Genomic DNA, 57,671 nt, shown 5'->3' with positions numbered 1-57,671 from the left:
TCTATCAGCAATTAACTGACGTTTAACCGTATCTTGTAAAATGGAGCGGATAGTCTCCACTGTCATATCAATATCATCTATATGGTTTTTACTTTCAAGTTTCCAATACTGTGTCGTATTCGAGCCATTAGAGGTAAACGTCATATAATGGCCAGCACGCACTTCGTGTATATCCTTGAAAATTGCATGACCTGGGGTACGTGTTGGTCCAAGACAAAATATCTCAGAAAGTCCTTCTTTATCTACTTCTGCATCTACAAGTGGGTGCGAAAGTAAAACTTTTAACTCTGAACCAAAGAGAATTGCACTCCCTCTTTGAGCGAAAAATAAAGGCTTCACACCTAGATGATCACGACCAAGCATTAATTTCCCAAATCTTTCATCCCAAATACCAAAAGCAAAAATCCCATTTAAGTGTTGAACACAATCTTCTTGCCATTCTAAATAGGCATGTAGTAATACCTCTGTATCAGACTTTGTCTGAAATTCATGACCTTTCTCCTCAAGTTCTTCACGTAATTCTTGATAGTTATAAATTTCTCCATTGAACGTAAGACCAATCGTATCATTTCCATCTTTATACAGCATAGGTTGAAGGCCACCTTCAGGATCAATGACGATGAGACGTCGATGACCTAATGCCGCTCGTTTTGAAAACCAATGCCCCTCTGCGTCAGGTCCTCGGTGAATGATAGCATCTGTCATTTTTTTTAACGTTTCTTGTTCATTAGTCAAGTCTTTAGTCCAGTCTATCCACCCTGCAATTCCACACATAGTGTCTACCTTCTCTCAAATAGTATAGAAACCGACCAGAATCAAATACCAGTCGGTTTTCCGTAAAAAAATCCGACTAAAAGCATCTTTTAGTCATGTTTATATAATAAAATGAATTGAGTAAAAAATCAAATTATTCAACCGATGAGGAGATCGCCATTTCCTTTCACTTGAATTCTCATCGTCCAATTAATAACTTATGATTTCATACTCTCATTTCTATTCTTAAGATGTAAAATCGTATTCTATTATGGTTATATACTAGATATAGGAATGATGTGTGTTATTCTATAAGAAGCAACTAGAGGACTTTCTATTAGGCGTTAATAAATGACAAATAGACTGATAGAGAATGTAATGAAAGAAAACTTCGCTAAATATTTCAAGGATAGGGTGTAGACGATGATAAAATTAGAAAAAGAAAATAAAAAAATGAAAATCATTCAATCTGCCACAATACTGTTCTCTACGCGTGGTGTCCGTAACACAACGGTTGATGAAATTGCAAAGAAAGCTAAAGTTGGTAAAGGAACTATTTATTATTACTATACAGATAAAACTCAAATATTATGTGACTGCTATATGCGTCATATTCAGCTTAAACGCTCACAGTTATTTAATTTATATAAAGAGGAAAAAGATGTTTTACTTCGAATACAAAAAATCCTTCATTATATCAGCCTAGAATATCATCAAGACCCATTTGTTTCTACACTCTTTCAAGAATATAAAGAGTACCATTCACCTGAAATTATAGCTTGTTTTAAAAAATCTGAAGAAGAAGCAATTAAAATGATAAGTAATTTGCTTGAAAAAGGTTATCAGCAAGGGACTTTTCATAAGGTACCATTACCGCTAACAGCTTTTATGTTAGTGCGAATGATTTTTAACTATGAACAGGATTATATGAAAGATGATAAAAGTGATAAAGAATTTCTGCAGTTGCTAAACCATATGCTTCTTAAAAACTAGTTTTAACCACATACAAAAAAATAATTGTGGTACAAATATATGAAAAAGAAAACCGCCTAAAAGGGTGGTCTTTTTTTGGCTTTAAATCACTTACTTCTTAATTTCTAATTTAAGAGCAAAAGCAAAATTAGAAATTGCTCTGAACTTCCAACGATGATAAATACGTTCAGCCATTCCAATTTCGCTATAGACCATATAATCACATACAGATTCTCCTTCTAAATAACGCTTATTAATAATCTCCCTCTGCATCTTACCAGTACAGCCATGACCTAATCGACTTAAAAACTGATCAATACGGAATGACATTAACTCCAGCCACTCTTCATGCCCGCTTTATTGCAAATTTGCAATTGCTACATCCTCCAAAGGCTTTCCAACAGCATGTATAGGGCCACGTTCTCTCCTTTCATAAGGAGGAGTGACTTTCATTACCTTACGAATCATTCCTAACTGTTTATATAAGAACACCCTCTAACTCCCCTTGCGTTGCTAATCTATCGGTTTTTGGTAAGAAAGATAATCGTTTAATCATGTAAAACCACTGCTTTTTATTTTAAAATCACTTTTGTCTTAACGCTTCGCGTCTACGTTCATAATAAGGACTATGCATCCCCATTCCCCCAACTTCACGAGTACTTAATTTCTCTTTTTGTTTTTTCTTCTTTTTTTTCTTGGATTACTTTTTTACTCACGTAACTGATCTCTTAGTACCTTCATTTTCTCATCTCTCTTTTCATAATAAAAAGAACACCTATTCCTAAAACAGCTTTCATTGCTACTTTAATGAATTGATGTCCTCTAGTTTTCTAGTCGGACTATATAATATTTAATACCCCTTTAAAATCCCTCTTCTAAAAGTTATTAATTTCTTTTGATTAACTATATAACTCATGCATGACAACTATGATTCTCTTTTATCAACATAATATTCAGTTTTATCTATTGTTTGATTTAGCTAATTCTCATTTTAGCTATTTTAATTTTTTTTTTTAAAATTCCCCATTTGATAATTTCAAACTACAAGCGTATGAATATTATTAGTATTTTTAAACAAAATAAAAATTACACAACACATTTTCATTATTTTAAAATTTATCTACATCATGTAACTTCTCAAAAAATCCTCCCGTAAATCTATGTTTTCCACCCCGGCTTAATATTTTTTCTAGACCATCCATATCCTCCGAAGGAAATACAGGAATAGGCACGGTATTTATATTCTCCATGTACTCAGGTAATAACGATCTTAACGCGATATCCATTCTTATTTCGCCCGCACGCATTAAAGTATTAATCTCACTATCATGAAAGCTGTCTAAATCAGTGCGAAGACCAGCTAACAGACTTTCAACATCCTTAGAACGATTTGGTAATTTATAATCAGGTAAAGAAGTTTTATCATTATAAAAAGGATTATTATTTTTTTCGAATAAAGATTGAATAGGTTTACTAAGAATAAGTTGCAATCCTGGGTATATTTGGGGATCTAAGGTTTTTAATAGTCTTCTCCTTAAAACTACAATTTGACTATTAGATGTATCTAAAATCCGTTTCGTTAATTCAAAATGTGAAGGTACTTCATCTTCTTTCCAAAATTTTTCAGATGCAGAAGCGTCTAAAACAAGATAATTTTCATCAATACTTGCGTCTGGATTGGGAATAAATTTCATAGGCTCTTTTCTATGTTTTGTATTTGAAGGAGAACTACTGTTTTTGTTCTCACCATCTGATATTAATATCGGCTCAGTCCCGATATTATCAAATACCCCTCCATCAGAAAACCAAAGTGTGTCAAATTTCAACAAAGGATTCCCCTGCATCCTATTTTCTGGATCACTAAAATTTCTTCCCTCTAATGATAGTGATATAGGTGCAAATAAAACTGGAAAAGCAGCTGAGGTCGCAACAGCATAAGAAACTGTAATATCATCAAAATCATTTGATTTTCCAATAAGTGTTCCATATATTTCTTGATTGGAAAAATAAAACATCCTCATCGTATCTAAACAAGTTGTATTACAGTACCATTTTATAGGGGAATTTTCTAATTCCTTCATTCTTACCCCTTCACATAAATATTTATCTAACATTGTCGGAAAGGCTTTGCTGCATTTTTCACGAATAGACTTGAAAGACAATGCTTGTTTTGTAAACGAATTTGTGAGTAACTTTGTACGAAGGTCTATTTGTCCTAATTTTACCAATGGATTCACTACGCGTTCTTCAAAATCATTTACATTACGGAATGATCCACCTTTATGCAATGCAAGCATAATAGCGGCGGCAGTAATGCTGCCACCTGAAACAGAACTAATGCTATTTACACAATGATCTAGCTTGCATTCAACTAAACGTTTATATCCCCCTAATGCATAAAAAGTCGCTCTAAACCCACCTCCAGAAAACGCTAATTTCAACTCCTTCTTCATCTATGATTCCTCCTTAACTCTTCCACCCATAAAGTTCGAGTAAAGTTATGCAAAACGTTTAAATATAAAATACTTATTAGTAATAAAGTAATTCATGGAATGTATCACTTACATGTGATACATTCCATTCAACAAATTGGAAATTAGTTTTGTTTTTTTCTGATATTTAAATCTCTATCTGTACTCTTTCCCATGATACTTAATAAATCCTACAGGGCGATGAGTAAAGTGTATTACCGCATACCCTGGATTACCTTCGCTTGGAGTCGCAGTAGTTTTATCTAAATACTCACCTTGTAATTCAATTTCTTCTCCCTCTTCTAAATCTGGGATACGATTTGGTATTCCTAAATTATCCCCATAACGAATTGCACAAAAGACTATCGTATCGATGGTTAATGATTCTGGTAACCCATGAGCATCAATAAGTTCTACTTGATCAACTATAATATGTTGATGAGTACCCCCTTGAGGGTTTGTATCATCTTCTTCCACTTGTTTTATAATTCCTTTAACATGAACAATCGGACCGTGATGTGATAATGGATGACGATGATGCTCCATAGGATGGTCAGCTAAAGTGTGACCATAATGAGGATGTCTTTTTAAATTTTCAATCATAATTCTACCTCCAAATTTTATTATAGATACTGCCCTTTCTTGAACAATTTTTTGTATGTTATATCAAGATTATTCATTTTTTATTTATATTAGTATAAATAGAAATTCAAAGAATACCTTTTAAAATAACGTTTTTATTCAATTTTATAGAATAGTGAAACAACTATTGCCATAAATATTACAGTTAATTAAGTATGTAATAATTATCTTGTGACATTTTCTAAAGGGCACTTATACCAGGTGCTCTCTTTCTCTTGTTATGAAATAAAGACTTCACATACATTAAAAATGTACATACAATAATCATGATTATCTCATTATTAATTATGAAGTATCATCTTCGATAAACTCCTTACTCATAGAGCTCCTTCCTCCCATCGACTGCACTCTCTCAAAATGGGGCTCTTTCCTCCGTATCTTCTAGGAACAAGCAGGTAACTTAATTATTTGCACTTTTATCTTAAAATCTCTTGTTCATACTATTTAGAGAAGACATCTCATACCATTGAGATCAAACTCCAGCACATGTTAATTGGACAGCCATCCCCATACAAGGAACGTTTTTTTATCTTCCCTCTCTCTTTTTGTATTCAAATAACAATTATATATTTATATATTTTTATACATTGATATTAAAAAATTATTCGTTTAGGGACTACTTTAAAATCTTAAGTTGATGGGCATGTGGCGGACCCCTACTAATATTCTTGCTTTTAAATTATTTTCAGTATATTATATTCATATGGTAATATAGAAATTAGGTTATACAGAAAGGGATCAAATCTATTAGTAAGATTTAAATCCTTTTCAAAGATAAAAAGATTTTATCAAAACGTAATATAACTTATGCTTGTCTTTTTAAAATGTATCTAGTATAAACACATTTTTTATCAATACAATTGTGTTTTCAATATAAATGGAAACTTTTAAATAGAAGTTTATTTACTTTCAATGATAGGAGTTAGCCATTCTAAAACATAGAGAAATAAGGCACCATACATAGTATCTGACAAACTTGAGAGGTTTTGTATGTAGTTTGCTCATCACAGATAAAAACAAAAGAGCCTTACCTATCTAGGCAAGACTCTACTAGTTTAATTATATAATATTTACATAACAACTAAGAAACTAAAAACATATAACACCAAGTAGCAGAAACCTAATATTCCTCCTACAGCTAATACCTGTTTAGCCCAAATTTTAATTTTCAGATTACTGTAAATTACTTGTACTCTTTCCATATTTCCTCCTATTAGGGAAAACCCTTAAAGACTCACACCTCGCTATGATACCATTAAAGAATGACTAATAGAGCCTAATTTTTGTCTAAACGTATAAATATGCAATATTGCATAAAAAAATGTATTGTTATAAATGTAAGCGCTTACTATAATAGAGTTATAAAGATTCACACATCTTAATACGAAAACAGAGGAGAGAATACTATGGAAATCGCAATGGCAGTATTAAAATTTATAGGTGGAGCAATCCCATTAATTCAAGAACTTCTAAAAGCATTTATGTAATTTAATTATTTGCAATTCTTTATAAATATTATCATACAAATGATCTGTATATCAAAAATGAATTGATTTGCAGATCATTTGCATGAGTAAGGTCCCTATAACATGATTGAGGGACTTTTTTAATTTTTTAAATACTTAAGGTTACGTCACATCAAAATCAAGTTAGCAAAACAAAATGAAAAATACGCCACCCATTCCTATGATTCTCCAAAAAGAATAGCGTATTTTTCATTTTGGAGCATTATAAAACTTTAACTTGATAGTGATTGAGTAACAGTTGTGATTTAGACATAAGATAAGATTATATAAAGATTATCCACCGATATGTGGAGGATGAAGAATACACTTGCTATATTGAAACGATTGAATTAAAGAACTTGATATTAGTATGGTTAACAGAATGTGAAAATTACTTAAAAAATCGTGATCTTAGCTAAACAAGACCAAGCCCCCCTCCTCTCCAGGTCGGTCTTGTTTACGCTCACATACAAATTATTATTTGTATTGTTTCATAGGTTCCCTTTTAAATTATATACGTCTACTTTACCATCGATAACCACTGACTAATGTCTCCTATTCAATCGTACAGATTACCTATGCCATATTCTAAATGACCCCTCTTTGCTAAAATGATAAAAATAAATAGAGATACTTGTCCCTCTCTCAATAAATACTTTTATTTTAAAATTTTAAATCAGCCCTTTTAATATTAAACCCAAAACCGACATAGTGATTGCGCTAATAATAATTCGTAGAATCCAAGTTGTATTCATGCTAATCTTTTCTAATTGCTTATTAATTGTAGCGATGTCTTTCTCATTAATTGTTGTGCGAGTTTCTAAATTACGAATATCTCGCATAATTTCTTTTTGTTCTGCTTTTAAACTGTCAATTTTTCCATAAACATCTTCCAATACGTTCACATCCTTTTATAATCATAATAAAGCAATCTTTACATGATATGAGACAACCTTATTCATGGTGAATTCATTGCAGGAAATTCCATACAAAATCCGTATTTTGTTAATAATAAAATACAAAGGAATTCATTTATTTTCCCCTTTGAATAACTTTTTTACAAAGAAAAAAGACCTTGTAAATTACAACGCCTTTTTTCTTATATATAAATTTCAAACTTTCATTTTAGTATTAGTTAAATCCCTCCACCAGGCTCTGTATTATTAGCTGGTGCTCCTGTATTTCCATGTGCGTAACTCGGAGACCATGTATCTCCCTTATTGTAAAAAGGCGCCCCTCCTGTATGTCCATGTGCATAACTCGGAGACCAGCCCTCTCCATGAGTATAAGTTGGTGCTCCCCCATGATTTTCATGTGCATATGCAGGCGCTCCTCCTCCATCCCCTTCCGAAGCAGCTTGAACAACCCCTCCACCATTTCCATGAGTAAAACCAAAAATTCCAAATCCTAAAACAGATAAACCTACGACTGCTGTACCAATTCTCCTTTTCATAATCGCTCTCCTCTATGTGTATTTCATGTTAATTGAAATGAACATATTATGGATATCAGTCATGATGAAAATTCGACTCATTTCATTACCATATATTTATACTTCTATGTATTTTTTTGTAAAACCTTCTTGAAATCTGAAGAAAATGGTTATTTTTTGTAAAAAATAAAATGCAGTAACAAATTATTCACTTCACAATTTAGGCTTCTTTGCCTAGCCATATTCACCACCTCGCGGTAATCCCTAATTTAATATTGAAATTCTCTAAATCTCGATGTATTATATTTTTGTATTTTCTCAGTTTCCAAGCCGAGAATACATCATCACTTCTGAAAGGACCCGAACTCCATCGGGTTCTTTTTCATTCCTCTTCTTGTAAATCTATTTATCTAAATGTAAAATTATAAATAAGCTCTAATATTTTGAATCGAGGTGAAAATCATGAGGAGTTTTAGCTCATTAATAATCTCTACTATCTGTTCAGTACTTCTTATAATTTGGAATGCCTATTCCTTCTATAACGGATTGACAACCGGACGCACATATTACTGGATTAATGGCATCGCAGCTGTTATCTTCCTTTTATTCTTTATCCTCAACATACGCGATTTTAAAAAGAAAAAGTACAGAACCTCATAACAACAGGAGTTGATACATATGTGGGAAAAAATTAATAATTATAAGTTTCATCTAAAAGATTTGAAATTTATGGCTTGGCTATTTCCAATTGTCGGGTTGTTATACGCTTATGAATTCTTCTCTGGACTAATGTACTACCAGGAATTTCGTTGGCTCAAGTTAATATGCATGGCGATAATGATTATAGGATTTATGGATATTAGAAAAAAGCTTAAAAACAAAGATTATAGAGCGTCTTGAATCACCAAACACTCTTGAACTCATTTTCGAATTATTGTATTATATTTTCGGGTCTTGCTTCATAAATCATTATCAAGAGAACCTGCAAATCTGTAGGTTCTTTTTTTTAAAATAAAAAGCAGGTGTTAGGCTACTTAAAGTTCATCTTATTACCAAATAAAATGATATATATATTCTCCCACTACACTTTCATCAACTCCTGCAACCCTAGCAAATCTCATCACGTCAGCCCCCTGAAGGAAATACATTGTTAGCATAACTGGCACCCGTGACCACATAAACCGATACAGCTCATCCATCCTTTGCTTAGTCGTAACAATTAAATCGTTCGCAGGTCCATTAATCCATGCAGTTGTCCTAACTGAAGTAAACGGAAGATCTTTCCCATTAACCACTATTCTCGCCATAATATGTGTTATATCCACATCGATCCCCTCATTCCAATAATCAAATCTGTTTCCCATATTTACATAAGTATTCTTAGCTATAAGAAATGTTTAAAGTGAATTTTTTATAAAATAACAAAGCAGCTGATTCGCTACTTTAAAGTAAATGATTTAACCTTGAATCCCCTGTATTTTCCTTGCCAGTTAAAGAGTACATTAATAGCAGAATTATTATTATTAATCGTACAAGCTTACCTGGGGTAATAGTCTCAGGTATTTTTTTGTTCGTTGTATTCGTTTGTTTTGTTAAACGTTAAATCCGATTGAAACTGCCCCTTTCAAATTATTAAATATGAAAAAACACAATAAAAAAGAGTGCTATAAAGATATGCACTCTTTTAAAAGACTTTACCAATCTCGACGATCATCATGATCACGGTCACGATCATGATTACGTCTGCGACGACACTCATCACAATCGCAGTCACGTCTACAATGACAGTCGTTAAAATCGTTTCTTCTGCGTCTACGACCGCATCCGCAAAATACTAAATCATCCCAAAATCTGTTACAATCTCGGGAATGTCCAAAATTATTATTCCATCCCATAGATATGATTCCCTCCTCTAAAAATAGAATTCATCATATTCTATGAATAAATGGTGAAAACAGCTTGTATACTAATCTATGTTTTTTTGCTTTAGACTAATAATATTTCAATTTGCAAGTCTATCTCACCGCGTATCTTGCCTTAACAACAAACAAGACGCTACCCAGATCACGGCAGCGCCTACAATAATTGATATTGGTTTAATCATTAACAAGTATATCTGGCCCTTTCTTCAATATATACGTGAAACCCGAAATGAATACGATACTAAATATAATAATAGAAGACCACATATTAAAATGATATTCTTTACCTGCAACTAAATTATATATGTTATGGACCAAGAAATTAGCACCTATGATAATCCCACCTAAAAATGCACTAATTAATATGCTCATTAAATAAAATTTAAGCTTCTGAAATATTTTTTCTCTACCCCTTTTCTAAAATAAACTTTATTTGAGTTTCTTTAGAAAATTATACCATTTAGTTTTCAAGTATTATTAAATCCATAGTTAAATTAAGGTTATTTTAAGGATAGTTTTCTATTTAAATGTCCATTTTGTTCAAAACTATGTTTAATGTGTAATTTCTATACTGTAGACACATGGGTATCTTTCTCCGATTTCCTTATAAGAGCAGTTAGTTTTTTCTAGCTGCTCTTGTTATGTTTCACACGAATAAAATTCTAAATTTCACCGATACTATATAGGACTTTAAAAAGTCAGCTTTAAATTCTTCCCACTCTAGCTCTCTTGGTCGAGGGTTGAGCAGTTAGCTTTTGCTAGCTGCTCCTTTATTTAATTACTGCTCCTATTACTTAAAGAAATTCTCCAAATATATTTTCCAAATAAATACACACTATTTATTCCTCTTCGAATAAAATCAATAACTTGGCAGATAATATCTATGCATCTAGATCATTACCTCTGTACCGAGCAGTTAGACTGGGCTAACTGCTCTTTTATTGAATAAATTTCTAAAACATGTTAACAATATAGGTACACCAAGGTTGAATACGAATAACCATTGTGTTCTTCTTATTCACCAGAGCAGTTAGCTTTTGCTAGCTGCCTTTTTTGAATTTGCTCGAGTAAAATTCTAAATTATGTCCAATACTATAAATGGGCTGATACAGCTTGAATTCACATTGACTTCTGTAATGTTCTTTTCCCCCCTTGTCTGAGGGCCGAGCAGTTAACAATTGTTAACTGCTCTTTGTTTGTAAAAAGCACTCAATTAACTGAACACGCATATAATATTCTGCGTTCTTTTCTTTATAAAATAGTCGTTACAAAATGAATCTCGTCACGAGAGCACTTTATTAAGTGCTCTTTTTTGGTTTTAAACTAATAAAAAATGAAAGTTTTACCACATAACTAATTGTTAAATATTTTACGCTTATACATTATAATGAAATAGTTATTGTATATTGGCATTAAGAGGAGCGTCCTGATTAAGCGCTTCTCTTTTTTTATACAGTAGCGCTTTGGTTAACATTCACTTATCGCCCGTCAAATATCTACAGATTTGAATCTTTATAGAAAAAACCTTCACTTTCAATTTAATTATATTAATATATTAAGTTGAAAGTGTGATTAATTAATGAAACAACTTCACTTTAGTGCTTTAGAACAACCACTATTTTTGTTAGCACCTCAATTAATTGCATTTGTATTAATCATTTGTATCTTATACGGTATCTTATACAACACTACATTAAAATTAAATATACCTTAAATGGACTGCCCATTCGGTAGCTACGGTATTTTCCCTCGGTAGTGCCTATCAAGCTTTTATGAATTTCATTTAAAAACCTTTTTCTTTATTTCTCTCTGTTGTTGAGAAACCCATCCTTTACCATGCAAGAACGTAGCAGGCAACTTAATTGGTTGCCTAACGTTTTTGCCGTTATTTATTTTCAAATAACGATTTTGTTAAGTTTTGCTCCATCCATTTTTTATACGTCTTTCCGCTAAGCATATTTGTCCAGAAAATCCTATATTATTGAACAGTATTATCGACTCTTGATTTACAATTTTTTACTTCCGATAATGTATCCATCTATAATGGAACTATACTTTTTCAAGGGAGGAATCTAATGTATATATCAAATGAAATTGGCTTATTTAGCTGGATTTTAACTTGCCTATACTTTTTAATTGAACCTTTCTTTATTTTCATTTCTACAGCACCTTATAACTATTTGCATCATGCAATGAGTGACCTAGGTGTAACAACCTGTGGAGAATTCACCTACGAAATAGCGCCTTATGAAATATGCTCCCCTAATCATTTTGGATGAATTTACTCTTTATCCTTAATGGAATAACATTTTGTATTGGAGTACTATATATTTCACAACATCTAGAAAAAACAAAAATTAATAAAATAGCAACATTTTTTATACTTATAATAGGAGTCTCTACTATAGTTTCAGGATTAATTCCTGCAGATATAAACCTAATTGGACATTCTATTCTAGTTTGGATAGGTATGCTTACTGTATTTCCAGGATTATTAATTTTTGCTAAGAATCTTAAAAAAGCTAGTAAATGGACATATTTCTGTTTACTAAGCTTAATAGTAATAACAATCCTTATCTCACTTGTTTTTCTTTTCCCCTTACCTGCAGGTCTACTACAAAGACTTTTTTACTTGGTTCTTTTTGTTTGGGGAGCTGTATCAACCTACAAATTAATAAAATAAAGTTTTTATACAAAAATGCACACTTATCAGGAACATACGTAAAAAAATCACAATCAACTCAGAGGTAGTCATTGAGCACCTTTTATGGTGCTTTTTATTTGCAACTAAATAAGGATTTTATTTAAATTTCATAAAACTTCTCTTTACACAAATAAGTTCAAAATTATCTATTTAGCATATATAATACTTTTAAGCAATTTAAATTCTTTACATAGGTAATGGAGGCATTAATATGGGGAGTATCCCAAATTCACCACAACAATCAATCTCAAAAATACAAATTAATCCTAACAAGAATCCACAAACGAATAAAAAGCTAAGACGTCGTCTTTTATTAGCACTTGCTTTTATGCTACCTATGGTTATTTCCATTCAATTCTCCATTTATAAGCAAGAACAAATGATTCAAGAAAAACAAATTACACTAAATAAAGAAAAGAAAAGATTGTCTGAATTAGAAATCATAGGACGTTATTATGAAAACGATATTAAAACTTTAACAGAAAGCGAAGAAGGTATTTTAAAGTTTGCAAGGAAATTGTATGGATTCTCTAGACCTGATGAAACTATATTTCAAATAACTGAATAGCTTTTTATCATTTTAGCCAAGAAGACTCCTTTCTCAAGTAGCGTGAAGGATCACAACCCAGTGAGTATGTGGGAGATGAATTGGCTAAAATGATAAACTAATTTTTCTTCCGTTTTTATTCTCCTATTCTTCGTGGTTATGCTTTTCTTTTTCCATTTTCTTTAACCTGTGTATTCTAAGTTCATTGGCAGTAAAACCTTCTTCCTGTAACTCTGTTACTACTTCAAAGTTCTCATCGAAATACTAATTATTTTTTTGACCAAAGAAGTGCATTTCCTCAACATCACTTAAAGTGAAACACTCATTTTTTCGTTCATCTAAACACATATCGTATTCTTTCCCTTTGATAAAGTAATGATCTGGAGCTCCATCTGCTCTTCGTCTGCTAATAATGACATCTTCTTTACACTTAACTAGTAAAAATTTCATTTCTGACTTCCTTTTCCAAACCTTCTAACTTGTACACTTTCATTTCTCCACTAAGCTTTGTTAGTTCTTCATCGGATAACTTTTCACATTCCAAAGTTACTTGAGGAGAACCGTAACTATACGTTTGTTATCCAGTTGCGAAAGCGCCTTGAGTACTAATTTATACTCCTGTATGGATCACCTGCACGCCTTCTTCCGTTGTTTCTAACTGTCATTTGTTTTCCTGACTTTCTAACAAAATAGCGTTTTTGTTCAAAATGATGACCATAACCATTTGGACACATTTACCAGTACTTTTACCAAAAAATTCATGATATGGTTAATTAGTCGAGTACGTCATTGCTTGACATTTGCCCTTAGAAGCCCCGTAGATAAACGGGGTTTTTTTATTCAAATAACAATTTTGTTAAGTTATATCTCTATTACTTGGAACATCTCAGATATATTTGCATTCCACATGCTAACGTAATCTGCATGGGCTTTACTTTGATTCTGGATTATAGTTTCAATTGTATTTTAGGCATTTCTTGTTTTCACATTTTGATTGTTCATCCACTAGAATTTTAAGCTGCATAAAAAATAAAGAAGACTTTCCAGATAGCATGGCAGATGAAGCATAATTAAACAAACATAAAAAGAGCCCTTCACTAAAAGAAACGGCTCTTTTTCACTTCACATACACATAGGCTTCATTTGCTGTTACATAGTATGTTTTTCCTTTGCTATTGTGTACTTTATCGTTTTCCGACAAAAGACTCCTTCCTCAAAAATGTGAAGGTGTAAAACACCAATTTTAGGTGGGAGATGAATGTCGGTTGGCATAAGCCAACATGTTTGCTACCATATACTTGTACAGATTGCTCTTTGAAAACTGAAGATATGAGGTTGGTTGCAGAAAAACGTTGCAACCGTAAAATCTTCAACGTTCTTTCGCCCCACGTTTGCTGAAGTTGCGAAAACCAAGCTAAAGTAGGAAGCGTGGTGAGTCAACGTACAAGATGCTTATGTTTTCACCGTAGGGACTACGGGCGGCGCCTGCTAAGATAACTGTTGGATACATCGGTGTTCGCAGGAATCTCCCACTTCAAACAGTCCGTAAGGACGTTAAGTGGTGAGTAGTTCAAATTGTGACAATCCATTGACAGTTACTTTCGCATCAATCATAAATCCTGCATCTACAAAACCAGCAACAACTATGGATAAAATATGTTTCTATTTCTTTTTCATTTCCTATTGTCATCTTTTTTCATAATTTTCGTATGGTCAAACAATCCACTTGCTGACAATCCGATAATCATTCCTTGAAATATATTCATTTTGATATCTTGTGACAAAAATAAAACACCTAGCATAATGCCAAGCGTCAAATTAAATATCGGGATATATTTCGTTTGCAATCCATTTATTTTTGCAATTTGTGATAACCCTATAACAACCCCAATCATTGCCGTAATTTCAATCATTACATACCGCCACCTTTCAAGAGAAAGGTCAAAGCTGCTCCAATTAGACCACCAATAATAAGGCGTAAGATCCATGTTGTATTAGCGCTAATCTTATCTAATTGCTTATTGATATTAATAATGTCTTTTTCATTACCTGTTGTCCGCATTTCTAAACTTCTAAGCTCTAATCGTATGTCCTTAATATCTTTCCTTATTTCCTGAACATCGCCTTTCACCTCTTGTATACCATCCATATTGCACCTCTTTCCACTTCTTATTTGATTTAAAATAAAAAATCCTACATTACATACGCTTGGCTTTTCGTTTCATTATTTAGTTCCTTCTTTTTTATCTGTCTCTTCTATATGTCCCTCGATAGAATCCCCAACATTAACTTGTGCAGGAACTTCTACTGCTGGATCACCTGCTTTAACAATGGAAACCGTAATTGGACTACCTCTAAATAGCTCCACATTAACATTAAAATTGCTAGCGGTAATAATCCCAGCATTCACTAAATTATCTACAACATCATCAATTTCCATAAACTTATTATCATTACCTGGTATCATATCCTCATTCGGAGCTGGATTTTGAATGAATTGCATAACTAACTTCTCTAAGATTGGAATGATTTGATTAATAATTTGGCTCTGTAATTGATTGTCCTCTGGATGTTTATTTTGGATAGGATTTGTCATCTTGTTCTCTCCCTCTAAAAACAAAAATAGAGCAGCTGATAGCTGCTCCGTTTAAGTTTTCTTTTCAGTTGTTATTTTTGTTAATTCTTATTTTTTATGGATGCAATATCTATATTAACTAAATCAATAATTTCTTTACTGATTCTACATCCGGAATACGAAGCTCCTAACCTGTATCACTCCATAGTTTTTATACGCCCGGTCTATAATTATTAATTTTCCACTTAAACCATACACCTTTGGCAAAGCCAGGTATAAATTCCTACTCTAAAATCTACAATGATTTTCTCTTTGTTCACTTAAATACGTGCTTTCTAATATCTTTATAAAGAATAGTCTCAGCATCTATGCGGTCTTTAAACAAACTGATTTCTGATCTAATCCTTTCATTCTTGAATCGAGGCATGAAAACAACGTAGTTCAAGACAATAGTACCATTTTTTATTCCTGGTCATAGCCAGATTCCAAAACAAATAGCCACTCATATGAGTGAACCTTAACCTTTTATCGAATATCTACAATGTCAAAGTGTTTCTCTGGTGTCCAACGACTCCCACCAATATCAATCCAGCCTTCTTTACGGAAGAATACTGTAAGCGGTTCTTTTGAGTTAATACTGCCTTTGTATGCTCCGTTAATTCCATCACAATAGCTTACTTCATATCCTTCTGGAAATTTTGATATTGCTTTGAAGGGTCTCCAATAATAATGCTCTGCTTTTACCCAACGGCCTCTACCTAAATCTAACCAAACATCATTATCTTCTCCCCAGTACGCATCCCAGTATAATACTTCTGCTGCTGTTGTAAAGTCCGCAATATATTTACCATGTGGTCCATCATAGTAATTAATGCCGTATCCTTCCCAGTATATTGATTTTGCCATCCCAATCCCCTCTGGTTGCGGTGTACCAACAGCGCCACCCTTGCCTGTAAACCATTCAAGAGATTTTTCACCGTTTAAATAATTTAAATCTACATTACCAGTTACGCCCGCAAGACTACCTGTTTCTGTATACTGCCATAAATCACAACTATACGCTGGTTTATTTCCATAACGTGGAATCCAAAGGAAATCCGCATTCACAGTATTTAGTCCATAGCTTGTATACATGTGGTGTGATACATATAGACCCACTTTCCAGCCTGCTGCACGGCATGTATCAATAAATGCCTGCGAAGCTTTTGCTAAGTTAGCCGCTCCACAACTTGCTAATGTATCATCTTCTACATCTAATACTAAAAACTTTGCTTCTTTATCAGCGCGCGCCATAAAATCATTTGCTTCTACAATAGCATCCTGAACACTTACATAACATCCATAAGCATAGTGCCCAAATGGGACACCATAGTCTTTACAGCCTTGCACATACTCTTTATAACGTTTATCAATTGTCCTAGATCCATATTGTACACGTATAATAGCAAGGTCTAGCTCCTTACTAGCTGCAGCCCAATTTATTGAATTATTGTGATGAGATAAATCTGCAATTTTCTTCATTTCCATTCGCCCTCTTTCTCCTATAAAAATTTAAGAATAAAAAAACAACTCTTAACAGAGTTGTTTTTATCGAATATCTACAATGTCAAAGTGTTTCTCTGGTGTCCAACGATTCCCACCAATATCAATCCAGCCTTCTTTACGGAAGAATACTGTAAGCGGTTCTTTTGAATTAATACTGCCTTTGTATGCTCCGTCAATTCCATCACAATAGCTTACTTCATATCCTTCTGGAAATTTTGATATAGCTTTAAAAGGTCTCCAATAATAATGCTCTGCTTTTACCCAACGGCTTCTACCTAAATCTAACCAAACATCATTATCTTCTCCCCAGTACGCATCCCAGTATAATACTTCTGCTGCTGTCGTAAAGTCCGCAATATACTTACCGTGTGGTCCATCGTAGTAATTAATGCCGTATCCTTCCCAGTATATTGATCTTGCCATCCCAATCCCCTCTGGTTGCGGTGTACCAACAACGCCACCTTTTCCCAAGTAGTCTAACGGATTCACAGCATTACTCTTATTCATATTCCAGCTGCCTTTATGCATTTCAAAATGTAAATGCTGACCATAGGCTTCTCCTGTTTCTCCCATAACCCCGATTGTTTGTCCTTGTGTAACATAATCACCTTGTTTAACTGTACGGGAGCCACTTCGCATATGAGCATATACGGTTTCCCATGTAACTCCATTAATATTATGGACAATCATAATACACTCGCCGTAACTAGTTGAAAAATACGAACGACTAACTTGCCCACCAGCTGCTGCATAAATTGGATGATAACCTGCTTGTGCAAGGTCTATCCCATGATGATCAGGTCTGTCACCCCTAAAACCACTTGTTACTCTCGTTGTATCTGTTGGATAAATAAATGTTGCCATATAAATCTTCCTTTCTATTTCTATATTGTCTATATTTATTATTTTTAAATATATTGTAGGTTTTCCAACCTCAAAATGAACAAGACCGAACATTTCCCTATTGTTATCTACTATTAAAATATCCATCTTGTAACCATAAGTTAAATGTCACTGAAATTAGCAAAAAATATTGAAAGCTATTATTCTATATAACTAACTCTTCTTGCCTAAAGCACCGTTTAAAGATAAAAAACAACTCTTTACAGAGTTGTTTTTTATCGAATATCTACAATGTCAAAGTGTTTCTCTGGTGTCCAACGATTCCCACCAATATCAATCCAGCCTTCTTTACGGAAGAATACTGTAAGCGGTTCTTTTGAATTAATACTGCCTTTGTATGCTCCGTCAATTCCATCACAATAGCTTACTTCATATCCTTCTGGAAATTTTGATATTGCTTTGAAGGGTCTCCAATAATAATGCTCTGCTTTTACCCAACGGCTTCTACCTAGGTCTAACCAAACATCATTATCCTCTCCCCAGTACGCATCCCAGTATAATACCTCTGCTGCTGTCGTAAAGTCCGCAATATAGTTACCGTGTGGTCCATCGTAATAGTTAATACCATATCCTTCCCAATATATTGATTTTGCGAACCCAATTCCTTCTGGTTGCGGAACACCGCCTGCAGTAAAATCTACATATTGTTTTACAATTTCAGCGTAGAAAAAATTCCCGCCATTTTTATATCGATAACCGCCATTGTAGGCCACAGCAATCGGGTTGCTATATCGAACCATGGCACCTGTTGTATTTCCAAGTGATGGCGCAACAACCGTTTTAGAGTACAGATCCGCTACCGGTAATGAATGTTGTTTATTGTTAGAAGCTAACCAGCGAAGGTAAGCTCGTCCAAAATTATATGATTGAACAATGGCACTTAAATCTGTAATACCATTTTTTTTCGCATCATCAAAAGCTCCTTTTAAATGCTTTACTCCATAATAAATTGAATCTTTAGGATTTTTAATTGTATTCATTGGCCAGCCTTGTGATTCACTTGACTGCATAATATCAGGTGTTTTTTCAGAATTCCCGTCACTTTCCACCATAATGATTCCAAGTACGTAAGGAACCAACTCGGAAACACCTTGTGCAGAACATTCACTTTCTACCATCGATTGCCAACGTAACACTTGTTGTGGCAGATTCTTTGTTTTAGCTGAAGCAGCTAATATACTCATTATTAAACATCTCCTTATTTCCCTATTATTTTTGTCTAAAATACCACTACTTTACGAAATACGACTATAAGTCAAATGCCCATTAATCTATAAAATTACTTCATGTTGCTCACCTTCTTTCATAACAAAAAGAGCAACCATAAAAATAGTTGCTCTTTCGTCGAAATCTTATATTACTACTATAAATCACTTTTTCAAGACTTTCTGTACACCGCATGTATCCTACAAAAAGGTAACATTAAAATCCATCTAAAAACTTGACAATCTTTCTTATTTCAGCATGTTTTCGTCGGATATAGCCTGTACTATAATGCAAGTCAAACGCTATTTGTTCTAAAGTCATTCCATCAACATACTTCATTTTGAGTATTTGATGATCTAATCCTGCAAACTTATTAATTAAAACCTTTAAATTGAACATTTCATTCATCTTATGTCCTAATTCATATTCAATAGCTTCAATCCGATCTTCTACCCTAGCGCCTTCCGATTCAGCAGTTAATCGTACATTTTGCAAGTCTCCGCTAGTCCAGCGCTTTAACTCTGCTTTTGATTTGTCTAAGTTATATTCTAAATATGCAATTTCTTCTTCTAGTTTCTGATAATCTTTCAGCCAGTCAAACATAAAATAATTCACCCACTTATCTTTATTTAGGATCTACTTTTATTGGTAACACAAAGGTAAACTAACTCCAGGCCCCAATTGTATTAAACATTTAGATGTTTCCTATGCTTTATATTTTTTTAATAAAGCCTTTAATCTCTCACGCTCCTCATCTATATTTGATTGAGTATTTTTTTTTGGTTGTTCCCTAGGATTTTCACCTTCTTTTTGATGCAACCATTCCGGTACCATTTCAATTCGTTTGATATATCCTGAACCAATTTCTTTTTTATTCTTTTTAAGATCAAACTGCAAATCTGATTTAGCAATATCATTTAGTGTTTTGACCCCTTGAATTTCCCAATTTTTAAGAATTCTACGTACATACCTCCACTTTGGTACGTTTTCATCAATAGATCTATTTACTGCTTCAAAAATCAATTCAATTCCCAATGCTCCGCAAAATTCACCGAGCTCTGGGATAGCTGTTTTACTTAACGGAATACCGTTTTTCAGCAAATAGCTATAAGCTATTTTAAAATCTTCATCCATCAATCTTTGTGATAGTAATTTATCTTGATTATCATGATGATAATTTGTATTTGGTATATCCGTATTTAGTTCTTTAGTACTTTGTATATCCGTATTTAGTAGCTTGTGATTATCCACCGGTAGGTTACCAGCAACAGGATTTCCAGCGGATGGTTTTTCCACTGGTGGAAAATCATCCACTGGGATCTCGTAAATAAGCGTCTCCCATCGTACAATTTTATTTTTTTCATCTCTAATCGGAAATCTTTTAATGTATCCATACTCTTTTAATTCCTTCATTCCAGCTCTTAAGCTGTTAATACCATCTTTTGCATGCTGGGATAATTCCTCTCTATAAAACACCCAATCATCTGGAAGTGTAAGTATGTATGCTAATATCCCCTTCGCCTTCCAAGAAAGTCTTTTATCTTTTAATCCTGTATTATTTATGACGGAATAATTATTATCCTTTTTAACTCTAAAAATCCCCATAGTATCTACCTCTCCATTATTGTTAAGAACAAATATCTACCTTTAAAGTTCGGTACTCAATACCATTAACTTTCTCATTACAAGATCTATTTTCCACCCTTTTCACACCAACACGAAGTTAAAAAGAACTTAAAGTTCGATTTATTATTAAAAAAAATATCATCTACACTCATCTCAAAAAACTGTGCAATCTTTTTAGCAATTCTCATTGAAGGGGTTCTTTCTCTTTGATCAATCATTCGAATATAACGCTCTGTAACTCCACAATAACTAGCAAGTTCTTTATATAACTTCTTTTCCAGATCGTACATTTTTTTACCCATTAGTCCACCTCCGTAAGAACAATTAGTTCTAAATACAGATTAAAGAACTTATTGTTCTTTGTCAATGCAAAAAAGAACTTTTTGTGCTAAGATGAATCTATAAAGAACAATTAGTTCAATTAGAGAGGTGAACAATGTGATAGGAGTTAGAATAAAATCCTTACGAAAAAAAGAAAATTTAACACAAAAACAACTGGCTGAAAAAATTGGAGTATCCCAAAGAATGATAGGCTACTACGAATCTGAAGAAAGATTCCCTCCACATGATGTTCTAACTAAATTAGCGGATTGCTTTTCAGTTTCAGCTGACTTTTTACTAGGAAGAGATGTTACGGACGAAAAAAAGAAGCAATTAACTCCAAAAGATGAGAAAGACATAGCAAAAAGAATGGAAGAAATAAAAAAAGACCTTCAAGGAGAAGATGGGTTAATGTTCTCTGGTGAACCTATGAGTCAAGAAGCTGTAGAATCACTATTAGATGCAATGGATTACATTGTAAAACAAACGAAAGTAATCAATAAAAAATACGTGCCTAAGAAATATCGTAAGCCAGACGATAACTGATGCGAGCTTAGGAGGGAATACATTGAAATTCGTCATTAGAGATCTAGTCCAACAACTTAGCACCAAATACAACACGACAAACCCCTATGAGCTTGCTGATTACTTAAAAATACATGTACTAACATGGGATTTACATGAAGAAATAAATGGTTTTTATAAATATGAAAAAAGAAATCGTTTCATTGTTATTAATACTCATTTGTCTCCATCTATGCAGAGAACTGTTTGTGCTCATGAATTAGGACATGCGGTCCTACATACTCATGCAAATACACCCTTTCTACGTAAAAATACATTCTTTTCCGTTGATAAATTAGAGATAGAAGCAAATACATTTGCTGCGCTTTTGTTGATTGACAAAAGGACCATTCAGCCTGGTGATACAAAAGCATGTATAGCATACAAAAATAATATTCCAGTTGAACTGTTGGAATTTTACAAGCCTTGCTAAAGGAATTAAGACATTTTAATTATTGGTTCAAACGCTGAAGAGAAAAAGAGAATGCTCCATCGTTAAAGCAAAAGAAATGAAATAGTATCTATTGTTTAAAAAATCTATACAGTTAAATCGAATATAAAAATGCACCTCCAATTGTTAATTATGTGTCTAACAATTGGGGTGCACTTCAATAACAGTCGGTCTTTTTCGAAAAATCTTTAACCTCTAATATTGTCCATACTTCCCTGTACGAAAATCGATACATTACTTAAATATTATTTTGTTTTTACAGAAACGTGTAATATAGAGTAATCTGGATTTAGAGTAACTACAGACTCTCCAGGGCTTATTGAATGTAGAGGACTTATACCTATTTCTACGCTATGATTATCTTTTTCAAAACGATTGATATAATCCTTATTATTTTTTACAAAACTATCAATTTCTTTTTTTAATTCTGGACTTGGATTTACTAGTCTATCAATCTCTTTATCAAGTGTGAAATTCGGATTTATCATATGCATCCAGTTTTTCGCTAGCTCAACAGTTGATTTGTCAACGACAAACACGAAATAGAAATTATCTGCATCCTTCCCAACAAACGAAAATGAACCATGAGAATCAATCATTCTTGGCAAATTAGGAGTATATAGATCAATTTCTGATGCTACGTATTTATATCTTAAATTCGCATTATATTTCTTATTTACTTCAGTAACAAGATTTTGACCTTGTTTAGAAATAGATTGCTCTCTTACAGGTGAAATTTCAATTGAATATCTATCAAAGAAAAAATCATCTGTCACTAGCGCATTTGGAATACCTATTGGTGTTACTCCTGGTTTTGTCTCTGGTTTTGTTTCTGGTTTCGTTTCTGGCTTTGTTTCTGGCTTTGTTTCTGGCTTTGTTTCTGGCTTTGTCTCTGGCTTTGTTTCTGGTTTTGTTTCTGGCTTTGTTTCTGGTTTTGTCTCTGGTTTTGTCTCTGGTTTTGTTTCTGGTTTTGTTTCTGGTTTTGTTTCTGGTTTTGTTTCTGGTTTTGTTTCTGGTTTTGTTTCTGGTTTGTTCACACTTTGAATTCCATTGTATAGAAATTGTGCATATTGCTCACGTGTTACAACTCTTTTTGGCTCGAATAAGTTACTTCCTGTACCAGCAGCAATTTTACTTTCCTGCACTGCACTGATTGCCTTCGTAGCCCAATAATTCTTGTCAACATCTTTGAAAGTTGTGACAGTTGTTGCTTTTAATTGAAATGCTTGTGTTAGAACAGCTGCCAATTGTTCACGATTTAGGACCTCATTTGGCCCGAACTTTCCATCACCATATCCGCGCATAATCCCTGCATTTGTGATTGCTAAGATTTCTTTTTCGAACATAGAACCTTTTATATCCGTAAATGGATTTTGAAATTTAGCATCTACATCTACTGGTTTCAAGTATACATAAAGCAATCTAGCAACTTGACCACGTGTAATACTATCGCCGAAACCAAAAATGCCATTTCCATAACCAGCTACGATATTTTTCTCTTTTAGATCCATAATTGCTTTATATGACCAATGATTAGTAGGAACATCTTTAAATGTTGTATCTGCCTGTACATTTGTTAAAGATGTTAAAGTTGTTGCTGCAAGTACTGCACCTGTTAAAATCATTTTTTTCATTTTCATGCTATTTCCCCTTCTTCTCCTAATTATTTTTGCGAATAAAAATATACTTTATTTTCCAACATAAACATAATAACATAAATACATTATATTTATATATAATTATTTACTGTTATTAATGATAAAAATACTAATTCCCTCCAGAACGCTATAGACTCACACAAAAACTCTTCTTTCCTATAGAAGAGTTTTTACTACAATTTTACTGTTAAATAGCATTTTCCTTTATCTTAGTAAATGTCTGCTGTATTCTTTTTAAACTAGCCGAGATATTGTTTTAGTATTTCTAACCCTGTTTTCAAATCTTCTAATGAGTTTGTAGAGGATAGCGCAACTCGTAAATACTGATTAGGCATGGTTTGTGCGGTAATAAAAAATACATATAATAAGTACCCTATACACCATATTAGATTAAATCTTATTAAAACAAAAAAGGATGTCCTAGTAACATATCTAGGGCATCCCTTTATTTTTACTCATCTTAAAACATCGTATTATTATTAGCTGCCTCATTGGGAATCTCTTGAATTACATCCCAATGTTCAACAATCTTCCCATCCTTTATACGAAAAATATCCACTATAGCAACTCCCTTATCTTGAGAATTAGTACGAGAGTGTACATGAAGAGCAACTGTATCTCCTTCAGCTACTACACGTTTAATCTCTGCAGAGGAATTTGGATTTTTTACAAAGTCCTCCTTAAAGAAATCCATGAAGGCTTTTCGTCCATCAGCAACAAAAGGATTATGTTGCTTATAATCTTCACTTACATATTTAGGGATAATATCAATATTATGTTTGTTAAAAACTTCATTATAGAAATCAACTACCATCTTTTTATTCTTTTCTTTTTCTGTCGCATTATCTTTCGATACTGTTGCAACATTCTCGCTCTTTGTTGAATGACCTTTGGTATTACCAGTTGAAGTTTGAAATATCAAAGTCGACACAATTCCTAAAATAAACATAGAAATAATTATTACTATTAAATTTTTCTCTAATTTCATATATACCTACCTCTTCTAATTTTATGATTCATATTCGATAACACACTCGCTAAACTTTACCCAGAATATGATGTAAGAGATATTGTTAGGAAAATCCATCTTTCCTAACAATACTCCCTATACGAGGCATGTTAGAAACTAGTAACTCTAACTTAATACCTCATTAACAGTTGCACTATCCACGATTTGAATAAACTTTTTAACCTTATCGTTCTCATCAAACTCATAAAGATGACAAAAATCTGCTATGAATGATTTCCCTGTTACTTTATATGTTCCACTATATTTTCCATACACAATAACAGTATTGTTATTAAAAGCATAAATTTCATCTTTAGCGCTATAGTTATCCCATTCAGTTCCAAGACGTTCATGTACATTTTTCACTACTTCATCAGGACCTACATAAGTGCCCGCATATGGAAACCCAGCAGCTTCTGTCCAAGATACATTTTCACTTAAATACGTTTTGAAAGCATCCATTTTCCCCTCGCCAGTTAACACATACGTTTCATGTAATAGTTTTTGATATTTATTCATAGCATTAACCCCAAGGCATTTCTTTTGTTACAACTTTTGCACTTAATTCTAATACACCTTTATTAGCATAGCCTGGATATGCTGTTTCAAGTTTTGCTACAAAATCTTTTGAAGTTTTACTTTCCTCAGAAGCCTGAATTGCAGTTCTTAAATAATCCATAGTTGCAGTAATCGCTTGATTATCTAAGGATTTTTCAATTGATCCATGGCTCGGTACAATTAGGTCCGCATTTAAAGCCTGTAGCACTTTCAAGTTCTCAATCCATGCCTCCATTGCTGCTTTTGAACTAGTATCTGCTAAGAATAGATGGATTTCGTTAAATACATCTATTCCCCCAATTAATAATTTCAGTTCTCTGTTAAATAAGCTAGTTCTGTAATGATCTAAGCCTACTAGTTCAAATGTTAGTCCCTGAAAATCAATAAATTTTTCCTTAAACACTTGAGGTAATACCACATTACTTGGTGCATTTTCTCCAAGTGCATCTTTCCAAACTTTCAATTTCCCTAATACAGAATGAACAATATGTTCAACCGTAGACTCTGTAGCATACGCTATAGCATCTGGGTAAGCAGCTTTAATACTTTCTAACCCAAAATAGTAATCAGGATCCCCATGGATAATAAAGATTTTATCTAGAGATAAGTTATTATTTTTCAAATAATCCACAATTTCTTTCGAATCAGATTGAGTAAATTTTGAGTTTATTAAAAATGCATGTCCTGCTTTCTCAACTAAGGTTGCAGTGACCATAAAACTTTTTTCATCCGAACTAAAAACCGTTAATTTCACATCTTTTTGATTTGTATCGATTGTTTTAAACATAAATGTTATTCTCCTTTTGTTAAAGTTATTAATTAGTTACCATATTTTTGTCTTATTCCGACAGAAGCTCCCTTTTCAATTCACCTGAAAGTGTAATAGCACCAGCAAATATTCGGGAAATGTATGTCAGTTGGCGTAAGCTAACATGTCTCTACTATAGCCTAAACTTTCTTAGTATAAATTTTTAAAACGTGCTTCAATTTTATCTGGCGTCATTACCCCACCACCAATAGGAATAATTTGATTATCTTTTTGTAAAAGTAATGAAGGATAGCTATTAACCCCAAACTGTCGAACCTTATTGAAATCATTTTGGACATCTACAATTGTTTCTTGCGCATTTAAACGCTCTAATACTTGTTCAGGGTCCAAACCATGCTCAATTGCAATCTTGCGATATGTCTCAGGATCACTTAGGCTTTGTCCATCATAATAAAACGCTTTTTGCATAGCAGACGTGAATTCTAACAAACGGTCTGGTGCTAATGAGCGTAAAGCTGAAAAGCCAATTGCAGCATCTTTTGAATTCATTTTAAAAGTACCTTCTTCCACCAATTTTTGATAGGAAGGACCAAATTCTGCGCCTGTAAGTTGATTAATTCTTTTATTTCCCTCTTCTATATATGAGAAATTTTTTATTGGTAGATCATCTAAAAATAACCCCCCACATAAAACTGTTAACGGCATTTCAGTGTGGCCTTTGTAAAATCCTTTAATATTTTCTGAAAAACCATAGCACCATCCACAATATGCGTCCCATACATATATAAGGTTATCTTGTTTTTTCTCCATTTAAATCTCCTACCTTTATTTTTATTAGCTAGTTCAGCTATCACTTAAAAATTCTTAGCTAGCTTTTTGGTTTGTAAAAGTGCATCTTTTTTAGCAACCTTATTATTTTCCCCAAAAACTAATCCTTCCAAAAAAAGATCACTAAAATTATTTATAAAAGATAACACTGCACATTTTGGCTCTAAAGCAGAAAATACTACCGTTAAGAATATGCATAGTTGTTAATATAGTAATAATTTTCTGCACTGAACGACAACGTATAAACCGCTATCCTTAATTAAATATATAAATTTTTTTCTTAAAAAAGGAATTCGTTGTAACCGAATAAGTTACACTTCATGTAACAATATTAGTTACAACGGATTCGAAAGTCAATTCTTTTTTACAAAAAAACATTACATTTCTACTTTAACGTTTCCACAACTATGGAATTAAAGTAAATTCCCCTTTACTCTAAATGTCCATTATTTCAGGTGATGATTTCCAAAAGAATCTTCTTATTTCTTTAAATGGAACAAACTTGCTACTTAGATGGTCTATTAATTATACGTATAAAACAGGTGTTTATAATAAGAGTGATGCAAGAAGAGTGTTACCCTATACACTCTTTAATTGTATTGATATTTAGAACACCTAGACAAAAACCATATATTTTTGAAAGAGGTTGAAAATTTATGTTAGTCTTGAACAAGTTTTTTAACATGTTACCTTACAAAAAGATTGTACCTGTATTATTTCTTTCATGCGCAACACTTATAGGCTGTTCCAATAGTAATACTCAATCTGAGCCACCTAAACAAGCCAAACAAGAAAATACAGTTAATCATTCTTTTGCTAAGCTTGAAAAAGAATTTGATGCTAAGCTTGGTATTTATGCCTTGGACACTGATACGAATCAAACCGTTACGTATCAATCAAATGAACGGTTTGCATACGCCTCTACCCACAAAGCTCTAGCCGTGGGAGTGCTTTTACAAAAGAAATCAATAGAAGATCTCAATCAAAGAATTTTGTATACTCGTGAAGATCTTGTTAATTACAATCCAATTACAGAAAAGTATGTTGATACAGGTATGACTCTGAAAGAGCTTGCAGATGCTTCCCTTCGATATAGTGATAATACGGCACAAAATCTTATTCTTAAACAATTAGGTGGGCCTAGTGAATTCAAAAAATCACTGAGAGAAATAGGAGATACTGTTACAAACCCTGAACGTTTTGAACCAGAATTAAACGAAGTGCATCCAGGAGACACTCATGATACTAGTACCCCAAAAGCATTAGCTACTAGTCTGCAGGCTTTCGCGCTAGGAGATGTACTTTCAATTGAGAAGCGGAATTTACTATTAGATTGGATGAAAAGAAATACTACAGGAGACAACTTAATTCGTGCTGGAGTTCCAGGAGGATGGGAAGTAGCAGATAAGACTGGCTCGGGATCTTATGGTACCAGAAATGATATCGCAATTATTTGGCCACCAAATAAAAAGCCAATTGTTCTTGCGATACTTTCTAATCATGATAAAGAGGATGCTAAATACGATGATAAGCTTATTGCAGAAGCAACCAAAATAGTATTAGAGGCTTTAAAAACTCCAAATAATCAATAATAGTAGTAAGTCATAAGAATTTTTCTATTTTCCGTCACAATACTGTGACGGTCTTTTTGTGTATTTTACAAGAAATCTGTAAATTTTATTTTTAATTGGCAAAATTTAAAGAAATAAACAGCAATTTTCTAACTTAATTATCTTATAATTTGGATAAAGCAACTATTTTTCTTTTTAATTTTGAACGAAAATGTAAAAATTCACATTGTTCACCGAAACTTAGAAGAATATCATAGTATAGTCATTTCGATAAAAAGGAAAATTCACATTGTTAAGGCCTTTAAAATGATTTATTTCAAAGGAAACAATTAGAAAGTACATTATTAAGATAGACGTTGACTGTAATTTGAGATATAACTTGATTTATAAGTAAGGTTCCGAAATTAAACATGAGGTTGGGATTCATGTTTGTCATACAACTATCTATCAATAATTACAAGAATACTGTATAAAGATATTGTAAATGATTTTGGCTAAGTATATAAACAAAATCAAGGTGAATCTCAACACTGTAAGGTATAATATTTAATTAATCACTCTTACTATCTACCTACAAAGTAAGGAAATATTTTTTAAGGAGAAAACGATGAAAATAGAACGTATGTTAACTATTATTGTGATATTACTTAATAGAAATCGTGTAACAGCAAATGAATTGGCTGAGAAATTTGAAGTGTCAATTCGGACTATTTACCGAGATATTGAAACTATCAATCTAGCTGGTATTCCTATCATTTCACATTCTGGAAATAATGGTGGATTCAGCATTTATGAGAATTATAAAATAAATCATCAAGTACTGACTCTTAACAACATGTCTTCCCTTCTTTCTGTTCTCAAGGATATTAATTCTACAGTTGATGATATTGAATTAGAGTCATCCATAGAAAAACTAGAAAATATAATTCCCAAAAATAAGGTGGATTCTCTAAAGCTTCATATGGAACAAATTATCATTGATTTACATCCTTATGGAGACTCTCCAAATCAAAAATTTTTAGTTAAAACGCTAAGAAAAGCTATTAAGCAGAGTGAGTTGCTGACTATTGACTACAGAAATTATGATAATGTTGTCAGCAAAAGAAAAGTTGAACCTATGTCGCTCGTATTTAAAAATTACACTTGGTATTTATTTGCTTATTGTCTTTCAAAAGGAGATTTCAGAATATTTAGAGTTTCTAGGATAAGTGATTTTCACATTGAAAATCACTCATTTGAACGTCGAGAAAAATCATATCACGAGATTACGACATTGTTAAATGAGCAAACAACGATGACAACAGTTGTCTTGAAAGTTTCCCCAATAATGAAGTCTCGTGTGGAGGATGTTTTTAATAAAGAAGATGTTGTTGTGTTAGAAACAGGTGAACTTCTTGTGAAAGCTACATTGCCCGAAAAAGAATGGTTGTTCTCTCTCATATTTAGTTTTGGAGAATATATAGAAGTCTTAGAACCAAAAGAATTGCGTCAAAAAATTGCATCTAAGCTCAAATTAATGAATGAAAAATACAGTTAAGCGAGTTTTAAATTCCAATGCTGACAGACTGTTGTCAAAACTCTTTGATAATATTGTCCTTGTAAGACAACTTTAGTTTAATTAGGAGGATATTAAATGATTAACAATAATGAATTTCCAACACCAAAACTTATTTCAGTTAATAGTGTGGAACTAGAAGTTTTTGAAGCTGGAGAAATAAATTGGGGACGACCTATCATACTCTGCCACGGATGGCCAGAGCATGCCTACTCTTGGAGAAATCAAGTGACTGCTCTTATAGAAGCAGGTTATCACGTTATTATTCCAAATCAACGAGGGTATGGAGGTTCTTCTTGTCCAAAAGAAGTCACAAAATATGACATTGAACATTTAACAGATGATCTTGTTGCTCTTTTGGATTATTATCAATACAAAGATGCCATTTTTATGGGCCATGATTGGGGAGCAAGTGTTGTTTGGAGCATGGCTCTATTACATCCAGAACGTGTTAGTAAAATGATTAATTTATGTTTGCCCTACCAAGTTCGGGGAGAAAGACCTTGGATTGATTTTATGGAAGAAGTTTTTGGCGATGATTACTACTTTGTTCACTTTAACAAACAACCAGGTGTTGCAGATGCTATATTAGACGAAAACACAGCCCAATTTCTTCGTAACTTATACAGAAAGAATGTTCCATCACAAGGTACTGTTGAAGGAATGGAAATGATTAATCTAGCTGAAGCGAGCAATCAATTAGGTGAACCTGTTATGAGTGATGACGTTCTTTCTGTTTACATTGCAGCCTTCAATAAGACAGGTTTCACTCCAAGTATCAATTGGTATAGAAATTTAAATCGTAATTGGCATTTATTAGCTAATGTAGAGTCTATTATTCATAAACCAACATTGATGGTTTATGGAGAGAAAGATATTATTCCACCGCTTCCAAATATAAAAGATTTTGTGCCTAACATAGACATTAAGAGCTTAGACGCTGGTCACTGGATTCAAGAAGAAAGACCAGAAGAGCTTAATCAAACAATTTTAGAATGGTTGAAAAAATGAGTCAAGTAATTTTTTTTAGGAATCAAACTGAATTTATTGATTGGTTGGAGTGTAATCACAAAACAACTAGTGAAATTTGGGTAGGTTTTTTTAAGAAAAAAACCAATAAAGCAAGTCTAACTTGGACCGAATCAGTAGATTGTGCTCTGTCGTTTGGTTGGATTGATGGGATACGAAAAACAGTTGATGATGATAGTTATAAAATTAGATTTTCTCCACGTCAGCCAAATAGTCTATGGAGTAAAGTTAATGTGGAAAAGGTACATAAACTGATAGAGTTAAATCAAATGAGGTCTGAAGGATTGAATGTTTTTAATCAAAGAAATGACAAAACAGGATATTCTTCAGCCAATAGGAATGTTACTTTAATGAAAGAACATGAGGATGAAATAAAAAAAATCCACGTTCCTGGAAATTTTATAATCAGCTCCCACCTTCTTATAAAAGAAATTCTATTTGGTGGATAATGAGTGCCCAAAAAGAAGAAACTAGGCTAAGAAGATTGAATCGATTAATTGTTTCCTGGGAAGAAGGAGAAATGTTAAGAACCTAAATTTTCATTTTTCTTTATTGCCACAGAAAGGGTATATAAGGTACTATTCCTTTTGCTAAATTAATCAAAAAGAAATTTATTTGGATGTTCAACGATTTTTAAAAGCAGTAAGTTATTAGAATTTTCAATTTAAACAAGTGTCCAGTAAATCACCATATACTGGACACTTGTTTTTTTAGGTAACATAGTTCTGATTTTTTTAACATACTGTCCATAAACTCATTAAACAATCTACGTTCACAAACATAGTATGATTCAAGTATAGCAGAGAAAGCTACAGAAGATATTCTAAAATCAAATACTATTTTTTATACAGCTCCTGCTGAAAGACCTAGTAGAATCGGATCTCAAATTGATATTCTATGTCATAAACATGTACTAACAAAACAAATGTATTTAGTTAAAAATCAAATTAAATCAGAAGATGAAGTATATAGTGAGTTTAAAGAGTACGATAGTATAGATTTAATTATTGTTGACGAAATTGATCGATTGAAGTTACAACAACTAGAACAACTGAGGAGTATTTATGATGAGAATGATTTAGCGATGATATTTATTGGAATGCCAGGTATTGAAAAGCGTTTATCTCGTTATCCTCAGTTATATTCGAGGATTGGTTTTGCTCATGAATTTGATAATTTAAGTAAAGATGAAACTCATCATATTTTAGAATATAAATGGAGTGATTTAGGAATCGATTTAAAGCTAGAAGATTTCTCTGATTATGAAGCTATTACTACTATCATAAGGATTACCAAAGGTAATTTCAGATTAATTCATCGGTTATTTGCCCAAATAGATAGAATCCTAAAGATTGATAATTTAGATGTTATAACGGTAGATGTCGTTGAAGCTGCACGAGATAGTCTAGTTATAGGTATATAAATAAAGAATGGCATTTTCTTTAAGTTGAGAAAATGCCATTTATTAATTAAAAACATTGCCAAATAAAACTACAATTGACAGAAATCTACCATTATCACTACAAATTCACATCCATTTCGAACATAACTTTTAGTTTTTCCTTTTATTAGTATCCATCAGGTTTCCATACTTAGAAATCTCTCACATAACAATCCTACAGCATATAAGAAGTAAAATTCGTTTAATTCTCAAACATGGATTGTGGAACAACTTTTTTTCCCACTACTTTAAATTAAATTCCCCTTTTTTATCCATATATTAGTTCTATAATTGGTTTAGTTACCATTAATTTTTCCTTCATTTTCTTTCTGTCTCTAAATCAATTATTTTCATGTCACGATCCCCTTTATTTATTATAAACAAAGAGAAAGCACTCATCTGAGTGCTTTCTCCTTGTTTATAAGTGGACCTTGTAGGACTTGAACCTACGACCGAACGGTTATGAGCCGTTTGCTCTAACCAGCTGAGCTAAAGGTCCAAAGCATAAAACTTACTTCATAAGACGTATTTATATATATCATTTTACCATATAACGTATTAATTCACTTTACATTTTATTATGCATATTTACATCATGTTAAAAGTGTCTATATTCTGTACTCCTTATCCTTTGTAATTATTACTATCTTTTAATACCTTTACAGGGGTTTGGTTAACAGTAAAAAAATCGATATTTCAATCATATTAAAAATAATTTAATATAAATAATTATTTGTTTATATTATCAAATACCCTTATACTATATTGTTTAATATGAGAAATAGTAACTAAGTTATATGCCTGTTTCATTGTATTAAAACAATTATCTATCTCCTCTTTTTCCATGATAGATTTACCAGAACTATTATCTTCTAATTCTAGATCAGTTACTGCCCATGGTAAGTTAAATAAAATCATTTTTTCTAAACTCTTCCCACTATAACAGCCTAAAGTATTATCTACATAATCTAATAGTTCCTTTTCTATTTGAGTTAACTGATTTGTACTATCATAATTGCCTTCAAGATTGTCGTACTGATATCCTTTGTATTTCTCAAAAATAACTCGATATACCGGGCCGTGACTTCCTACTTCACAATCATCTTCAAATAAATATGTTCCAGTAAACACCCTACAAAATCCTTGCGCAAAGTATAAAAGCTTTTGAAGAGCTAAAGGAGTAATATCATCATTTTTATATAGCAAATAGTTAGCAACTTCCTCGATTTTCGTAGTCTGCTTAGAAGTAAAATTCTCATTTTCCTGTAGCTTTGCAATTGCTTCTTTAGAGACCCTATATGCTTTTTGAGTAATTAAATCTTTATTTCTTTCCAGAATCTCTAGCATAAAAGATTGATCCCTACTTAATCTTTTCAATATATCCGAGTACTGCTTTGTCGGAATATCCCCATTTACATACCTTGTTAAGGTAACTTCGCCCCAACCTAAAAGTAAAGACAATGGACGTTTTCCAATCTTATATTTTTCTAAAACCTCTTTTATTTCAGAGATAGTAACTAACTGCTCCTGTTGCCTATATGCATGATCTAATTGTTCTAAATTATAATCATGAATGTCAGGAACAAATATTTCAGATTTACACTCTTCACATTTTGCTTCTTTACCCACGTAATGATATTGCTTCCCTCTAATGACTGTCATTTTTGGAACATCTTTAGTAGAATACTTCACCATATCTCGACAACATTCACATAAAACCAACATATAAATCCTCCCTCATTATAGAACCATAAGTCACTTATCTTTATCTAAAAAGATAAGTGACTGGTTTATTCCTTTTATGAAAAGAAACAACAATCATGTATTTGTTCCTGTCCTTATTTTCAATTAGATTCGTCTTAACATATATGTCTACCGACTTATTTTGTCCCCAATTATCTAGCTCATATTGTGGACAAAAGATATACAATTTTTCATAAGCAAAATTTAGATTTTTATTATCAACTGCATAACAAAAATCATGTACTCCTATATTAAGAAGAATCTCTTTCACTTTACTAACATTAATCTTATAAGCCTCTAAAAATTCAATATTCTCTTTCCTTTTTTCATTTCGAGAAATCGTAAATCGATTATTTTTAATTAATTTTTTAAACTCAAATATGTACTGCTCAACCTCACCAATTGTAAAATTAGTGTGCTTTTTTGTCTCCTTATTTTGTAAGCTAATGCGCATTAAAGTTCTTTCCCCTTTCAAATCATACCTCATGTTTACTAAAACAACAACAAAAACGTATCAATTGATACGTTTTTGTTGATTTACAGTAGACTTCCATTCTCTCCGCTTATAATTAGAACGTTTATGTCGTCTACGAAACTTCTATATGATTGTTTTGCTGTATTTTATTCGTAAATCGATTACGTATCTACTTTAAAATCACAGCTTCATTAAACTTCTGATGAATAAAATCATTATTTAACATAAAGCATGTTTCTCTTGTATCATCAAAAAATCTCTCATAGCCCCCTGTACCACTTCCTTTTGTTGAAACAACCAATTTAAGCTCCTTTCCTAAATCATGTGAAGCTTTTGGAAGTTTACGAATGTCCCCTGTTTCAATTGTCTCCTTTATCATGTTATAAGTTTTCTCAAACTCATCCACTTCTTCAGGAGTAAATGTAACCTTAAAAATTTTATCCAGAATCCTTTGGCCATTACCTAGCTTCTTACCATCTTTCTCACCTAGATAACCTACATATATGAAAGTTACTTCTTCAAAGAATGTTTTCCAGGAAGACTCTTCCCAAGAAGTTTCAAAATCTGCAAGTTGCAAGGTTCTGAACGTTGCTTTTTCTATAGGACTGTTATCTTCTCGAATTGGTATATTTTTAATTAGAAAATTAGATTTACTGAATACCTCATGCTTCTCTGGTAACTCCTTATCTGTACCTACTATCCTATTAGATACCATTTTACTAATACTGTTAGGTATTTTTTTAGCTGGATCACGCTTCTCAAAAAGATTTAATATATCTAATTGATTCATCCCCTTATACGGTTTTAGTTGATTCCAAATGTATCCTTCAGGTGTGACAAATACATTAGATTTTTCACCTCTGTCCATTCTTTCTACATGGCTTCTCAAAACACCACGAAAGAAAGAATTTTTTAAGGAAAATGCTCTTGTATGTGCAGAGATTTCCGAATTAGGCTGTTCGGCTTTTTGTCCTTTCTGTCCTTTTGTGGCTGCCCCTAAAATAACGGTATCACCCTCGGACAATTTATGAGCAAGTCCTTCTAGCACTTTTTGCTTTATTGTATAAAAATCATTTCTAATTATTGCTTCATCTTGCGACATATCATAGAGTTGAAAATCTCGAATAATAAAATCTCCATACGGAACACCTTTCATATATTCGTACCAAATAATTAGCAATTTTTTGTTCTTAGAAACAACTTTGCTAAACTCATATTCTTCATGAATAATATTCTTATAATTAATCATACTTAAAGAAATTCTTTCCTTTGCCGACCATGATCCATTTCGAAGTTTATTAAAACCAGACACCTTCTACTCAATTCCTAATTCTCCAAAGTCTGCCTCAGGACAATTATTTAATTCATAATCGTAAAATCCTGTCTCAACAACCTTACCTAGTATTCCTTTATCATTACTATTTCCTTGTAAGATTCCTTTTGTATCAATTTCTTTAAAACTCTTTCCAATAATTCCTTCCGTAAATGCTAATAATTGTTCCTCTGTTTTAAATTTCATACTCATCCCCACCTATCTTTCATTAATATTTAATTAATAAAACTGTACAATGAACTATTCATACATAAAAAAACTATATACCCCTCCTAATTCCCTCATATACAAATAAATTACTCGTAATTGTTCTCCCCTTATATAAATTTCCTTTTTTAATCTGTTATTGTATAGAGAAATACATTTTCATACTTGTTTCACCCAAAACAAAAAGGGCTTCCTCAAGTCGATTAATTGTGCACAGCAAAATAAGCTATTTACACTAATCGGCTCAAAGAAGCCCTTTCAAAATCAAAGTAAGAACAAGACTTACTTCTACAACTCAACCACAACACATCAGGTGTGGGAATAAACGGAATCAAGTAAACTAATAATATACCTATATATTACAAAAAAAGTATATTTATATCAAGATATTTTCAAAAACTATATTACTACTATTTTTCTATTCATTTACTTAAACGTTTCAAAATGATGACTTTTAACCTTTATTTAGACTTTCATTATTTAGATTAGCTATTAGTAATATGTAAAAATATCATTCCTCTTCTAGAGTTCATTATACTTTTTATTTTTTCCAAATGCTTTTTCTACAGGATATTTTTCAGCATTTTTTGTCAACTTAGAGTGTACTGCCTCTTCTAAATCTATATTTAACTGGTCACTTAGCAGAAGCAAGTAAATCATTACATCAGCTATTTCTTCTTTCATTTCCTCCATTTTAGTCTCCGTCGCTTCTTGACTGGATTTCCATTGAAAAGTCTCAAGCAATTCTGCAGCTTCTAAATTCAATGAAATGGCTAAATCCTTTGCATTATGAAATTGCCCCCAATTTCTCTCGTCTCGAAATCTTATCACTGCCTTTTGTAAATCTTCCATCACTATTAGTCTCCTCTCTAATTCTTACTATCTTTTCAAACTAGAACACACTATAGGTAGATTCCTACTAATTAACCTTAACCCAGATATAATCATCCTCATATTTGACATTTAATTTTGAGCGGAGCCCTTTCATATATCTTTTTAATTGTTTTGTAAAATTCTCATCACCGACTTGATCATATCTTTCTACATCTAAATACAACTTGAATATATTTCCTTTCGTTAACTCAAATTCCCATTTTAGAAAGTTATGTAGCATACTTTCCTTACTCAAGTATTCATTAACTTCCATATATTCCAGCAGCTCATATAAATTATAATACAATAAGCTACTCGGCCTAGGCATTTCACATTTCGGGCAATATTCTCTATATCTATCTTGCAGTTGCGTAATTATTTCTGTTCCACATTGATTACAATTATACATGTAGCAATCTCCTTTAATGGATAACTCAATTGGTCTCTCCTATATTTTTTACTCTCCTAAAATTATATATTATACTATCAGGTTTTTACATATTATTCCTATCTCACTTAAATTAAGCACTAAAAAACCTTCCATTAAGGAAGGTTTTTTAGTCTATATATCTATTTGACAGTAACCTAATAATTAATATTGTTTTAAGAAAGTTTCTCATAGCTTATTAATCAAAATCAAAGCTATCATCCTATTATTAATCTATAGATTCAAATTCAGAGAATAAGCAATTAAATAAAGTGACCTTATTACAAGAAATATATTCTGTTTCTGTACCTTCTAATGTAGTATTTAATAACTCTTTAGAGATATAACTAAAACCATTTTTATCCATAAACATTTTAGTTTCTTTTAGAAGTTCAATGTATTGTCCACTATCACTTATATTATTGAATTTCCATTCGTCTGTTTCTTTGATATAGCTAGTTTCTTCTAACATACAGTAATAATAATCTCCAAGTAAACTAATAAAAATCCTTAAATCCACTCTTTTTCCGCCTAATAATTTAATTAACTCAATATCATCATCTAAGATTTTCTGATTACTGTGAGCTAAAACCTTATATTCTAAACACTGACTATTAGGTAAATCCGTCCAATTAACAACTGCATTATTAGAGTATATTTTTTGAAACTCGGTATACCAAATTTTATCTATATTATCTTGTTGACTATTTTGCTTTAAAGAAAGTAACTTCTCATTTGGCTTTAAAATTTTTGCTGATGATTTATCCGTAGGTCTTTCATTAGAAAAAAATGAATCTACTGTATTTAAAATATCACTTTTAGTAATTATACTCATTTTCTATTATCACCCTTGTTAAATCTCTTATCTGTTAATAATTTTTTTGCCTTTTTCGCATCTTTATTTCCTTTTTCAGCTAAATCTTCAATCTCCTTCACCGTTTTATTTTTCATTGAGCCTGGAAATTCTTTATTAATAGCACCTTTTTTATATTTACCAATGACATCTTGTGCTTTCATTCCAGAAATACCAACAGCAGATCCAATTGTAACTAATTTACCTGCTTTCCATACCTTATGAACTACTTGTGCGCCTCTAGCACCCCAAATAATTACAGGAATGGCTAATGGGAATGCAAATCGTTCTACTTGATTAAATTCTGCCACTTCAATTTTACTATCTTCTACTGTTTCTACACTAATAACCGGTACATTATCTAATTCATGAGTCGCTGCTTTCGTACTCATAGAAAATGATGTAGTTAATAGAGAGAATGCTGAAATACCTAATAGTGATTTTGCTAATATCCTTTTCGTAACAACCTCCAAATATTCCTTTATTTACCTTACATGTAGATTTTACGATTTATTAGGAAGTGACTTTAAGTCTGTTTATTACTAAAATAATTTGTTATAATTCTTATAAGAAAACTCTGTTAATACAGTAGGTTTATTATTTATAAAGAAAATAGTAAACCTACTCCACATCTTCCTATGAATTAGCTAAATTCCATCAATATAGGTAACCAAAAAAATATTTAATAACATAAACATAATTATAAGCTCTATTGAAAACAAATTAGTAGATCTTATTTCATTACATTCCTTTGAAAGGTACAGAAATTCTATGAACAATATTTTCTTATTTACACAGTAATCCTCACAAAATAAAATTATTATATATAAAGTTCCCTGCTTAATAACAGGAAACTTTTTTGCTTTTTATTAACCTACAAGCCCAAAATTCCAACAATCTGACGAGCTTTAGCATTATCTATATAATAATGCATCTCTAATCCCCTTCTTTCTGCACGAAGTACGGTTCCCCTTAATTTTGAAAGATGCTGTGAAACAGTAGATTGTGGGAGTCTTAATATTTCCGTTAACTGCGTAACATTACACATTTTATGGTGCATTAATTCATTTACAATTTGTAATCGCACCGGATGTGCCATTACTTTTAAAACATCTACGTCTTCTTCGCGGATTTCAGCTAAATCTCTATCAGATACTACTGTTTTCATTTCGCATTCTCCTTTATTATTAATTTCTAATTTTCTTATTATCCTTATAAATAGTACTTATAGATAATTACCATTTGTCCTGTTGAGAAAATATATTCTCTTCTTAAAACTAAAGGGCTCCTATCCTGAAAACAGTTTTTTTACATAACTTAGAACTATGATTAACACGCTTTGCTAAGCAAAAGTACTTCTCCTATCCTTTGTTTAAAGCAAATAAAAAATTCTGCTTTTACCTTCCATTCTTGCAAAATCTATAAGCTGCATCACTCCATCTCACACTCTACAAAATAGTCATTTTATTTCTCAATATAAATAATTGGAACTAGAATCCCAATAATGGTAATATAAAGTTACCTTCAGTTGTCAATTGTGTCCCTTTTTAAAAGGCCCTGTCTCTAATGACAAGGCCTTTTAAATTTTTTAGTTAATCTCAATAATATGTATTCCTCTTACAATGTATTAAATCTCTTTTACACTCATCCATTTAGAGTTGCTAAATTAACAAATGTCTATTAAAAATTTATTAGAACCTCATACTACCATCATTATCCAGAACCAAAATAATTCGAACGATTAAAATACGTTTTATCACTTTTACTTCTCCCAATTATCTTATCACCTAATTTTAAATGTAAAATCTCAAAATAATTATTAGAAACCCCTCTTATAAGAGGGATTATTTTTCTATCAAATTTGGCTTACAAATGCTAATTTAACCCCATTTAAATCTCTTTTATAGTAAAAATTGATCTTATACACAATCTAATTAATAAACCGTGGTATAACGGGTATAGAAATAAAGTTTATTTTTAAATAAAAAGAAGAGTTAATTTTTGATTAACTCTTCTTTTTTGCAATTTCTCGCTCATTATTAGCAATTAATTTACGAAATTGCTCTTCTCTATTTTCTTTTATAAACTTCATCATTTCTATTAGCCCTACTCAAATTAGCTCCTAGATGTTACATTATTCATACAATACTGATTCACAACAGTGTTATATGAATCAACTCTACGTTTTTTCATAATTTATTAAAAATCTACTCTGCATAGTGAATATTTGTTTCAATCCAATTACTTGCCTCTTCAATCAAAATAATAACTTCTTTTATCAGTTTAAACCCTTGGAAAATCTTAATTATTCACCAATATAAATGTACCAGCTCTTATAATTAGCCGTTTGTCCCATTTTTATTTTATGTCGGCCTTTATCAAATGCATATTCCACATTTACATTTTTGACCAATCTATCAATCTCTTTATCTAGATTTAAATCTGGGTATATCATAGTAATCCATCTTTTCGTCAATTCAATAGATGGTTTATGATTTTCGAAGCTAATAGCAAAATTATTACCGCCCTTTTCATCTATACTCAATGGTCCATACCACTCTTTATTTTCTTTTGCCATTTTAGATGAAGCTAAATATAGTACTGCACTTGTCTCCCAATACTTTATATCTAGATTATACTTCTCATTTATCTCTTTAATGAGATTCTGCGCCTCTTTAGATATAGATTTACTATACACGGGAACAATATCCACTAACGATTTATCAAAAGTAAAATCATCTGTCACCATGGATCTCGGTATCCCCAACGGCATTACTTCAGGTTGCCCCGGCTTCTCTAATTTACGCATTGCATTATATAGAAACTGTGCATACTGCTCACGAGTTACTACTTTTTTAGGCTCAAATAAATTGTTACCTGTGCCCACAGCAATTTTGTTCTCTTGTAGAGCACTAATCGCCTCAGTAGCCCAATAATTTTTTTCCACATCATTAAAAGTAGTAATAGATTGTTGCTTTAAATTAAATGTTTTTTGTAAAATTGCCGCTAATTGTTCACGAGTTAAAACATCATTTGGTCCAAATTCATTATCCCCATATCCACTCATAAGACCAGAACTGACAACAGCATAAATTTCTTTTTCAAACATAGTACCTTTTACATCTTTAAATTGATCTTCAAACCTATCACCTACAAGTAATGGCTGTAGATACACATATAGCAGACGAGCTGCTTGTCCTCGCGTAATATTATCGCCTAATCCAAACATTCCATTTCCATAGCCAGCTATCATTTTTTTATCTTTTAGATGCATAATTGCATCATAAGACCAGTGATTTGTAGGAACATCTTTAAATGCTGTATCTGCTTGTACATTCGTTAACGATGTTAATGTCGTCGTAGCAAGTGTAGCTCCTATTAAAAGCATTTTTGTTAGTTTCATACTGTAATCCCCTTATTTCTATAATTTATTATTACAAATAATTTCATTTGCCTTATATAATTCATTTCCTAGCATATTAATATTAACATAAAATACAATAATTGTTATATATTAATATATAATTAAATAATTCTCTTATACATTAATATTCTCTGTTCTACTTTCGGAATACCTCTGAACATGTATGTAAAAGATTTGTTGATAGTAAATAAAAAATTTGATAATAATCAATCATCTGTAATCCCCCTCCATACAAAAAATAAGAAGCCTCTTTTTGAGAGACTTCTTATTTTTAATACAAACGACATACTTAGGCTAAATATACACAATAAGATTAGAATGCTAAACCTTATTGCAGCTTTATTATAACATATAACCACTTATTTTGTTTAATAATTCCAAATTATACAACTTTATCAACAATTGATTGTTTATTTACATACAATGAATGCACAATGAAAAAACAACAAAATATTCACTTATAGAACCAACGTATGTAAAAAATCAGCTACCATAACATTCATAGTTTTGAAAAGTTGCTCTCTCCTTCTTTAAGAATACTTTGAACTTCGGATAGATTACCTTATATCGACATCTTATGTATGCAGAATTACATATCAAATCTCATTGAAAACCATTCTCGTTGTAACTATAATGGTTTCAAGGAGTTGTATTTTCACTTCGTTTTCAAATCTCACAATATATTAAAGGAGGAACTAGCATTATGAAAAAAGTTATTTTAGCAGGGGCATTAGGAATTGCAGTACTATCAGGTATGAACTTACCAGGAGCAGAGGCACCTAAAGTGAGTGCAGCAACTACAAATTTAGAAATTCAAGAAGTTACAAAATATTACTCTATGAGTTCCTATGAGGTTTCTCAAAAAGAATCATTCAATCTCAATAAAGGGGAAGAACTTACGGTCTTTGTACAAAATTCCGGGTTCCCAATTTCTTATACAGTCTTTGATGCAGATGATCAAGTAATTGGCACATACAATGCTAATTCACCATACGGTCGCGTATTCAAAGCACAAAAAGACGGTAATATTTCTGTTCAATTTCAAGCAGGAGTAAATTCTTCTTACATGAAGAAGATGAATTTCACAGCCAAATTTGCAGTGTCTAAATTTAACTAGCAGTAAAAATTTTCACTGTCCTCTTTAAAGGCAAATTAAAAAGGTATATCCCTTCATGGGATATACCTTTAACTTTAGTGAATTTTATATTGACCAGATAACTGCTCTTGCGCCATACGAACTAAACGTTTTGTAATTTCTCCACCTACTGAACCATTTGCTCTTGCTGTTGAATCCGGCCCAAGAGTAACACCAAACTCCTGTGCAATTTCATATTTCATTTGTTCAATTGCACTTGCTGCAGCTGCTATTAAGATTTCGTTTGAATTATTATTTTCGCGAATTTGCATTTTTAAACACCTCCGTTGAATTTGGTAATATCATGCTCTATTTCCAACAAAATATGCAAAAAAATTATTCGTTTAGCTATTTTACATATATCACCTAAACTTTCCTCCCTTTTGTGGGAATAAATAAAGGTATATGTCATACCCATACCGTCTCCTATCCTACTTACTCTTGAATTCCCCTATTAACTCCTGTAACTCTTGGGAGAGCCAATTCAAAGAATTTGCCAACTCTGCAATATCTTGTACATATAATTCTTGCTCTTTCATACTTATCTCTACATTACTACCGCTATTCACATATGTATTTGCAATGTATGATAATTCATTTACAATCTGAACAATAGCTTGATTACCTTTTAAAATGTCACTTGAATTATTCGAAGTCTCTTTAATTTGATTTGTAACAGATTGTGCAGCTTCTGAAATCTTTTCAAAGAAAGCACCACTACTTTGAACAAGTGTTATTCCTGATTCTATTTCCTTTGAACCATTCTGTATGGATCTTACAGTCTCTTCTGTTTCAGCTTGGGTTTCACCAATTAATTTAGCTATATCCCTTGCAGATGCCTCGGTTCTTTCCGATAATATACGTACCTCATCCGCAACAACTGAAATTCCTTTCCCCATCTTTCCAGCACATGAGTCTTCAGTAGAAGCATTTAAAGCTAATAAATTTGCTTGATTTGAAATAGTTGTAATTACAGTAAGAATTTCATTAATTTCCTTAGATTGTGCTTCTAATGCATAAATACTAGAAGATACATCTTGAATTGAATCTCGGCTTCTTTTCATTTGATTCACAATTTGCTTAATCAAATCTTTTCCTTCTAAAGAATGCTGTTCCATTTCTTCCGAAGTATTCCTAACTTGTTCTGCAGCTCCTGTAATTTCTTTCAGCTTAATTTCCATTTCTTGAACAATTCCTAAACATTTTTGCACTACATATTCATGAGAATATGCTCCTAATTTTAATCCTGTAATAGCACTTGAAATTCCTTTAAAGGCTATGCTATTCTCTTTTGTACTTACCGACAATTCCTGTGAGGATGTTGAAACTTGTATAGCAGTCTGCCTTACTTTATCTATAATCCTATTAAACTTTTTAATAGTGTTATTGAAATAGATATTAGTTATCCCTATATCATCAGACCCTTCATTCAATTTAATACTTAAATCCCCATCACCAACTTTACGTAACCCTTCTTGTAAATCCTTTAAAGGCGATAGAGATTTTCGTGAGATGAATATTTGAATTGTAATTGCGATTGTTAATGAGATGATTATAAATAGTAAACCATGCACTATAAATTCTTTCTTTGTAAGAGGAATAATAGAAGCGTCTAAATCCGCCGCAACAATTGCAATTATATTATTATCTTCATCTGTAATTGGCTCTAAAATTGTTACCCATGTACCTAGTACATCTTCATACACTTCTGTCATTTGTGCCTGTTTCGTTTTCATTACTTTGTCGTATGTCTTCTTCCAATGAGTAGGATGCTCATAATAGTCACCTGTTTTTACAGAACCTAGTTTTACAGAAACTGTATTTGCTAATTCTGTATCCAAAGCTACTAATTGTAATTCAGCTTTATCATTTAGTTTGGCTCCTGTAACATATGTTTGTCCGACACTTTTCATATCTTTTATAGCTTTATCTAATTGTTCCGTCAATTTTTCTGTCTTTACTTTTTGTGCTGAGGGGTCTTTTGCTACATCTCTTACTATTTCTAGATCTAATTGATTTATTATTGTATCTCCTGTTTCAAAAGACTGCCTTTCAAATATAGACATCATACTATTTTGAAACATGTTAAAGCTTAACAAGCCCATACTTCCCACAAGCGTTAGAATTATTAATACCGTTAGTAATACATTTTTCTGAAGCAACGATAGCTTATGCCAATATTTTTTCATTGATTTCACCTTTCTTATTTTCAACAATACAAAAACAAAGTAGTAACATATTAATAGGTTCTATTTATGTTATTAACTTAAACATTAAAATAGCATACTTGTCATTCAATCAAACGTTCCAATTTTTTTGTTTGATAGAGTTTCTTTCCTTTTATACTGATAGTTTCACTATAATTAAAGCGATAATTTAACTAATCTAAGAATTTATGTATATAAATACAAAAGGATGATGCCATTGTAATCAGCATAAAAATGCAGCTAATTTTCAACACCCTTTTATATAGCAGAACTAATGAAATAATAGTTATGACACTATTGAATAATAATGCTAAAGTTTAACTTCTATTTTTTGAAGCCGATTCTGATCTATTGTACAAATATCAGTTTCCCCATTTGCAATCTCATCTTTTATATATCCTGCTGATTTTGGAAATCTAATAGTAGGAAGACGTTTACCTTCTATTACTTCATCTTTTCCATTTGTACTGATACCTTCTAGATCCATTATGTTAAGTGTTAGTTTTAGACAAAGAAAAGAATTCTTAAGCTCTCATCTTTGGCCATCTTTATCTCGCACAACAAAAACAAACTGGAAAGTTCCTTCCAGTTTCCTATTTTATAACTATTTTCCTTATTTTTCTATAACATTTTAACGTATTCCCCGAAAGAATTCTCCTTCCTCAAGCGTGTGAGGGGCGTAGCCCAACGATAGGTGGGAGATGAATTTCGGTTTGGCATAGCCAAAAACTTTTGATAAACTAGCTATATGAAGTTCTTTGATAACTTGATATAGAAGGTTGCAGGAAGAAAATAGAGTGCGAAAACCAAGCCATTCGGTTCCTGCGTAAAATATCAACCGTACCAAAAGAGCGTCCATGCGTTGGACATCTAGGGGTGGAACACCCCGAAGTAACGCTCAGGGAGACGAAAGGTTACTTTCGTCACGGAACTGAGAAGCTCCCACTTCAAGCTTTGCTAAGTGGTGAGTAGTTCACTATCTACTTGTACAAAGTTAGCCTAAACCCTTTTAGCCTAATCCAATATATTTCTTCAATTATCTTAAAGTCATCTGAAATAGCACAATCAGTAAATTCTTATTACGAAACTTATGTATTAATAAATACTAAAGGACATACTCCTAAAATATAAGCCATGGATGTAATTGTAGTACGATTTTCATCAGTAATAAACGTACACATGTTAAACAAAAAAAGACTCAATTATTTATATGTCATTCCTTCTTTTAATATAAATCGACTGCTTTTTTCTTAAATTCTACTTCATCAGTGGTGCTAATTTTACTCATAGAAAACTCCCCTCCATAGTAAATAGGTTAATGTGTTTTCTTTATCCTATCTACTATAAGGGGAGTATAGCATAGCTTCTTTTTGTAAAAGGTCTAAGATTCTAGTGCAGTAATTAATTTCTGACGTTCTTTATCTCTAAAAAGTTTAATTTCATGTTTAAACTCATAATTTCCTGCTTCAAATCTAACCCATTCCTTACTTGTCCAATATACAACATCTACATTCGTATCTAAAATCGCAGAACATATGTCTACTAATTCTTCCCCGTAAAATGGGGCTTCTTTCGCTAGTTCAAAAGCTAGTACTTTTGGATCCTTACTTTTAATTTGGAGTTCCCTTGAAGTTTGTCCTAGATACTGCCATGGAGAATCTAGGGATTGCACATAGAAATTTTGAGTTTCATTAAACTGTGATAGAGAATGCATTGTAGCAGCAAATGTAGGTTTACTCACTCCTATTGTTACGGCTAAAGCAATAGAACCAATAATAAGTTTTTTAATCATTTTTTCAGCCCCTTTAATTATTTTGGATATGCTTCCTTTTTATCCTACGTTCATGTTTGTGTAAATGAAGATGATTTGACATGATTCATCATTTTTCTCAAAAACTGTATATTAATTAATTGTTGTAAATTTACCGAAAACAAAAAAGTTTCCATAAGGAAACTTTTTGTTTTCGGTATACATTATATGTATAAAAATTAGTTTTAAAAATATTTACTTATTTGTTGATAAAATTGTATATGGCTATTGCTCCTACTATTATCTACATACATTTCATGCAAAGCTTCACTACAACATAAACAAATTCATCTTATGAACACGTTTCTTCTTACGAAATTAAGTGATTGTTTCAATAGCTGGTTTGGGCATCATAGAATTACTTTCTTTCTCAGCCCTATTATTCTGTTCTTTTGCCTAAAATTCCAATATCCCCATTACTTCTTTCGTAAATAGTTTAAAATCAGTTAAATGTTTTTCAATAATTTGACGAACAATATCTAAATTTACACTTTGATAATCATGAACAGCAATATTACGAAATCCAACCATTGCCTTTAACTTATTTGCTAGATCAGCGCTAAGTAATCCTGCTGTAACCAATAAATCAAAGGCCTCTCGACTAGATTGGGGTAGTCCTAATTTTTTCCCTGCAACAATATGCATCGCTAAATCAATACTTGCTTCACAAGCTCTTTGTATGTTCAATATTATTGAATCTTGTTTTGTAAAATCCTCTAAATTTTCAGGGTCATTTCCATACACATCTTGGATTCTTTTTATACAACGCTCTACTGTAGAAATTTTATTTAAAATAACCTCATTCTTCATATATAGAACCTCTTTTCTTTATATCATCAAATACTATCTGTCGTTCTTCATTCAATTTTGAATACATTTTTAAGGTTTTCATTTCAAAAATGACCTTACGTCTTTCATCCGAACAAAATATTGTCTTTCCTGTATGTATAATCTGAGCTTGAAAAACTGTAGAAGCTTCGGATAAATCAACTAAATCAACATCTTTATGAACAATGTTAGCTAACTCCTGTGCTAATAAAAAACGTTCATAGTTCCCTAAAGTTGTGTCACTTAAATAAGCTATATCAATATCACTATCTTCTCGTTCTCTGTTCTCAGCCGTTGATCCAAACACAATTATCCAATAGGGATTCACCGTCTCTTGTAATTTTTCTATAATAGCTGTTATCATGCTTTGAAAAATCATTTAATTAATCCCCCTTATTGTACTTGAATTTTATTATATCATAACCATTATATAACCTTTTCAGCTACGTTTTATAATACATTAAGAAAATTAAAACACCCTCTTCATTATTAACACTTGTTCTCCTTTCAAACAATTAAAATGACCTGCTACCACCTCTTGCCCGAAGCCAATTCATTGCCACCTACTCCATAAAGGATCATAGTTTCGGACCATGTTGGAATACAGAGCAAAATGATACGGCAAACAAGTTAGTGTCGTATCCACATTTGCTTTAAACTAATTATGTTATTGTTGTCGATATCAAAACAAAGACATTAAAAATCTAAACCACCTTAAATGAGACTGTCCTTCCAGTCTTACACATCATGATGAGGATATTAACACAAGTGTCAAACTAAAGAATGAAATAATAAAAAAGAAAGAACTTATCTTTAAGCACTCTTTAACATAAGCCCTTTCTTCTATCTAATTATTAGAACGCATTAATTACCACTGATTAGCATTGAATATGAATCGTACAAAATCATTCTTCTTTTCTTAATTGTATAATTCTATACAATATCACTACATTCATCATCTTCTATTAGCTTATTATTGCCAGGTAAAGAAAACTCTATAGTAGCTCATTCTCTTTTGTTACTATACGCAGAGATTTCTCCTCCATGTTTTTCAATAATTAGCTTACAAATATAAAGTCCTAGCCCAGAACTATTTATATATATTCAATCTCCATTTCCCTTATAATATTTATTAAAAACTAAATCGACTTCTTCATTAAAACCCTTCCCATTATCTGACACTCGAAATATTAAATTAATATTCTCTAAGTATATTTCAAGAATAATTTCTCCATTATCCTCTGTATGCTTTAAAGAGTTAGTTATAATATTTTGGAGTACCTCATTCTAGATTAATGAAATGATTCCTTCTAATCATCATTCTCTTCTTCAATTAGTAACTCGATGTATAAGGAGTTATCATCGCTCATTAGACTGTTAACCAGTCCCTTTCTACAAGCTTTCTTTCCGATGGAGCAAGAAGATGAACAATAAATTTAGCAGACTCTGCTGTAATCCTTAACAAGAAAACATTTTCTTTAATAATAGCATCAGAAGGATCATCTAATTGACTTTGAATCAATTCAATTAAATATTTTCTATAATAATCAGTTTCTCTTCTTGTATGATCAACTAACAGTAGAAAGTTATTTTATCCCGACAATTTACATATGAGGATTAATCCTAGAACTTTTTGTTTAAATCCCCACATATTAGTTGCAGCTTGTTGTACTTCTGAGTTAAATCTTCTTATTTGTACAATATGTTCAGATGATTGATTAATTTATTCGATTAGTCAGATGCCATCATATTAAACTCCCATTCGAAGAAAAAAGAGTGCTCCCTCTTGATTCCATCAAAAAAACAAATTTAATTTACTGATTATTCAACAAACATTACATACTTAACACCCGTAACAGGATGTAATATGGTTTCATCCCTATTCATTCTTAATCTTCCCAGTAAACAATACGCTAATTCCATTCTATGAATATATATAAAAATACCATTCACAAAGGTTCATTATGGCTATAAAAACAAGATTATTTATCATTTTAAATTAGCAGATTGGCTACAATCTCTCACTTAAACACAGGAATAACTACTATTTCAAGGGCTAATAACCTCTTAATAACTTCTCACTATAGAGATATTTGAACCCTAGTAAAATTCCGCATCATTAAAAATAAATTACCACTTTGTCTATTTCGATTAGTAATTTTCAACATATCCTATCTTGAGAAGTAGCAAAGAGGTATTTTTTTAACCCCTTTCTACTTTTTTAATTTATTTGAGGAGGAAGATATAAATGGCAGAACGTCATGAAGATGAAATCCGTGAATTGTTACACGCATTTCAATTAGTAGGAGCAAGAGTAGTATTATTTTTACCATCGTTTCATGTAGAAGGTCTTATCACTCGAATTGGAGAAAACTTTGTTACTCTTCGTCGTGGTAACGGCGAAGGTGTCGAAGTGGAAAGTAATGCTAATGGTGGAGACCTTGAGAATCCAAACCAAATTAGTGTTAAAATTAGTTCAATTTTATCAGTTAGTGATGACCAAGGCGAATAATTAATACAGCCAAAAATGCAATGGGGTTATAAATACCCATTGCATTTTTTTAAGTTTCATTTTACAGAAACTTAATTGTTATGAATTATCCTAAAATATCACTTATATAGAAAGTAATTCTTACTTCTTTATTATTCTATTTATTATCACTCCTTTACACAATCTATTCATTTTATAATGCAAATCTTTGTATAAAGTATTTAGATATGTCAGTTTTGTTTCAATCAAAAAATATTAAACAACCTCAAATGACTCCAAAACAAGATTATTTACCATTTAAAATTATATAATCTCTCCCTTAAACAGAAGATCAACTACTATTTTAAGGGCGAATGACTTCTTAATAACTTCTCACTATAGAGATATTTGAACCCTAGTAAAATTCCGTATCATTAAAAATAAATTACCACTTTGTCTATTTCGATTAGTAATTTTCAACATATCCTATCTTGAGAAGTAGCAAAGAGGTATTTTTTTAACCCCTTTCTACTTTTTTAATTTATTTGAGGAGGAAGATATAAATGGCAGAACGTCATGAAGATGAAATCCGTGAATTGTTACACGCATTTCAATTAGTAGGAGCAAGAGTAGTATTATTTTTACCATCGTTTCATGTAGAAGGTCTTATCACTCGAATTGGAGAAAACTTTGTTACTCTTCGTCGTGGTAACGGCGAAGGTGTCGAAGTGGAAAGTAATGCTACTGGTGGAGACCTTGAAAATCCAAACCAAATTAGTGTTAAAATTAGTTCAATTTTATCAGTTAGTGATGACCAAGGGGAATAATCAATAAAACCCAAAAATGCAATGGGTTGTAAATACCCATTGCATTTTTTAACGTATTCCCCGAAAGAATTCTCCTTCCTCAAGCGTGTGAGGGGCGTAGCCCAACGATAGGTGGGAGATGAATTTCGGTTTGGCATAGCCAAAAACTTTTGATAAACTAGCTATATGAAGTTCTTTGATAACTTGATATAGAAGGTTGCAGGAAGAAAATAGAGTGCGAAAACCAAGCCATTCGGTTCCTGCGTAAAATATCAACCGTACCAAAAGAGCGTCCATGCGTTGGACATCTAGGGGTGGAACACCCCGAAGTAACGCTCAGGGAGACGAAAGGTTACTTTCGTCACGGAACTGAGAAGCTCCCACTTCAAGCTTTGCTAAGTGGTGAGTAGTTCACAATTTCATTTTACAAAACCTTAATTGATATAAATTAGCCTAAAATATCACTTATATAGAAAATAATTTTGGCTTGTTTATTATTTTTTTATTATCACTCTTTTACATAATCTGTTTACTATATAGTACAACTCTTTTTAGGAGGTGTTTAGATGTGTCAGTTTTGTTCAAATCAAAAAAATATTAAACAACCTAAGTTTAAATTGTTTAATATAGATCCTATCCCTTTTTATATTCCACCACGCTCACAACAAAATACTTCAGTTTCATCAGAACCAACGGATATTCCACCACGTTCACAACAAAATACTTCAGTTTCATTAGAACCAACGAATATTCCATCACGTTCACAACAAAAATCTACAGTTTCACCAGAACCAACGAATACTCCATCACGTTCACAACAAAAATCTACAGTTTCATCAGAACCAACGAATACTCCATCACGTTCACAACAAAAATCTACGGTTTCATCAAAACCTACAAATACTCCATCATGTTCACAACAAAAATCTACGGTTTCATCAAAACCTACAAATACTCCATCATGTTCACAAAAAATTTCCACAGTTTTATTAAAATTACCATCCCCACTTGTTCCGCAAGCAGAGTCAAAAAGATTCAAGATAAAACAAAATAATTCACAATCGATTTCTAAGTATCAAATCAACACGTCTAAAAATATTAAAGATATTACAAATGAAATCCAAAAGCTTTTACGTGATTATCAATTAATTCATTTACCCATCATAATATTTTTAGAACAAATTCATATTAAAGGTTTTATAATGAGTATTGGTAAAGAATCAATTGCTGTTACTGGGCCAAATCTACAGATAAAAGATAATTCAACTAATAAGATTATACAATCTCCAAATAAAATCACTATTAAAATTAAATCAATTCAAGCAATTAGTAATACGAAAAACTTCCTTATAAAAAATAATGCAGATCAAATAAATTAAAATAAAAAAACATAAATGGCGGAAGTTTACAAAATTATAGATTCCATGAAAATATAACATTTTAAAATAAGGGCTTCTACCGTATCGATCCGCCCCGCCATTAATTTAAAAAATACCCACAAGTATGAATTCATTATGTCCATTGTAATGTTTGGTTTGTTAAGCAAGGTAAATATCTAAAGAAGTACTTTCCCTCTTATATAGTTAAAAGTACAACAGATAGGCTCTTATGCGATTACACATAAGAGCCTATCTCACCAGTATTATACTCAACTAGTTATATAAAATTCCTTTATATTAAATACAAGATATCCCTACAATTATTCTGGGAAAATAAAGCTAGAGTCCCCTTCACTATTAGCGGAATCTTCTTTTGGGAATGTAATAGTAGATCCTTCATTTCCCTTATTCCCTTTATTTATTTCTTGTTCCTCAGGAAATACAATGGAAGAATCATTACTTAAGTTTGGTGAAAAACCAAGTTTAGATAAAATAGCTTTTAAGTCAGGTAAAACACCAATTTTATCAGAAGTTGGATCATTGGATTTCGTTCCGGTGCTAGAATCACTTAAAATATCCCTAAGCTGTCTTGGTGTATATACTCTCCCCTGATTATTTTTTGCAATTCCTTGAATTGATGCTGCAGCACCAGCAATAATAGGCGATGCACTAGATGTTCCAGCAAAACTAGATGTATATAGATTTGTTATAAATTCACTTGGTTTAGCATCTGTAGTATCTACTGCATTCCCCCATCCATACACATCCACTCTACTACCGTAATTAGAGAAATATGAACGCTTATGAGGAACCCTTGCAGAAGCTGCCCCAACCATAATTGCCCCTGAATCTTTAAAATCAGGACTATTACGATTTAAAACTTGTTTACCACTACGGTCTCTAAATTGATCCAAGTCATTTCCGCCGTTTGCACCTGCTTCAATAATAATAATACCCTTATTTGTTCCCATACGAATTGCATCAAATATATCCGGTTTTACTTCTACAGGAAGATAGTTCTTATCTCCATATCCATCATAAGTAGCCTGGGCTTCTAATAAAAGGATATCTCCAGCTTGCATATTGTTAATTGCACTTAAGATAGCATCAGCTGTATTATAATTTCCGTTATCCCTAATCTGAGATACAACCTTTACCTTAGCTTTGGGTGCGATTCCAATTCCACCTATGTTATTATCCTCTGCCGAAACAATTCCTAAGACTGAAGTACCATGATCATGGTGCTCGCTTTTATTCTGTCCAGATATCAATTCAATCTTTTGATTCACTAAATCCTCATGACTAAATAACCAGCCATACTCCATATCTACGAAAGTAGTTCCTTTTCCATCTCCACCTTTTATGCTCCAGGCATAAGGTGCATTAATTCCTAATGGTGCTGGTTCAAGGTAACCTTGTCTTGTAAGTCTAGGTTCATCATATGGATTAACAGATAAATTTGGTAAACGCTCTTCTGGTGGCGCCTCTTCTTCCTGTAAATACGCCGTTTCAACAAGAGATGATTTTTCAATTTTTGTAAGTAATGCTTGTACATCTATATTATCTTGAGTTTCTACAATATAATAGTTTAGCAAATTAGAAGAAATTTGATCGGAATCTTTTATTTCTTTACCTAGATTTTTAATTTCTTTAGGATTTAAAGAACTAAAAAGTCGATTTATAGTTACATTTGGGTATTCAGCTAAAATTCCAATTAATTCAGGATCTTGTTTTTCTTCTTTAATGAATTTTTCTATTCCATCCTGATATGGTAAATTCGCTTCATTTTTAAATTTCAAAATTAATTGTTTAGTAACTTGCTTATGTACAGTAGAATTCAATTGCTTATTTGAATAATTGTAAGTAGCTGCGTAGGCAACTTCTGATTTTTCACTTGGAAGTATACCGCCTATTCCATTAAATGCTGTTAATGCAATTGAAGAAACTAGAATTCCCTTAAAAATTTTCAAAACGTGCACCTCTTTTAATTAATATATGATTATAAAACCTATAGATTATTTAACTTCTTTTTTATGCAAACTTCTTATATATCGGATTATCTTTTCAACTCCATTCATTATTTAATACTTGTTTATACACCGTTAATACAACTAATTCATACCGACAATTTTACTAATTAAGTCACACAGATGTAATCATTATAGTTACACCTTTACAAAATAGTCAACCTTAAATGCAATTTTGCATGTAAAACCACACATACTTCTATCAACTTACTCCTAATTATTTCAAGAAAAGTTGAGATTCTATCATTTTGAGTAATTGCATATATGTAATATAAAACATATAAGGGGGTTAAAACGTGGTAATCTCAAGACAAGATTCATGGACTGATGATAACGATTTACTTCTCGCATCAACAGTACTTCAGTATATTCGTAACGGGGGAACACAATTAGCTGCATTCAAAGAAGTCGCAAAACTACTAGCTAGAACACCTTCTGCTTGCGGATTCCGTTGGAATTCATACGTGCGAAAAAAATACGAAAAAGAAATACAACAAGCAAAACAAGAGCGAAAAGTGGGAAACAACATTCCCCTCTCCCCACCAGAAAAAGAAACAAACTCTTTGTCTATTACATTAGATGACATTATTCTCTTTCTACAAAATTATAAAGATGTGAATGCATTGACAAATTTACAAAATCAAATTGAAGATTTAGAAGCAGAGAATCAATCCCTTCTACAACGTTTAACTATGTATGAAGAAGAGTATCGTATGTTACTGAACCATATCGATAAGACAAGAAATTTAATTGTAGTGGATTAGACAGCATAACTATATCGAGTTTCAAGTAGGACCTTTACCCTTCAAAATCACTAATCATAAAGAAAATTCAGACTATTATAATTGGTTATAAGTAAAATACACATACATAATGTATGTGTATTTTTAATTTGACTATTATTAAGAGAAATACTTAGTCTATGTTACATCTTTTCTAATATTTCTTGTCTTTCACACCATTTTGTTAGCTTTTCTAATGCTTTTTTAGATAAACGCTTTGTTTTATGATTACAAAATCTCGATAATGTAGACGGAGAAATACTAATTTCATCTGCTATTTCACGAATGCTTACCTTTTTTTCATTGTGTACTTTCAGTATTTGGTCACGAATCTTTTTCTCTATTTGCTCGACCGATTCTACAGTCTTCTTTATCTCTTTAACAACTGTTACTTCAGGTAATTGTTCTTGAGGTTCTTCTATGCTCTTCTTTCCAATTACCCTATCCATTGATTGCAGCATTTCCTCAGGTGGTAAAATCGTTATTCCTAAGTTAGTGTAATAATTTTTAAACCAGTTACGTTTCCCAATTTGTTGTTCATCAAGTGGATCACTATACTCCCAATGAGAGATTACTTTTTCATTTTCTAAATCCATTAGAACGTTTTCTAACTGTTCTCTAATACGATTCGGCTTCCAATCTTTTGGGATATCCATTACTGCTAGCAGCCCTTTGTCCCCACCTATAGAATATGGCTTTTTCAATGATGAATACATTTGTCTAATTCTCCATTGCCATGTTAAGTATCGAATTAACCTTTTATGATATTTGTGTCTATAACTATTGTATTCAAGTGCTTTTTTAGACAATAATGCTGTTGTATTATTTGATCCATATAAATAATTGGTTAAAAAGCTACCTGGCTTAATACGACAAGACTCAATACCCATATACTCATTTGTAACACTATGTCTCCACAATACAACCGAATCTAATACGAATAATCTCTTAACAACCTCACGCTTTAATTCTAGTCGTTCTCCTTCATCATCGCGGTCATTTAATACTACAACCTCATTTTCATCATTTAAATAGATAAAAATACTCGCTAAAGCGGCAATTCTCTTTGCTATTTTAATTTTATCTTCAGCTCGATAATATTCTTTATTTTTAACGACTGTCTTTGGAATGTTGCACATTTCTAAAACTTGCTCATATGAAAAATCAATAAACTCATCTGGAGATTTTGCTTCGTTGATCCACTGTATTGTAATTGCATCTAAACAATCTGCCGTTAAATCATCCATATTACTCATTACATCATCAACAAGGGTATTCCATCGGGCAGCTTCTTCAATATTTGTAAGTCTTAAATCCTCGTCTTTATGTGAAGAAAGTTGAGCCATCCCATTAGAAGACTTCGTTTCAATAGGATATTGTAAAACTTTGGTATTGTCATCCTCTTCAAATTGATTCTTTGCAATTCCATCTCTTAATTTATAATAAACAGCAGAGTTATTTACCTCATAATAATCCTCGTGGTTTACTATGTTGGTCTCTTCTATATTTTGATCATTTTCTAATATTATGGAGCTTGAAGATGCTACATTTTGAAATTCTTTGTCTATAAATCCTTCAATTTCTTTATATATTTCTTCCTTATAGGAATCAATTTTGGCATAAATTTGTACTAATGTAGTACCGGATTCTTGCTTTTTTTCTAGCCAAGACACTAATGCAGTAAATGATGGGGAAGCATGAGGTGAGGTTAATACTTTATTATTATTGTTTTCAACATCTTTAAAGTATGCATTCCACTTATTCCATACTAGCTCATTCGTTTTATAAATTGGCTCAGAGATTAGCAAGGCATCTCGAAACATTTGTAATAAGTTATCCACTTTATATTCCTCCCTAAACCATGGATCACAACAAAGTAGTTTTAATCATAAATTCTTTACTACTATTTTATTTAATACATTGTAACAGATATTTATAAGATTTTGCGTCTTTCTTTCCATAACTCCTCATTTTGCAACATGTTTGTTCGTTCTTTTTCCTACTCTTCTTTACTTGCATTCCTTTTGCGCTTTGCTTTCCTTAACTATTCAACTTGCAACAGTTTGCTCTTTCTTTTACCTATCTCTCCTTACTTGCATTCCTTTTGCCCTTTGCTTTCCTTAACTCTTCAACTTGCAACACGTTTGTTCGTTCTTTTTCCTATCTCTCCTTACTTATATTCCTTTTGCGCTTTGCTTTCCTTAACTCCTCATCTTGCAACACGTTTGCTCTTTCTCTTACCTATTCTTCTTTACTTGCATTCCTTTTGCGCTTTGCTTTCCTTAACTCTTCAACTTGCAACAGTTTGCTCTTTCTCTTACCTATCTCTCCTTAC

The 57,671-nt window shown here is 32.0% G+C and carries 56 protein-coding genes, 1 tRNA gene and 9 pseudogenes (1 of these 66 only partly in view); 20 read left to right on the top strand and 46 right to left on the bottom strand.

The window, feature by feature from the left end; translation table 11 throughout:
- Positions 1 to 774: the start of an asparagine synthase (glutamine-hydrolyzing) gene (asnB, locus tag MKO96_RS12795; RefSeq protein ID WP_240587633.1), read on the bottom strand. The gene continues 1,053 nt to the left of window position 1, outside the view; the window shows 774 of its 1,827 coding nt (coding positions 1-774); the start codon lies at positions 772 to 774; its stop codon lies beyond the left edge, outside the window.
- 402 nt (positions 775 to 1,176) lie between these two features.
- Between asnB and MKO96_RS12790 the strand changes: the two genes are divergently transcribed.
- Positions 1,177 to 1,746: a TetR/AcrR family transcriptional regulator gene (locus MKO96_RS12790; RefSeq protein ID WP_240587632.1), complete on the top strand. Its 570-nt coding sequence runs from the start codon at positions 1,177 to 1,179 to the stop codon at positions 1,744 to 1,746.
- 90 nt (positions 1,747 to 1,836) lie between these two features.
- Here the strand turns inward: MKO96_RS12790 and MKO96_RS12785 are convergent.
- The 4 genes and pseudogenes from MKO96_RS12785 to MKO96_RS29375 all read right to left on the bottom strand — a co-directional run bounded on the left by MKO96_RS12785 (position 1,837) and on the right by MKO96_RS29375 (position 6,040).
- A pseudogene (locus MKO96_RS12785) lies at positions 1,837 to 2,281 on the bottom strand (ArpU family phage packaging/lysis transcriptional regulator).
- 553 nt (positions 2,282 to 2,834) lie between these two features.
- Complete coding sequence (locus MKO96_RS12780) at positions 2,835 to 4,178, bottom strand: patatin-like phospholipase family protein (protein ID WP_240587631.1); 1,344 nt, start codon at positions 4,176 to 4,178, stop codon at positions 2,835 to 2,837.
- Between the two features lie 174 nt (positions 4,179 to 4,352).
- Positions 4,353 to 4,799, bottom strand: coding sequence for a hypothetical protein (locus MKO96_RS12775; RefSeq protein ID WP_016089889.1), 447 nt, complete (start codon positions 4,797 to 4,799; stop codon positions 4,353 to 4,355).
- A gap of 1,109 nt (positions 4,800 to 5,908) precedes the next feature.
- Positions 5,909 to 6,040 carry a hypothetical protein gene (locus MKO96_RS29375; RefSeq protein ID WP_014893728.1) on the bottom strand — a complete coding sequence of 44 codons (132 nt, stop codon included), beginning with the start codon at positions 6,038 to 6,040 and terminating at the stop codon, positions 5,909 to 5,911.
- A gap of 99 nt (positions 6,041 to 6,139) precedes the next feature.
- On the opposite strand from MKO96_RS29375, the pseudogene MKO96_RS12770 reads away from it, so the two are divergent.
- Positions 6,140 to 6,325: pseudogene (locus tag MKO96_RS12770) on the top strand (hypothetical protein).
- 689 nt (positions 6,326 to 7,014) lie between these two features.
- Here MKO96_RS12770 and MKO96_RS12765 read toward each other — a convergent pair.
- Both MKO96_RS12765 and MKO96_RS12760 read right to left on the bottom strand, forming a co-directional pair.
- A complete protein-coding gene (locus MKO96_RS12765) occupies positions 7,015 to 7,239 on the bottom strand; it encodes an XpaF1 protein (RefSeq protein ID WP_000390474.1) in 225 nt (74 codons plus the stop codon).
- A gap of 239 nt (positions 7,240 to 7,478) precedes the next feature.
- Complete coding sequence (locus MKO96_RS12760; protein ID WP_240587630.1) at positions 7,479 to 7,796, bottom strand: hypothetical protein; 318 nt, start codon at positions 7,794 to 7,796, stop codon at positions 7,479 to 7,481.
- 441 nt (positions 7,797 to 8,237) lie between these two features.
- Here MKO96_RS12760 and MKO96_RS12755 point away from each other — a divergent pair, with 441 nt between their 5' ends.
- Together MKO96_RS12755 and MKO96_RS12750 are read left to right on the top strand one after the other, a co-directional pair.
- Positions 8,238 to 8,435 (top strand): hypothetical protein, encoded by a 198-nt coding sequence (locus MKO96_RS12755; RefSeq protein WP_097952874.1) that lies wholly within the window; start codon positions 8,238 to 8,240, stop codon positions 8,433 to 8,435.
- 18 nt (positions 8,436 to 8,453) lie between these two features.
- Positions 8,454 to 8,675 (top strand): hypothetical protein, encoded by a 222-nt coding sequence (locus MKO96_RS12750; RefSeq protein WP_240587629.1) that lies wholly within the window; start codon positions 8,454 to 8,456, stop codon positions 8,673 to 8,675.
- A gap of 149 nt (positions 8,676 to 8,824) precedes the next feature.
- On the opposite strand, the gene MKO96_RS12745 is transcribed toward MKO96_RS12750, so the two are convergent.
- The 3 genes from MKO96_RS12745 to MKO96_RS12735 form a co-directional block, all read right to left on the bottom strand.
- Positions 8,825 to 9,139, bottom strand: a complete 315-nt coding sequence (locus tag MKO96_RS12745) for a hypothetical protein (protein WP_098266108.1) — start codon at positions 9,137 to 9,139, stop codon at positions 8,825 to 8,827.
- A 330-nt stretch (positions 9,140 to 9,469) separates the two neighbouring features.
- On the bottom strand, positions 9,470 to 9,670 hold the full coding sequence (locus tag MKO96_RS12740) for a hypothetical protein (protein ID WP_080377445.1): 201 nt from the start codon (positions 9,668 to 9,670) through the stop codon (positions 9,470 to 9,472).
- Between the two features lie 201 nt (positions 9,671 to 9,871).
- Positions 9,872 to 10,096, bottom strand: a complete 225-nt coding sequence (locus tag MKO96_RS12735; protein WP_240587911.1) for a hypothetical protein — start codon at positions 10,094 to 10,096, stop codon at positions 9,872 to 9,874.
- Between the two features lie 1,180 nt (positions 10,097 to 11,276).
- Here MKO96_RS12735 and MKO96_RS12730 point away from each other — a divergent pair.
- From MKO96_RS12730 to MKO96_RS12720, 3 genes and pseudogenes are all read left to right on the top strand, one after another.
- Positions 11,277 to 11,484: pseudogene (locus MKO96_RS12730) on the top strand (hypothetical protein).
- Between the two features lie 288 nt (positions 11,485 to 11,772).
- Positions 11,773 to 12,380, top strand: a pseudogene (locus MKO96_RS12725) (DUF998 domain-containing protein).
- Positions 12,381 to 12,612: 232 nt separating this feature from the next.
- A complete protein-coding gene (locus MKO96_RS12720) occupies positions 12,613 to 12,969 on the top strand; it encodes an FtsB family cell division protein (RefSeq protein ID WP_240587628.1) in 357 nt (118 codons plus the stop codon).
- Positions 12,970 to 13,212: 243 nt separating this feature from the next.
- On the opposite strand, the gene MKO96_RS12715 is transcribed toward MKO96_RS12720, so the two are convergent.
- The 11 genes and pseudogenes from MKO96_RS12715 to MKO96_RS12665 form a co-directional block, all read right to left on the bottom strand.
- On the bottom strand, positions 13,213 to 13,398 hold the full coding sequence (locus tag MKO96_RS12715) for a hypothetical protein (protein WP_240587627.1): 186 nt from the start codon (positions 13,396 to 13,398) through the stop codon (positions 13,213 to 13,215).
- A 667-nt stretch (positions 13,399 to 14,065) separates the two neighbouring features.
- Positions 14,066 to 14,146: pseudogene (locus tag MKO96_RS12710) on the bottom strand (N-acetylmuramoyl-L-alanine amidase); the annotation flags it as partial.
- Positions 14,147 to 14,621: 475 nt separating this feature from the next.
- A complete protein-coding gene (locus MKO96_RS12705; RefSeq protein WP_098198332.1) occupies positions 14,622 to 14,861 on the bottom strand; it encodes a holin in 240 nt (79 codons plus the stop codon).
- Entirely contained in the window at positions 14,861 to 15,097 is a 237-nt protein-coding gene (locus MKO96_RS12700; protein WP_097951977.1) for a hemolysin XhlA family protein, read from the bottom strand. Before MKO96_RS12700 ends, MKO96_RS12705 begins: the two co-directional genes overlap by 1 nt.
- Before the next feature lie 75 nt (positions 15,098 to 15,172).
- A complete protein-coding gene (locus MKO96_RS12695) occupies positions 15,173 to 15,544 on the bottom strand; it encodes a hypothetical protein (RefSeq protein ID WP_097951978.1) in 372 nt (123 codons plus the stop codon).
- Between the two features lie 504 nt (positions 15,545 to 16,048).
- On the bottom strand, positions 16,049 to 17,044 hold the full coding sequence (locus tag MKO96_RS12690) for a GH25 family lysozyme (RefSeq protein ID WP_240587910.1): 996 nt from the start codon (positions 17,042 to 17,044) through the stop codon (positions 16,049 to 16,051).
- A gap of 66 nt (positions 17,045 to 17,110) precedes the next feature.
- Positions 17,111 to 17,932, bottom strand: coding sequence for a M23 family metallopeptidase (locus MKO96_RS12685; RefSeq protein ID WP_046955425.1), 822 nt, complete (start codon positions 17,930 to 17,932; stop codon positions 17,111 to 17,113).
- A gap of 254 nt (positions 17,933 to 18,186) precedes the next feature.
- Positions 18,187 to 19,155 carry a lysozyme family protein gene (locus MKO96_RS12680; RefSeq protein WP_116349125.1) on the bottom strand — a complete coding sequence of 323 codons (969 nt, stop codon included), beginning with the start codon at positions 19,153 to 19,155 and terminating at the stop codon, positions 18,187 to 18,189.
- Between the two features lie 238 nt (positions 19,156 to 19,393).
- Complete coding sequence (locus tag MKO96_RS12675) at positions 19,394 to 19,780, bottom strand: hypothetical protein (protein ID WP_240587626.1); 387 nt, start codon at positions 19,778 to 19,780, stop codon at positions 19,394 to 19,396.
- Between the two features lie 102 nt (positions 19,781 to 19,882).
- Positions 19,883 to 20,782 (bottom strand): DnaD domain-containing protein, encoded by a 900-nt coding sequence (locus MKO96_RS12670; protein ID WP_240587625.1) that lies wholly within the window; start codon positions 20,780 to 20,782, stop codon positions 19,883 to 19,885.
- 86 nt (positions 20,783 to 20,868) lie between these two features.
- Positions 20,869 to 21,105, bottom strand: coding sequence for a helix-turn-helix transcriptional regulator (locus MKO96_RS12665; protein ID WP_240587624.1), 237 nt, complete (start codon positions 21,103 to 21,105; stop codon positions 20,869 to 20,871).
- 136 nt (positions 21,106 to 21,241) lie between these two features.
- On the opposite strand from MKO96_RS12665, the gene MKO96_RS12660 reads away from it, so the two are divergent.
- A complete protein-coding gene (locus tag MKO96_RS12660; RefSeq protein ID WP_240587623.1) occupies positions 21,242 to 21,670 on the top strand; it encodes a helix-turn-helix domain-containing protein in 429 nt (142 codons plus the stop codon).
- Between the two features lie 22 nt (positions 21,671 to 21,692).
- Positions 21,693 to 22,121: an ImmA/IrrE family metallo-endopeptidase gene (locus MKO96_RS12655; RefSeq protein ID WP_097951985.1), complete on the top strand. Its 429-nt coding sequence runs from the start codon at positions 21,693 to 21,695 to the stop codon at positions 22,119 to 22,121.
- 263 nt (positions 22,122 to 22,384) lie between these two features.
- Here MKO96_RS12655 and MKO96_RS12650 read toward each other — a convergent pair whose 3' ends face one another.
- The 5 genes from MKO96_RS12650 to MKO96_RS12630 form a co-directional block, all read right to left on the bottom strand.
- On the bottom strand, positions 22,385 to 23,779 hold the full coding sequence (locus MKO96_RS12650; RefSeq protein WP_240587622.1) for an S-layer homology domain-containing protein: 1,395 nt from the start codon (positions 23,777 to 23,779) through the stop codon (positions 22,385 to 22,387).
- A gap of 478 nt (positions 23,780 to 24,257) precedes the next feature.
- Positions 24,258 to 24,785 (bottom strand): nuclear transport factor 2 family protein, encoded by a 528-nt coding sequence (locus tag MKO96_RS12645; protein WP_098586435.1) that lies wholly within the window; start codon positions 24,783 to 24,785, stop codon positions 24,258 to 24,260.
- A gap of 147 nt (positions 24,786 to 24,932) precedes the next feature.
- Positions 24,933 to 25,325 carry a nuclear transport factor 2 family protein gene (locus MKO96_RS12640; RefSeq protein ID WP_087952270.1) on the bottom strand — a complete coding sequence of 131 codons (393 nt, stop codon included), beginning with the start codon at positions 25,323 to 25,325 and terminating at the stop codon, positions 24,933 to 24,935.
- A 4-nt stretch (positions 25,326 to 25,329) separates the two neighbouring features.
- Positions 25,330 to 26,151, bottom strand: coding sequence for an MBL fold metallo-hydrolase (locus MKO96_RS12635; protein WP_240587621.1), 822 nt, complete (start codon positions 26,149 to 26,151; stop codon positions 25,330 to 25,332).
- A 171-nt stretch (positions 26,152 to 26,322) separates the two neighbouring features.
- On the bottom strand, positions 26,323 to 26,943 hold the full coding sequence (locus MKO96_RS12630; protein WP_240587620.1) for a DsbA family protein: 621 nt from the start codon (positions 26,941 to 26,943) through the stop codon (positions 26,323 to 26,325).
- Between the two features lie 683 nt (positions 26,944 to 27,626).
- Between MKO96_RS12630 and bla the strand changes: the two genes are divergently transcribed.
- The 6 genes and pseudogenes from bla to MKO96_RS12600 all read left to right on the top strand — a co-directional run.
- A complete protein-coding gene (bla, locus tag MKO96_RS12625; protein ID WP_483298323.1) occupies positions 27,627 to 28,553 on the top strand; it encodes a class A beta-lactamase in 927 nt (308 codons plus the stop codon).
- Between the two features lie 586 nt (positions 28,554 to 29,139).
- The gene (locus tag MKO96_RS12620; RefSeq protein WP_240587618.1) at positions 29,140 to 30,069 is read left to right on the top strand and encodes a helix-turn-helix transcriptional regulator; all 930 of its coding nucleotides are present in this window, start codon (positions 29,140 to 29,142) and stop codon (positions 30,067 to 30,069) included.
- A gap of 96 nt (positions 30,070 to 30,165) precedes the next feature.
- Positions 30,166 to 31,098, top strand: coding sequence for an alpha/beta fold hydrolase (locus tag MKO96_RS12615; RefSeq protein WP_240587617.1), 933 nt, complete (start codon positions 30,166 to 30,168; stop codon positions 31,096 to 31,098).
- A complete protein-coding gene (locus MKO96_RS12610; RefSeq protein WP_240587616.1) occupies positions 31,095 to 31,565 on the top strand; it encodes a YdeI/OmpD-associated family protein in 471 nt (156 codons plus the stop codon). The genes MKO96_RS12615 and MKO96_RS12610 overlap by 4 nt, the downstream gene beginning before the upstream one ends.
- Positions 31,550 to 31,651, top strand: a pseudogene (locus MKO96_RS12605) (YdeI/OmpD-associated family protein); the annotation flags it as partial. The gene MKO96_RS12610 and the pseudogene MKO96_RS12605, both read left to right, overlap by 16 nt.
- A gap of 414 nt (positions 31,652 to 32,065) precedes the next feature.
- Positions 32,066 to 32,539: pseudogene (locus tag MKO96_RS12600) on the top strand (AAA family ATPase); the annotation flags it as partial.
- 443 nt (positions 32,540 to 32,982) lie between these two features.
- Here MKO96_RS12600 and MKO96_RS12595 read toward each other — a convergent pair.
- The 11 genes from MKO96_RS12595 to MKO96_RS12545 all read right to left on the bottom strand — a co-directional run bounded on the left by MKO96_RS12595 (position 32,983) and on the right by MKO96_RS12545 (position 41,871).
- Positions 32,983 to 33,056, bottom strand: a tRNA-Ile gene (locus MKO96_RS12595).
- Between the two features lie 230 nt (positions 33,057 to 33,286).
- Entirely contained in the window at positions 33,287 to 34,282 is a 996-nt protein-coding gene (locus MKO96_RS12590) for a type II toxin-antitoxin system antitoxin SocA domain-containing protein (RefSeq protein ID WP_240587615.1), read from the bottom strand.
- Between the two features lie 40 nt (positions 34,283 to 34,322).
- Entirely contained in the window at positions 34,323 to 34,754 is a 432-nt protein-coding gene (locus MKO96_RS12585) for a hypothetical protein (RefSeq protein WP_240587614.1), read from the bottom strand.
- Between the two features lie 190 nt (positions 34,755 to 34,944).
- Positions 34,945 to 36,087 (bottom strand): MutH/Sau3AI family endonuclease, encoded by a 1,143-nt coding sequence (locus tag MKO96_RS12580; RefSeq protein ID WP_240587613.1) that lies wholly within the window; start codon positions 36,085 to 36,087, stop codon positions 34,945 to 34,947.
- Positions 36,088 to 36,090: 3 nt separating this feature from the next.
- A complete protein-coding gene (locus MKO96_RS12575; protein WP_240587612.1) occupies positions 36,091 to 36,294 on the bottom strand; it encodes a hypothetical protein in 204 nt (67 codons plus the stop codon).
- 543 nt (positions 36,295 to 36,837) lie between these two features.
- The gene (locus tag MKO96_RS12570) at positions 36,838 to 37,167 is read right to left on the bottom strand and encodes a nucleotide pyrophosphohydrolase (protein ID WP_240587611.1); all 330 of its coding nucleotides are present in this window, start codon (positions 37,165 to 37,167) and stop codon (positions 36,838 to 36,840) included.
- Positions 37,168 to 37,234: 67 nt separating this feature from the next.
- Entirely contained in the window at positions 37,235 to 37,597 is a 363-nt protein-coding gene (locus MKO96_RS12565) for a hypothetical protein (RefSeq protein ID WP_240587610.1), read from the bottom strand.
- A gap of 247 nt (positions 37,598 to 37,844) precedes the next feature.
- Positions 37,845 to 38,450 carry a hypothetical protein gene (locus MKO96_RS12560; RefSeq protein WP_240587609.1) on the bottom strand — a complete coding sequence of 202 codons (606 nt, stop codon included), beginning with the start codon at positions 38,448 to 38,450 and terminating at the stop codon, positions 37,845 to 37,847.
- Positions 38,447 to 38,941 carry a hypothetical protein gene (locus MKO96_RS12555; RefSeq protein ID WP_240587608.1) on the bottom strand — a complete coding sequence of 165 codons (495 nt, stop codon included), beginning with the start codon at positions 38,939 to 38,941 and terminating at the stop codon, positions 38,447 to 38,449. Before MKO96_RS12555 ends, MKO96_RS12560 begins: the two co-directional genes overlap by 4 nt.
- Before the next feature lie 401 nt (positions 38,942 to 39,342).
- A complete protein-coding gene (locus MKO96_RS12550) occupies positions 39,343 to 39,636 on the bottom strand; it encodes an ArsR/SmtB family transcription factor (protein WP_240587607.1) in 294 nt (97 codons plus the stop codon).
- Positions 39,637 to 40,773: 1,137 nt separating this feature from the next.
- Positions 40,774 to 41,871, bottom strand: a complete 1,098-nt coding sequence (locus MKO96_RS12545; protein WP_240587606.1) for an S-layer homology domain-containing protein — start codon at positions 41,869 to 41,871, stop codon at positions 40,774 to 40,776.
- A 724-nt stretch (positions 41,872 to 42,595) separates the two neighbouring features.
- On the opposite strand from MKO96_RS12545, the gene MKO96_RS12540 reads away from it, so the two are divergent.
- The gene (locus MKO96_RS12540; protein WP_098586417.1) at positions 42,596 to 43,009 is read left to right on the top strand and encodes a hypothetical protein; all 414 of its coding nucleotides are present in this window, start codon (positions 42,596 to 42,598) and stop codon (positions 43,007 to 43,009) included.
- A 74-nt stretch (positions 43,010 to 43,083) separates the two neighbouring features.
- Here MKO96_RS12540 and MKO96_RS12535 read toward each other — a convergent pair whose 3' ends face one another.
- The 7 genes and pseudogenes from MKO96_RS12535 to MKO96_RS12505 form a co-directional block, all read right to left on the bottom strand.
- Positions 43,084 to 43,299, bottom strand: a complete 216-nt coding sequence (locus MKO96_RS12535) for an alpha/beta-type small acid-soluble spore protein (protein ID WP_001167047.1) — start codon at positions 43,297 to 43,299, stop codon at positions 43,084 to 43,086.
- 159 nt (positions 43,300 to 43,458) lie between these two features.
- Positions 43,459 to 45,216 (bottom strand): methyl-accepting chemotaxis protein, encoded by a 1,758-nt coding sequence (locus MKO96_RS12530; protein ID WP_240587605.1) that lies wholly within the window; start codon positions 45,214 to 45,216, stop codon positions 43,459 to 43,461.
- A 1,399-nt stretch (positions 45,217 to 46,615) separates the two neighbouring features.
- Positions 46,616 to 47,026 (bottom strand): hypothetical protein, encoded by a 411-nt coding sequence (locus MKO96_RS12525; protein WP_240587604.1) that lies wholly within the window; start codon positions 47,024 to 47,026, stop codon positions 46,616 to 46,618.
- 414 nt (positions 47,027 to 47,440) lie between these two features.
- Positions 47,441 to 47,854, bottom strand: a complete 414-nt coding sequence (hepT, locus tag MKO96_RS12520) for a type VII toxin-antitoxin system HepT family RNase toxin (protein WP_046956013.1) — start codon at positions 47,852 to 47,854, stop codon at positions 47,441 to 47,443.
- Positions 47,844 to 48,251, bottom strand: coding sequence for a type VII toxin-antitoxin system MntA family adenylyltransferase antitoxin (mntA, locus tag MKO96_RS12515; RefSeq protein ID WP_046956012.1), 408 nt, complete (start codon positions 48,249 to 48,251; stop codon positions 47,844 to 47,846). The genes hepT and mntA overlap by 11 nt, the downstream gene beginning before the upstream one ends.
- 725 nt (positions 48,252 to 48,976) lie before the next feature.
- Positions 48,977 to 49,144: pseudogene (locus MKO96_RS29485) on the bottom strand (ATP-binding protein); the annotation flags it as partial.
- Positions 49,145 to 49,262: 118 nt separating this feature from the next.
- Positions 49,263 to 49,759: pseudogene (locus MKO96_RS12505) on the bottom strand (DUF2935 domain-containing protein); the annotation flags it as partial.
- A gap of 361 nt (positions 49,760 to 50,120) precedes the next feature.
- On the opposite strand from MKO96_RS12505, the gene MKO96_RS12500 reads away from it, so the two are divergent.
- The 3 genes from MKO96_RS12500 to MKO96_RS12490 all read left to right on the top strand — a co-directional run bounded on the left by MKO96_RS12500 (position 50,121) and on the right by MKO96_RS12490 (position 52,527).
- The gene (locus MKO96_RS12500; RefSeq protein ID WP_088046101.1) at positions 50,121 to 50,384 is read left to right on the top strand and encodes a hypothetical protein; all 264 of its coding nucleotides are present in this window, start codon (positions 50,121 to 50,123) and stop codon (positions 50,382 to 50,384) included.
- A gap of 521 nt (positions 50,385 to 50,905) precedes the next feature.
- Positions 50,906 to 51,169, top strand: coding sequence for a hypothetical protein (locus MKO96_RS12495; RefSeq protein WP_076775767.1), 264 nt, complete (start codon positions 50,906 to 50,908; stop codon positions 51,167 to 51,169).
- Between the two features lie 545 nt (positions 51,170 to 51,714).
- Positions 51,715 to 52,527: a hypothetical protein gene (locus MKO96_RS12490; RefSeq protein ID WP_240587603.1), complete on the top strand. Its 813-nt coding sequence runs from the start codon at positions 51,715 to 51,717 to the stop codon at positions 52,525 to 52,527.
- A 320-nt stretch (positions 52,528 to 52,847) separates the two neighbouring features.
- Here MKO96_RS12490 and MKO96_RS12485 read toward each other — a convergent pair whose 3' ends face one another.
- Positions 52,848 to 54,497: a S8 family peptidase gene (locus MKO96_RS12485; RefSeq protein WP_240587602.1), complete on the bottom strand. Its 1,650-nt coding sequence runs from the start codon at positions 54,495 to 54,497 to the stop codon at positions 52,848 to 52,850.
- Positions 54,498 to 54,850: 353 nt separating this feature from the next.
- On the opposite strand from MKO96_RS12485, the gene MKO96_RS12480 reads away from it, so the two are divergent.
- The gene (locus tag MKO96_RS12480; RefSeq protein WP_240587601.1) at positions 54,851 to 55,318 is read left to right on the top strand and encodes an RsfA family transcriptional regulator; all 468 of its coding nucleotides are present in this window, start codon (positions 54,851 to 54,853) and stop codon (positions 55,316 to 55,318) included.
- A 161-nt stretch (positions 55,319 to 55,479) separates the two neighbouring features.
- Here the strand turns inward: MKO96_RS12480 and MKO96_RS12475 are convergent, their stop codons facing one another.
- Positions 55,480 to 57,177 carry a helix-turn-helix domain-containing protein gene (locus MKO96_RS12475; protein ID WP_240587600.1) on the bottom strand — a complete coding sequence of 566 codons (1,698 nt, stop codon included), beginning with the start codon at positions 57,175 to 57,177 and terminating at the stop codon, positions 55,480 to 55,482.
- Positions 57,178 to 57,671 lie beyond the last annotated feature (494 nt).

It is taken from the genome of Bacillus sp. ES1-5, from assembly GCF_022487605.1.
Lineage (GTDB): Bacteria > Bacillota > Bacilli > Bacillales > Bacillaceae_G > Bacillus_A > Bacillus_A wiedmannii.
Note: the sequence above shows the minus strand (reverse complement) of the source record. Positions and strands in the feature narration are given on the sequence as shown.

Coding starts and splice junctions, on each gene's coding strand:
- MKO96_RS12695 (WP_097951978.1), bottom strand. CDS start 15,544: ATGACAAATCCTATCCAAAATAAACATCCAGAGGACAATCAATTACAG.
- MKO96_RS12525 (WP_240587604.1), bottom strand. CDS start 47,026: ATGATTAAAAAACTTATTATTGGTTCTATTGCTTTAGCCGTAACAATA.
- MKO96_RS12700 (WP_097951977.1), bottom strand. CDS start 15,097: ATGGATGGTATACAAGAGGTGAAAGGCGATGTTCAGGAAATAAGGAAA.
- MKO96_RS12790 (WP_240587632.1), top strand. CDS start 1,177: ATGATAAAATTAGAAAAAGAAAATAAAAAAATGAAAATCATTCAATCT.
- MKO96_RS12685 (WP_046955425.1), bottom strand. CDS start 17,932: ATGGCAACATTTATTTATCCAACAGATACAACGAGAGTAACAAGTGGT.
- MKO96_RS12740 (WP_080377445.1), bottom strand. CDS start 9,670: ATGGGATGGAATAATAATTTTGGACATTCCCGAGATTGTAACAGATTT.
- MKO96_RS12615 (WP_240587617.1), top strand. CDS start 30,166: ATGATTAACAATAATGAATTTCCAACACCAAAACTTATTTCAGTTAAT.
- MKO96_RS12630 (WP_240587620.1), bottom strand. CDS start 26,943: ATGGAGAAAAAACAAGATAACCTTATATATGTATGGGACGCATATTGT.
- MKO96_RS12575 (WP_240587612.1), bottom strand. CDS start 36,294: ATGAAATTTAAAACAGAGGAACAATTATTAGCATTTACGGAAGGAATT.
- MKO96_RS12540 (WP_098586417.1), top strand. CDS start 42,596: ATGAAAAAAGTTATTTTAGCAGGGGCATTAGGAATTGCAGTACTATCA.
- MKO96_RS12690 (WP_240587910.1), bottom strand. CDS start 17,044: ATGAAGAAAATTGCAGATTTATCTCATCACAATAATTCAATAAATTGG.
- MKO96_RS12565 (WP_240587610.1), bottom strand. CDS start 37,597: ATGTATAATTGTAATCAATGTGGAACAGAAATAATTACGCAACTGCAA.
- MKO96_RS12645 (WP_098586435.1), bottom strand. CDS start 24,785: ATGAAATTAGAGAAAAATTTAATAGTAATAATTATTTCTATGTTTATT.
- MKO96_RS12620 (WP_240587618.1), top strand. CDS start 29,140: ATGAAAATAGAACGTATGTTAACTATTATTGTGATATTACTTAATAGA.
- MKO96_RS12650 (WP_240587622.1), bottom strand. CDS start 23,779: ATGAAAATGAAAAAAATGATTTTAACAGGTGCAGTACTTGCAGCAACA.
- MKO96_RS12665 (WP_240587624.1), bottom strand. CDS start 21,105: ATGGGTAAAAAAATGTACGATCTGGAAAAGAAGTTATATAAAGAACTT.
- MKO96_RS12495 (WP_076775767.1), top strand. CDS start 50,906: ATGGCAGAACGTCATGAAGATGAAATCCGTGAATTGTTACACGCATTT.
- MKO96_RS12755 (WP_097952874.1), top strand. CDS start 8,238: ATGAGGAGTTTTAGCTCATTAATAATCTCTACTATCTGTTCAGTACTT.
- MKO96_RS12530 (WP_240587605.1), bottom strand. CDS start 45,216: ATGAAAAAATATTGGCATAAGCTATCGTTGCTTCAGAAAAATGTATTA.
- MKO96_RS12780 (WP_240587631.1), bottom strand. CDS start 4,178: ATGAAGAAGGAGTTGAAATTAGCGTTTTCTGGAGGTGGGTTTAGAGCG.
- MKO96_RS12490 (WP_240587603.1), top strand. CDS start 51,715: ATGTGTCAGTTTTGTTCAAATCAAAAAAATATTAAACAACCTAAGTTT.
- MKO96_RS12750 (WP_240587629.1), top strand. CDS start 8,454: ATGTGGGAAAAAATTAATAATTATAAGTTTCATCTAAAAGATTTGAAA.
- MKO96_RS12585 (WP_240587614.1), bottom strand. CDS start 34,754: ATGCGCATTAGCTTACAAAATAAGGAGACAAAAAAGCACACTAATTTT.
- MKO96_RS12720 (WP_240587628.1), top strand. CDS start 12,613: ATGGGGAGTATCCCAAATTCACCACAACAATCAATCTCAAAAATACAA.
- MKO96_RS12760 (WP_240587630.1), bottom strand. CDS start 7,796: ATGAAAAGGAGAATTGGTACAGCAGTCGTAGGTTTATCTGTTTTAGGA.
- MKO96_RS12590 (WP_240587615.1), bottom strand. CDS start 34,282: ATGTTGGTTTTATGTGAATGTTGTCGAGATATGGTGAAGTATTCTACT.
- MKO96_RS12775 (WP_016089889.1), bottom strand. CDS start 4,799: ATGATTGAAAATTTAAAAAGACATCCTCATTATGGTCACACTTTAGCT.
- mntA (WP_046956012.1), bottom strand. CDS start 48,251: ATGATTTTTCAAAGCATGATAACAGCTATTATAGAAAAATTACAAGAG.
- MKO96_RS12500 (WP_088046101.1), top strand. CDS start 50,121: ATGGCAGAACGTCATGAAGATGAAATCCGTGAATTGTTACACGCATTT.
- MKO96_RS12705 (WP_098198332.1), bottom strand. CDS start 14,861: ATGATTGAAATTACGGCAATGATTGGGGTTGTTATAGGGTTATCACAA.
- MKO96_RS12570 (WP_240587611.1), bottom strand. CDS start 37,167: ATGGAAGATTTACAAAAGGCAGTGATAAGATTTCGAGACGAGAGAAAT.
- MKO96_RS12545 (WP_240587606.1), bottom strand. CDS start 41,871: ATGAAACTAACAAAAATGCTTTTAATAGGAGCTACACTTGCTACGACG.
- MKO96_RS12560 (WP_240587609.1), bottom strand. CDS start 38,450: ATGAGTATAATTACTAAAAGTGATATTTTAAATACAGTAGATTCATTT.
- MKO96_RS12640 (WP_087952270.1), bottom strand. CDS start 25,325: ATGAATAAATATCAAAAACTATTACATGAAACGTATGTGTTAACTGGC.
- MKO96_RS12610 (WP_240587616.1), top strand. CDS start 31,095: ATGAGTCAAGTAATTTTTTTTAGGAATCAAACTGAATTTATTGATTGG.
- MKO96_RS12715 (WP_240587627.1), bottom strand. CDS start 13,398: ATGAAATTTTTACTAGTTAAGTGTAAAGAAGATGTCATTATTAGCAGA.
- MKO96_RS12550 (WP_240587607.1), bottom strand. CDS start 39,636: ATGAAAACAGTAGTATCTGATAGAGATTTAGCTGAAATCCGCGAAGAA.
- MKO96_RS12675 (WP_240587626.1), bottom strand. CDS start 19,780: ATGTTTGACTGGCTGAAAGATTATCAGAAACTAGAAGAAGAAATTGCA.
- MKO96_RS12680 (WP_116349125.1), bottom strand. CDS start 19,155: ATGAGTATATTAGCTGCTTCAGCTAAAACAAAGAATCTGCCACAACAA.
- MKO96_RS12745 (WP_098266108.1), bottom strand. CDS start 9,139: ATGGGAAACAGATTTGATTATTGGAATGAGGGGATCGATGTGGATATA.
- MKO96_RS12535 (WP_001167047.1), bottom strand. CDS start 43,299: ATGCAAATTCGCGAAAATAATAATTCAAACGAAATCTTAATAGCAGCT.
- MKO96_RS12670 (WP_240587625.1), bottom strand. CDS start 20,782: ATGGGGATTTTTAGAGTTAAAAAGGATAATAATTATTCCGTCATAAAT.
- MKO96_RS12635 (WP_240587621.1), bottom strand. CDS start 26,151: ATGTTTAAAACAATCGATACAAATCAAAAAGATGTGAAATTAACGGTT.
- MKO96_RS29375 (WP_014893728.1), bottom strand. CDS start 6,040: ATGGAAAGAGTACAAGTAATTTACAGTAATCTGAAAATTAAAATTTGG.
- hepT (WP_046956013.1), bottom strand. CDS start 47,854: ATGAAGAATGAGGTTATTTTAAATAAAATTTCTACAGTAGAGCGTTGT.